This window comes from Citrobacter sp. Cb031 (assembly GCF_030336725.1).
Taxonomy (GTDB): Bacteria; Pseudomonadota; Gammaproteobacteria; order Enterobacterales; family Enterobacteriaceae; genus Citrobacter; species Citrobacter braakii.
The window spans coordinates 173,015-230,685 of record NZ_JAOWDA010000026.1 but is presented as its reverse complement, the minus strand read 5'-3'; the positions used below and the strand labels follow the sequence as shown (position 1 = coordinate 230,685).

The window sequence follows — 57,671 nt, the reverse complement described above, 5'->3', positions numbered from 1 at the left end:
GAGATTCAGTAACAGAAGCAATAATTGCATCTAACGCACGTCCAGCCGCAGCTTTAGAGATATCAGCCCCTGCAGCAATTTTGTCGATCAGTTGAGATTTATTCACTCTTCTCTTCCTCTTTATAATTTATATCGCACCTGAATCCTTCAAAGTGCGAACGCGCAGCAGTTATATCAGGCCTGCCATGCCCTTACAACACCCGTTAATGATGGCAAGCCCAATCCGTCATCTAAATTAGCTATACAAAAAAAGGCTGGCAAGTCCGAAATGGCCTGCCAGCCCTGTTTTTATTAGTGCTCTTTGCGCGAGGTCACTATTTTGCGGTCACAACCTGCATTCCGGAGGGCTCATTTTGCAACGCGAGCGTCAGAACCTCCTCAATGCGTTTCACCGGATGGATGTCCAGATCGGCAATTACGTTGTCCGGAATCTCTTCCAGGTCGCGTTTGTTTTCGTCTGGAATTAAGACTGTTTTAATACCACCACGGTGTGCTGCCAGCAGTTTTTCTTTCAAACCACCGATAGGCAGAACCTGGCCACGCAGGGTGATCTCGCCGGTCATCGCTACGTCGGCGCGAACCGGGTTACCGGTCAGACAAGAAACCAGCGCGGTACACATGGCAATACCCGCACTTGGACCGTCTTTCGGCGTCGCCCCTTCAGGTACGTGAACGTGGATGTCGCGTTTTTCGTAAAAGTCCGGATTAATGCCCAGTTTTTCCGCGCGCGCGCGCACCACGGTCAGCGCAGCCTGAATGGATTCCTGCATGACTTCACCCAGAGAACCGGTGTAGGTCAGCTTACCTTTACCCGGTACGCAAGCGGTTTCGATGGTCAGCAGATCGCCGCCCACTTCCGTCCATGCCAGACCGGTTACCTGACCTACGCGGTTTTCGTTGTCCGCGCGGCCATAGTCAAAGCGCTGTACGCCCAGGTAGTCGTGCAGGTTGTCGCCATTGATCTCAATATGTTTCAGCGACTTGTCGAGCAGCAGCTGTTTCACCGCTTTACGGCACAGTTTGGAAATTTCACGCTCCAGACTACGCACGCCAGCTTCACGGGTGTAATAACGAATAATGCCCACAATGGCGCTATCGTCGACCGTCAGCTCGCCTTTTTTCAGCGCGTTACGCTCAATCTGTTTCGGCAACAGATGACGTTTAGCAATGTTCAGCTTCTCGTCTTCGGTATACCCGGACAGACGGATCACTTCCATACGATCCAGCAACGGTGCGGGAATATTCATAGAGTTAGAGGTCGCAACGAACATCACGTCGCTGAGATCGTAGTCCACTTCCAGGTAATGATCGCTGAACGCCACGTTCTGCTCTGGATCCAGCACCTCAAGCAGTGCGGAAGCCGGATCGCCACGCATGTCGGAAGACATTTTGTCGATCTCATCAAGCAGGAACAGCGGGTTTTTAACGCCCACTTTAGCCATTTTCTGGATCAGTTTACCCGGCATCGAACCAATATAGGTCCGGCGGTGACCGCGAATTTCAGCTTCATCACGCACGCCGCCCAGCGCCATACGGATGTATTTACGTCCGGTTGCTTTAGCGATGGACTGTCCCAGAGAAGTTTTACCTACCCCCGGCGGCCCAACCAGACACAGGATCGGCCCCTTGATTTTATTCACACGGCTTTGAACCGCGAGATACTCAAGAATACGGTCTTTGACGCGTTCCAGACCGTAATGGTCAGTATCGAGGATTTCCTGAGCCTGACGCAGATCTTTTTTGACCTTGCTACGCGCATTCCACGGCACCTGAACCATCCAGTCGATGTAGCCACGGACTACGGTCGCTTCCGCTGACATCGGAGACATCATTTTCAGCTTCTGCAGTTCTGCTTCCGCTTTCTCTTTTGCCTCTTTCGGCATTTTCGCCGCGTCGATTTTACGCTTCAACGCTTCGTTTTCGTCCGGCGCATCGTCCATCTCGCCGAGCTCTTTCTGAATGGCTTTCATCTGCTCGTTCAGATAGTACTCACGCTGGGATTTTTCCATCTGCTTTTTCACGCGGTTGCGAATGCGTTTCTCAACCTGCAGCAGATCGATTTCAGATTCCATCATCGCCATCAGATATTCCAGACGTTCGTTAACGTCGGACATCTCCAGTACGGACTGCTTGTCAGCAAGCTTCAGCGGCATGTGCGCAGCGATGGTGTCCGCCAGACGTGCAGGATCGTCAATGCTGTTCAGCGACGTCAGCACTTCGGGCGGGATTTTCTTGTTCAGCTTGATATAGCCTTCGAACTGGCTGATAGCGGTACGCACCAGCACTTCCTGTTCGCGCTCATCAATAGCAGGCGAGTCGAGGTACTCCGCTTTCGCAGAGAAGTGCTCACCGTTGTCAGACAGCGCTGAAATACGCGCGCGCTGTAACCCCTCGACCAGCACTTTTACGGTGCCGTCAGGCAGTTTCAGCATCTGCAAAATAGAGGCCACGGTCCCGACGGTGAAAAGATCGTTTACACCCGGCTCATCCGTTGACGCTTCTTTCTGGGCAACCAGCATGATTTTTTTATCATGGTCCATAGCCGCTTCCAGACAACGGATAGATTTTTCCCGCCCTACAAATAAGGGTATGACCATGTGCGGATAAACCACCACATCGCGCAACGGCAATACGGGGATTTCAATGCGTTCAGAACGCTCAGGATTCATAGAGCTCTCTCTTAGTTTAGTTTCCGCCAGGTAATCAGGTGGTACGACTGTGCTCCACACCACCTTTAACATGTATGTCAGTATATGGGGATGTTTCCCACACATTCAACGCCATGTTTACGGAAAAATAAAAGGGGAGATAAAATCCCCCCTTATTAATTAAATGTCTGTATGAATTGATGAATTATTCGCCAGATGCCTGCTGCGCTTCCGGCTTACCGTAAATCAGCAATGGCTTGCTCTGGCCGCCAATCACCGACTCATCGATCACCACTTTTTCGACGTCTTCCATAGAAGGCAGATCGTACATGGTGTCAAGCAGCGCGGCTTCGACGATAGAACGCAGACCACGAGCACCGGTTTTACGTGCCATCGCTTTCTTGGCGATCGCATCCAGCGCTTCCTCACGGAATTCCAGATCGACACCTTCAAGATTGAACAGCGCCTGGTACTGCTTGGTCAGGGCGTTTTTCGGCTCTTTCAGGATCTGGATCAGCGCTTCTTCGCTCAGTTCGCTCAGCGTCGCTACAACCGGCAGACGCCCGATGAACTCAGGGATCAGACCAAATTTGATCAGATCTTCCGGCTCCACCTGCGACAGCAGTTCACCTTCGCTGGCTTTATCAGACTGCGCTTTTACCGTTGCGCCAAAACCAATGCCGGAGCCCGTTTCAACACGGTTAGCAATGACTTTATCCAGACCGGCAAAGGCACCGCCGCAGATAAACAGGATCTTGGAGGTATCAACCTGCAGGAATTCCTGCTGAGGATGTTTACGCCCCCCCTGCGGTGGAACGGCAGCAACCGTACCTTCGATCAGTTTCAACAGCGCCTGCTGTACGCCTTCGCCGGAAACGTCACGGGTAATGGACGGGTTGTCAGACTTACGAGAAATCTTGTCGATTTCATCGATATAGACGATCCCGCGCTGTGCTTTCTGCACGTCGTAATCGCACTTCTGCAGCAGTTTCTGAATAATATTTTCAACATCTTCACCCACATAACCGGCTTCGGTCAGCGTGGTGGCATCGGCCATAGTGAACGGAACGTCAAGCAGGCGTGCCAGCGTTTCAGCCAGCAGCGTTTTACCGGAACCCGTCGGGCCAATCAGCAGGATGTTACTTTTGCCCAACTCGACGCCATTGCTGGTGTCGCCGTTGCGCAGACGTTTGTAATGGTTGTATACCGCGACCGCCAGCACTTTCTTCGCCTGCTCCTGACCGATAACGTAATCGTCCAGGTGGTTGCGAATTTCATGCGGCGTCGGCAGCGCACTGCGTTCACGGTGCGGTGCTACTTCCTTAATCTCTTCGCGAATGATGTCGTTACATAAATCAACACATTCGTCGCAGATATACACGGATGGTCCGGCAATCAGCTTACGCACTTCATGCTGGCTTTTGCCGCAAAAAGAGCAGTACAACAATTTGCCCGAGCCATCTTTGCGTTTATCTGTCATGGGTCAAAACCTCTTCTTTGTTCTTTGTGCCGCACACGACGACGCAAATGCCATTCTCAGGCGCAAGACGCTAGTCAGCGTTGTGCCGCTCCAGGTAATTATAGCGGTACACCTGCGCGCTGGGCATTAATTACGATGGGTCAAAATCGAGTCGACCAGACCGTACTCTACCGCTTCAGAAGCGGAGAGGAAGCGATCGCGCTCGGTATCACGTTCAATCTGCTCAAGAGATTGACCCGTATGATGCGCCATAAGTTCGTTCATGCGCCCTTTTACCTTCAGGATTTCACGGGCATGAATTTCAATATCCGTTGCCTGGCCCTGGTAACCGCCCAGAGGCTGGTGGATCATGACGCGAGAGTTAGGCAGGCAAAAACGTTTACCTTTCGCCCCGGCAGTCAGCAGGAACGCGCCCATTGAGGCCGCCTGGCCCATACAAATGGTGCTGACGTCCGGCTTAATAAACTGCATGGTGTCATAGATAGACATCCCGGCAGTGATCACTCCACCAGGGGAGTTGATGTACAGGTAGATATCTTTTTCTGGGTTTTCTGCTTCCAGGAACAGCATCTGCGCCACGATCAGGTTAGCCATATGGTCTTCGACCTGGCCGGTCAGAAAAATGACGCGTTCCTTAAGTAGACGAGAATAGATATCAAAAGAGCGCTCACCACGTGAGGTCTGTTCAATGACCATCGGCACCAGCGCCATATGGGGTGCAAAGTTATCTCGTTCGCCGCTGTATGACATTTCCGTCTCCTGGATAAAATTTGAAAAAACCTGCTGTGCTGATTGTAACCTTATGGACGGATTATCAGCTAGTCCCTCAGTAATGGGTACGACATCGCCATAATTCAAGCATAACAATCTTTTGTTGTAACGCTAACACTGAAACGCTGTTTTCGCACTCTTCCCATGCAAAATCCGTGACAAAAAAAAACCCGCCACCAAAAGGTGACGGGCTTGCGTACGAAATTCGTGCTAAATAAGCGACGAATTACGCCTGCTGGTTCATCAGTTCGTTGAAGGAAGTGGCTTTTTCAGTCACTTTCGCTTTCGCCAGAACGGCTTCAACAGCCTGCTCTTCCAGAGCGACGTTACGCATGTTGTCCATCAGCTCTTTATTTTTGCTGTAGAACTCAACAACTTCTTTCGGATCTTCGTAAGCAGAAGCCATCTCTTCGATCAGGCCTTTAACGCGATCTTCGTCAGCTTTCAGCTCGTTGGTACGAATCACTTCGCCCAGCAGCAGACCTACAACTACGCGACGCTTAGCCTGTTCTTCGAACAGTTCACGCGGCAGTTCCAGAGCTTGTTTTTCGTTGCCGCCAAAACGCTGTGCAGCCTGACGACGCAGAACGTCGATTTCGCTGTCGATCAGAGCAGCCGGAACGTCGATGTCGTTAGCTTTTACCAGACCTTCGATCGCCTGAGACTTAACACGGTTACGCACAGCGCCTTTCAGCTCGCGTTCCATGTTTTTACGTACTTCAGCGCGCAAACCCGCTACGGAACCATCTTCAACGCCGAAACGTTTGATGAATTCTTCAGTCAGTTCCGGCAGTTCGCGCTCTTCAACTTTCTTCAGGTTGATAACGAACTTAGCGGCTTTACCTTTCAGGTTTTCAGCGTGGTACTCTTCCGGGAAGGTCACATCGATAGTGAACTCTTCGCCAGCTTTGTGGCCTTTAACGCCTTCTTCAAAGCCTGGGATCATACGACCCTGGCCCATCGCCAGTACGAAGTCAGACGCTTTGCCGCCTTCGAACTCTTCGCCGTCTACAGAGCCGGTGAAGTCGATGGTTACACGGTCTTCTGCATCAGCAGCGCCGTCTTTGTCTTTCCAGGTAGCCTGCTGCTTACGCAGGGTGTCCAGCATCACGTCAACGTCAGCGTCGGTGACTTCAACAACCGGTTTTTCAACTTCGATTGCTTCCAGGCCAGTCAGCTCAACTTCCGGGTAAACTTCGAACTCTACCGCGTAAGTAAAATCTTCACCCAGTTTGTATTCGCCCGGAACGTAGTTCGGTGCGCCAGCCGGATTGATTTTTTCTTTGATGATCGCGTCAACGAAGTTGCGGCTCATCAGGTCGCCCAGAACGTCCTGGCGAACAGACGCGCCATAACGCTGAGCAACAACATTCATCGGTACTTTTCCTTTGCGGAAACCGTCAATACGCACTTTCTTCGCTACGTTGACCAGCTCGCTTTTCACAGCGGTCTCGATGCTGTCAGCAGCGATAGTAATCGTTACACGGCGGCCAAGGCCTTGAGTGGTTTCAACTGAAACTTGCATCTTGTTACCTCAAAAAATCACAGTGCTCGGTCAACTCTTCTCCGCAAGCACAGGTTGTTGGCTTCGCGGAACTGGGATGTTCTCATAAGCAATCACATTCCCTGTCGTCAGAATCATCCCGAAGACATTCCGAAAAATAAGACGCGCATTATAGCGGCATCACTTTTATGAGTCGAGAACGGTTATCGCGCGTTGCTGCGGCTTTTTTCACAATTCCCGGCTAATTTTTGTCTGAATACTGTACGACTGCCCCAGAATTCAGACAAAACAAAACGGCCCGCAGGCCGTTTTCACATAATCTGTAGCAACATACTGGAAAAGCGTCGGTTGTTGCAAATCCGTTTTTACGCGATGCTTCCCGCCCCACGACACGGAGGCGATGCAAAAATCGTATCCTGCAACGCTTCCCACTCCTTAATGGTGTAGGTATGCAGGGCAAGTGCATGAACGGTTGTGGAAAGCTCCACCGTTAAGGTGCTGTAAATCATCCGATGACGATTCAGAAAACGCTCACCTGTAAAGCGATCGCTAACCAGCACAACCTTAAAGTGGCTTTCAGAACCTGCCGGGACATTGTGACGATAGCTTTCATCCACAACTTCGAGGAACACGGGTTGGAACGCTGCCCTTAATTTTTCTTCTATTTGCTCACGAATCATCATGAAGTTTTTCCTCCGACAACGCTGAGATGTCACCCATCCCTTTAAATACTAGCCGCTTTTACCGCTTTCATTACACCTTAGCAACAAAAAATTAGCGTTTGTCTGATTTTCTCAGCCAAATGGATGAAGTTCACTAAATCCTCACTTCGATTTATTGCAAAAAGTCCGTTTATGGTCTCCACAAAGACATAAAACTGACAACACAATGAATTTACATGCGTTACCCACTTCCCCTCATCGTTGGCGATGTTATGATGGCGGGAATTTTCTCCAACCATACAATTTAGATTCGCTGAGAGCCCTGGCATGTTTAAAAAAATCCTCGTCCCGTTTGTCGCGCTGTTTATGTTAGCTGGATGCGCAACGCCGCCGACCACTATTGAAGTTTCCCCGAAAATTACCCTGCCACAGCAGGACCCGAGCCTGATGGGTGTGACCGTTAGCATCAACGGTGCCGACCAGCGTCAGGATCAGGCGCTGGCAAAAGTTACCCGTGACAACCAGCTTGTTACCCTGACCGCGTCCCGCGATCTGCGCTTCCTGCTGCAAGAAGTACTGGAAAAACAGATGACCGCACGCGGTTATATGATTGGGCCAAACGGTGCTGTTAACCTGCAAATCATTGTTAGCCAGCTGTATGCAGACGTGTCCCAGGGTAGCGTGCGCTATAACATCGCCACCAAGGCAGACATCGCCATCATTGCGACTGCTGCTAACGGCAACAAGATGACCAAAAACTACCGCGCAAGCTATTCTGTTGAAGGCGCACTGCAGGCCTCTAACAAAAATATCGCTGACGCCGTTAACAGCGTGCTGACCGATACCATCGCTGATATGTCTCAGGACACCAGCGTTCACGATTTCATCAAGCAGAACGCTCGTTAATTTCTGCCCATATGGCCCGGCGTTCGTCGGGCCTATAGAAGCCCATGTCCAGTCATTACTTACGTATTTTTCAGCAACCACGTTCAGCTATCCTGCTCATACTGGGATTCGCCTCCGGTTTACCACTCGCACTGACCTCGGGTACGCTTCAGGCATGGATGACAGTCGAGAATATCGATCTTAAAACTATCGGTTTCTTTTCTCTGGTCGGCCAGGCCTACGTGTTTAAGTTCCTCTGGTCTCCGCTAATGGACCGCTACACGCCGCCGTTTTTAGGTCGACGCCGTGGCTGGCTGTTGGCAACTCAGGTGCTGTTACTGATTTCTATCGCCGCGATGGGCTTTCTGGAGCCTGGCACGCAGCTACGCTGGATGGCCGCGCTTGCGGTGGTGATCGCGTTTTGCTCGGCATCGCAGGATATCGTCTTTGACGCATGGAAAACCGACGTGCTACCCGCCGAAGAACGCGGCACTGGCGCGGCTATCAGCGTGCTGGGCTATCGTTTAGGGATGCTGGTTTCCGGTGGGCTGGCTCTGTGGATGGCCGACCGCTGGCTGGGCTGGCAAGGAATGTACTGGCTGATGGCGGCGCTGCTGATACCTTGCATCATCGCTACCCTGCTAGCGCCCGAACCGACTGATGCCATTCCGGTGCCCAAAACGCTGGAGCAAGCGGTTGTGGCCCCGCTGCGCGACTTCTTTGGTCGTAACAACGCCTGGCTAATTCTGCTGCTTATCGTTCTGTATAAGCTCGGGGATGCCTTTGCCATGAGCCTGACTACAACCTTTTTAATCCGCGGCGTCGGATTTGATGCGGGTGAAGTTGGCGTGGTGAATAAAACGCTCGGACTGCTGGCAACCATCGTTGGCGCGCTGTACGGCGGGATCCTGATGCAACGCCTTTCGCTGTTTCGCGCATTGCTGATTTTCGGCATCCTGCAGGGGGCGTCGAATGCGGGCTACTGGTTATTGTCCATCACTGACAAACACATGTTCAGTATGGCCGCCGCCGTCTTCTTTGAAAACCTGTGTGGTGGTATGGGTACGGCAGCGTTTGTCGCCTTATTAATGACGCTGTGCAATAAGTCCTTTTCAGCAACCCAGTTCGCTCTGCTCTCCGCGCTTTCCGCCGTTGGTCGCGTTTACGTTGGCCCGGTAGCAGGTTGGTTTGTTGAAGCGCACGGGTGGCCAACGTTTTATTTGTTCTCTGTGTTTGCCGCTATCCCCGGCCTCATACTGCTGCTGGTTTGTCGTCAGACTCTGGAACATAGCTGGCAAAATGAGAGCTTCATTCCGCGCACGGAATTTCGTAGCGCGTACAGCCTGGCATTAATGACGTTGGTTGCGGGCTGCTGTCTGCTGGTGGTTTGGCTGCTGCTATTAACCATGAACGCGCTGGATTACACCAACTTCTCCTTCCTGCCGGAACTGCTGGAAATCTCGGTAGTGGTCGCGGTCTGCGGGGTCGTTTTTGGTGGATTGCTGGATTATCTGGCACTGCGCAAAACCCGCCTGGCGTAAAAATCCACATTAATATCGCCGTTGTAATCACCCTGCGTAATTATAACGGCTAAATAAACAACAATTACTAAAAATATTATTTGTTATTTTGTGCGCCAAAGAATTTGGAAATTATTGACGCCTTTTATATATACTATTTCCCTTACTCGATTCAGCCACTACAGATTTATTTTTTGTTCTTCAATTGTCTTTTTATTGATAATCAATTGTTAAACAATTGTTTTATTTTCGTATTGGTTATACCAATTGCCCTCAGCACGTCTCCCGCTTGCCCGCTTTCGTTATAACGTGATGTTGCAACAGGTTCTTAAAGTCAAAACGACATATATTGCAACATATGTGACATGCCCGGCAGAACCCAGTAACACAGATCCAAGGATGTTTACAGTAATGTAACCTTCCCGTAAAATGCCCTCACACTTTAAACGCCACCCGGTCCCGTGGAATTGAGGTCGTTAAATGAGACTCAGGAAATACAATAAAAGTTTGGGATGGTTGTCATTAATTGCAGGCACTGCATTACTCAGTGGCTGTAATTCTGCGCTGCTTGACCCTAAAGGACAGATTGGACTGGAACAACGTTCTCTGATACTGACGGCATTTGGCCTGATGTTGATTGTCGTTATTCCTGCCATCTTGATGGCTGTTGGTTTCGCCTGGAAGTATCGTGCAAGCAATAAAGATGCGAAGTACAGCCCGAACTGGTCACACTCCAATAAAGTGGAAGCTGTGGTCTGGACGGTGCCGATCTTAATCATCATTTTCCTTGCCGTACTGACCTGGAAAACCACTCACGCTCTTGAGCCAAGCAAACCGCTGGCGCATGACGAGAAGCCCATTACCATTGAAGTGGTTTCCATGGACTGGAAATGGTTCTTCATCTATCCGGAACAAGGTATCGCTACCGTGAATGAAATCGCCTTCCCGGCGAATACTCCGGTTGAGTTCAAAGTGACGTCCAACTCCGTGATGAACTCCTTCTTTATCCCGCGTCTGGGTAGCCAGATTTATGCCATGGCCGGTATGCAGACTCGACTGCATCTGATCGCCAACGAAGTCGGTACTTATGATGGTATCTCCGCAAGCTATAGCGGACCAGGCTTCTCCGGTATGAAGTTCAAGGCTATCGCAACAAAGGACCGCGCCGAATTCGACCAATGGGTTGCTAAAGCTAAACAGTCCACGAACACCATGAGCGACATGGCTGCGTTCGAAAAAGTGGCTGTGCCAAGCGAATACAACCAGGTGGAATACTTCTCCAACGTGAAACCAGATTTGTTTAAAGACGTTATTAACAAATTTATGGCTCACGGTAAGAGCATGGACATGACCCAACCCGAAGGTGAGCACAGCGCACACGAAGGAATGGAAGGCATGGACATGAGCCACGCGGAATCCGCTCACTAAGGGGCCGAGGAAGAATACGATGTTCGGAAAATTGACGCTGGATGCAGTGCCGTTCCATGAACCAATTGTCATGGTTACGATCGCTGCCATTATCATCGGTGGTGCGGCCTTACTGGGCCTAATCACTTACTTCGGTAAGTGGACCTACCTGTGGAAAGAGTGGCTAACTTCGGTTGACCACAAACGCCTTGGCATCATGTATGTCATTGTCGCAATCGTCATGTTGATTCGTGGCTTTGCCGACGCCATCATGATGCGTAGTCAGCAAGCGCTGGCTTCTGCAGGTGAAGCGGGCTTCCTGCCACCTCACCACTACGACCAGATCTTCACGGCTCACGGCGTGATTATGATCTTCTTCGTGGCAATGCCATTTGTTATCGGTCTGATGAACCTGGTGGTTCCGCTGCAGATCGGCGCACGTGACGTTGCATTCCCGTTCCTGAACAACCTGAGCTTCTGGTTCACCGTTGTCGGCGTAATCCTGGTTAACCTGTCTCTGGGCGTGGGTGAATTCGCACAGACCGGTTGGCTGGCGTACCCGCCACTCTCGGGAATAGAGTACAGTCCAAGCGTCGGGGTCGATTATTGGATATGGGCAGTCCAGTTGTCCGGTATTGGTACAACCCTAACCGGGATCAACTTCTTTGTGACCATCATTAAGATGCGTGCGCCAGGAATGACCATGTTCAAGATGCCGGTATTTAGCTGGGCATCGCTGTGTGCGAACATCCTGATTATCGCGTCTTTCCCAATCCTGACGGTTACCGTCGCGTTGCTGACCCTGGATCGCTATCTGGGCACCCATTTCTTTACCAACGATATGGGCGGCAACATGATGATGTACATCAACCTGATTTGGGCCTGGGGCCATCCGGAAGTGTACATTCTGGTTCTGCCGGTCTTCGGTGTGTTCTCCGAAATCGCTGCAACCTTCTCACGTAAACGTCTGTTTGGTTACACCTCACTGGTGTGGGCAACCGTGTGTATCACCGTGCTGTCGTTCGTTGTTTGGCTGCACCACTTCTTCACCATGGGTGCAGGCGCTAACGTAAACGCCTTCTTCGGTATTACCACCATGATTATCGCCATCCCGACCGGGGTGAAGATCTTCAACTGGCTGTTCACCATGTACCAGGGTCGTATCGTATTCCACTCAGCGATGCTGTGGACGATTGGCTTTATCGTTACCTTCTCAGTCGGCGGCATGACCGGCGTACTGCTGGCGGTTCCGGGTGCGGACTTCGTGCTGCACAACAGTCTGTTCCTGATTGCGCACTTCCATAACGTTATCATCGGCGGCGTCGTATTTGGATGCTTCGCAGGTATGACCTACTGGTGGCCAAAAGCGTTTGGCTTCACGCTGAACGAAACCTGGGGTAAACGCGCATTCTGGTTCTGGATCATCGGCTTCTTCGTGGCGTTTATGCCGCTGTATGTGCTGGGCTTTATGGGGATGACCCGTCGCCTCAGCCAGCAGATTGACCCGCAGTTCCATCCGATGCTGGTCGTTGCCGCCTGCGGTGCCGCGCTGATTGCATTGGGTATCCTGTGCCAGCTGATTCAGATCTTCGTTTCTATTCGCGACCGCGAGCAGAACCGCGACCTGACCGGTGACCCATGGGGTGGTCGTACGCTGGAGTGGGCAACCTCTTCCCCGCCTCCGTTCTACAACTTTGCCGTTGTGCCGCACGTTCATGAGCGTGATGCCTTCTGGGAAATGAAAGAAAAAGGTGAAGCGTACAAGCAGCCTGCGCACTATGAAGAAATTCATATGCCGAAAAACAGCGGTGCCGGTATCGTCATTACCGCCTTCGCAACACTGTTTGGTTTCGCCATGATCTGGCATATCTGGTGGCTGGCGATTGCAAGCTTCGCAGGCATGATCATCAGCTGGATTGTGAAAAGCTTTGATGAAGACGTGGATTACTACGTGCCGGTCCCGGAAGTCGAAAAACTGGAAAACCAGCATTTCGATGAGATTACTAAGGCAGGGCTGAAAAATGGCAACTGATACTTTAACGCACGCGACTGCCCACGCGCACGAACACGGGCACCACGATGCAGGCCAGACCAAGATCTTCGGATTCTGGGTCTACCTGATGAGCGACTGCATTCTGTTCTCTATTCTGTTTGCAACCTATGCCGTTCTGGTGAACGGCACCGCTGGTGGCCCAACAGGTAAGGACATTTTTGAACTGCCGTTCGTTCTGGTTGAAACATTCCTGCTGTTATTCAGCTCTATTACTTACGGCATGGCGGCGATCGCCATGTACAAGAACAACAAGAGCCAGGTTATCTCCTGGCTGGCGTTGACCTTCTTGTTTGGTGCCGGATTCATCGGGATGGAACTCTATGAATTCCATCACCTGATTGTTAACGGTATGGGCCCGGATCGCAGCGGCTTCCTGTCTGCGTTCTTCGCGCTGGTCGGCACGCACGGTCTGCACGTCACCTCCGGTCTTATCTGGATGGCGGTGCTGATGGTGCAAGTTGCTCGTCGCGGCCTGACCAGTACTAACCGTACCCGCATCATGTGCCTGAGCCTGTTCTGGCACTTCCTGGATGTGGTGTGGATCTGTGTGTTCACTGTTGTTTATCTGATGGGGGCGATGTAATGAGTCATTCTAACGAGAGCGGCGGCGCATCCCATGGCAGCGTAAAAACCTACATGACAGGTTTTATCCTGTCGATAATCCTGACGGTTATTCCGTTCTGGATGGTCATGACAGGTTCTGCCTCTCCTGCCGTCATTCTGGGAACTATTCTGGCAATGGCAGTGGTACAGATTCTGGTGCACCTGGTGTGCTTCCTGCACATGAATAGCAAATCTGATGAAGGTTGGAACATGACAGCCTTTGTCTTTACTGTGCTAATCATCGCCATCCTGGTTGTGGGCTCCATCTGGATTATGTGGAACCTTAACTACAACATGATGATGCACTAAGAGCGGCGATTATGATGTTTAAGCAATACCTGCAAGTAACAAAACCAGGCATCATCTTTGGCAACCTGATCTCGGTGATTGGGGGATTCCTGCTGGCCTCGAAAGGCAGCATTGATTATCCCCTGTTTATCTACACGTTGGTTGGGGTGTCACTGGTTGTGGCGTCGGGTTGTGTATTTAACAACTACATCGACAGGGATATCGACAGGAAGATGGAGAGGACCAAAAACCGTGTGCTGGTTAAAGGTCTGATTTCCCCTGCGGTCTCGCTGGTATACGCCACCCTGCTGGGTATTGCTGGCTTTATGCTGCTGTGGTTTGGCGCGAACCCTCTGGCCTGCTGGCTGGGGGTAATGGGCTTCGTGGTCTATGTGGGCGTCTATAGCCTGTACATGAAGCGCCATTCCGTTTATGGCACGCTGATTGGCTCACTCTCCGGTGCTGCGCCGCCGGTGATTGGCTACTGCGCCGTAACCGGTGAGTTCGATAGCGGTGCGCTGATTCTGCTGGCTATTTTCAGTCTGTGGCAGATGCCGCACTCTTACGCGATTGCGATTTTCCGCTTTAAGGATTATCAGGCAGCCAACATCCCGGTACTGCCGGTGGTGAAAGGTATTTCGGTCGCGAAGAACCATATCACGCTGTACATCGTGGCGTTTGCTATCGCCACGCTGATGCTAACCCTGGGCGGCTATGCTGGTTATAAATACCTGATTGTTGCTGCGGCGGTGAGTGTCTGGTGGTTGGGCATGGCGCTGCGCGGTTATAAAGTGGAAGATGACAGGGTCTGGGCACGCAAGCTGTTCGGTTTCTCCATCATCGCCATTACCGCGCTTTCCGTGATGATGTCCGTTGACTTTATGGTGCCAAACTCGCAGAACCTGCTGACTTACGTCTGGTAACGATCTGCTGATACGAAAAGGGTGCCTCCGGCACCCTTTTTTATTGGCAGGGATGTTATTCAGTCATAAAGCCATTTCCCCGCTTCAGCCGACTCAGCAAACATCCTTACGGTTAGCGGTATGCGTGTTGCTTCCACTTCTTCCCGGTTAGCTTTGAACCATCTAGTGAATAGTGGCAGATTGTGCCATGGATAATAAGGTTTCCAGTTCACACATGATAAATCGACTTTGAACTCTTTCTCATATCGATCCAGAGCACTGTGAAGATCATCACCGGGGGCATCAAACAAATCTGAGTCGAGTTCTAAAGGAACCTCTTTCCAGTTTTCATCCAAATACCCAGGTATTTCTTCCCTGAAAAGCTTTAACACATCGTCTTGAATACTCATTAGAATGATGTCCACTGAATGCGATCTTTAGAGCGAGCAATTAAGTTGTATTTTATCTGAGTCTTTCTGGATACTTGCACAAGTGCATTTACAAGACCAATCCACCCAAGCCAGGGTACATAACGAGCAATCACAGCAGCGAGTTTGTTAGTGCTTTGTATCCTTAACCCCACCGGAGTGGGGACTTTAATACCAAATGGTACCCGCGCATCTTTCAGAAGCATTCTCCCGTATTTGGAAACAACACTTGTTCCTTCAATAGCCCCGGAAGGTTTTTGTCTCGTCTTCAACCAGGGTTGACCAGCCAGAATAGCGGCTCCCGATTCAATACCAATACCTAACTCATCACAAAACTGTTCCAGAAAGATGAGATCGAACAATTCGCCAGCGGACAGATTGCTGTGACCATGATACCAATAGGTTCCATTCGCCTCTTCAGTTGTGTCCATTCAATCCCCCATTATGCCGTCTGCCGGTCATTCCATGCGTCGGTATAGATAATGTTCCCGTCGCAATGCTTCCAGGTGATTTTTTCGTAGCGTAATTCTATGGTTTCAAGATGGTTATTATTCATGTCCTCTGGACCAGCCATCGAGGGAGAAACGGAGACAATCCGCACCCCTTCCAGAAACATATTGAAGTATTCAACTTCCTGACCGGCATCATTGATTTTGTACCAACGAATCTCTGCGGACTTAAGATTCTGACCAGAAGCGACAGCTTTGTATAAATACGGGCTAGAGTAGTCAAACTCTTTGACGATCATCATCGGTGAATGTTGGCGTGTGCCTGTTGGCTTGCCTGTACCGTTATCAGTGGGAATAGACAAATTGTGATGAAAGCCTTTAAATTCAATACTGTATTCTCTTCCCTCTACATCACACCCGCCCTTAATCAGCGCACCACCATCGTCATAAATCCACATATTGCCCGGAATCGCCATTTTCCTTTTCCCTCTTTCCATTAGAAATAACCACAAAAAGACTACACCTGTAATTATCGCAAGTAAATTAGTTGCAGTTGTAATTATTTCAATTTTCCCACTACACAATTCCACATATCGTAGAGGTTTACCGCACTCCTTCCCCGCTTTACACTAGGCGCGAAATTAATACAGAGGTGGGAATGAACGATTACAAAATGACGCCCGGTGAGTTGCGCGCCACCTGGGGTTTAGGGACCGTATTCTCGTTGCGCATGCTTGGCATGTTTATGGTTCTGCCGGTTCTGACCACGTACGGTATGGCGCTACAGGGTGCCAGTGAAGCGCTGATTGGCCTTGCCATTGGCATTTATGGTCTGGCGCAAGCCGTTTTCCAGATCCCCTTTGGTCTGCTTTCAGACCGCATCGGTCGTAAGCCGCTTATCGTCGGCGGGCTGGCGGTATTCGTTCTCGGCAGCGTGATTGCCGCCCTCTCCGATTCAATCTGGGGCATTATTCTCGGTCGCGCTTTGCAAGGCTCTGGCGCGATTGCCGCCGCCGTGATGGCGCTGCTTTCCGACTTAACCCGTGAGCAAAACCGTACTAAAGCGATGGCGTTTATCGGCGTCAGCTTTGGTATCACCTTCGCCATTGCGATGGTGCTAGGACCGATCATTACCCATGCGCTGGGGCTACACGCGCTGTTCTGGATGATTGCAGCTCTTGCAACCACCGGCATTGTGCTGACTATTTGGGTCGTTCCCAATAGCACCAGCCACGTGCTGAACCGCGAATCTGGCATGGTAAAAGGCAGCTTCAGCAAAGTGCTGGCTGAGCCCAAACTGCTCAAGCTCAACTTTGGCATCATGTGTCTGCACATTTTGTTGATGTCCACTTTCGTCGCCTTACCGGGCCAACTGGCGAAAGCCGGTTTCCCCGCCGCAGAGCACTGGAAAATTTATCTGGTGACGATGCTGCTGTCCTTTGTTTCCGTGGTGCCGTTCATCATTTACGCAGAAGTGAAGCGGCGGATGAAGCGCGTATTCCTCGCCTGCGTGTTACTGATCCTTATCGCAGAGATTGTATTGTGGAGCGCTAACGTGCGTTTTTGGGGGCTGATTGCGGGCGTTCAGATATTCTTCCTCGCCTTCAACCTGATGGAGGCCCTCCTCCCCTCGCTTATCAGCAAAGAGTCTCCGGCTGGCTATAAAGGCACGGCGATGGGCGTTTACTCCACCAGCCAGTTTCTTGGCGTGGCGATTGGCGGTTCGCTCGGCGGTTGGGTGGTCGAAATGTTTGATGGTCAGGCGGTATTCCTGGCCGGCGCGCTTCTGGCGGCAGTTTGGTTGTTGGTGGCAAGCACAATGAAAGAGCCGCCATATGTCAGTAGCCTGCGAGTGGAAATCCCACCTGAGATTGCCGCAGATGACACCCTTAAGCAGCGTCTGCTGGCTAAAGAAGGGATAAGCGAAGTGTTAATTGTAGCGAAAGAGCATTCGGCTTACGTGAAAATCGACAGCAAAGTGACGAATCGATTTGAGGTTGAACAGGCCATCAGCCAGGCGTGAAGAGTGCCAGATGGCGACTATCGTTTGACCCGGCCTACAAATAGCGTGTGAAACCTGTAGGCCGGATAAGCGTAGCGCCATCAGGCATTACGACTTAATCGCGGAAGTTCTTAAACTGGAACGGCTGGCCGAGATCGCCGCCGCGAACCAGCGCCATAACGGATTGCAGATCGTCACGCGCCTTGCCGGTCACGCGGATTTCTTCGCCCTGAATCTGCGCCTGCACCTTCAGTTTGCTGTCTTTGATCAGCTTAACGATTTTCTTTTGCACCGCGCTTTCAATGCCCTGTTTCAGCTTAGCTTCAACAAACCAGGTTTTACCGCTGTGCACGAAGGTTTCTGGTACGTCCAACGAAGTGCCTTCAATACCACGTTTCAGCAGCTTGGCACGTAAAATATCCAGCAACTGATTGACCTGGAAATCAGACTCGCTTAGCACCTTAATCGTCTTATTCGACTCGTTCAGCTCAAAAGTCGCTTCAACGCCACGAAAATCAAAGCGTGACTCCACTTCGCGGCTGGCGTTATCTACCGCGTTACGGGCTTCCTGAAGATCAACTTCAGAAACAATATCGAAAGATGGCATCTTTTCCTCTCCCTTCATTTTTGATGCGAAGCATAATACCTGCAAAGTTACACAACAGACAGCGCTATACTAGGCTGTATCCTTTAATTGTACGTGGTACTGATACCGGCGAACAATAATGGGGTACGGCCGATATGGATTAACACCTGGTGATGTTGCAGGTGAGGAGGAAGAATGAAAATTACCGTACTGGGATGTGGAGCGTTAGGACAGCTTTGGCTAACCACGCTGTGCAAACATGGACATGAGGTTCAGGGGTGGCTACGCGTACCGCAACCCTATTGCAGCGTTAACCTGATCGACACGGATGGGTCAGTATTCAATGAATCCCTGACGGCAAACGACCCCGATTTTTTGGCGAAAAGCGACCTGTTGCTTGTCACTCTGAAAGCCTGGCAGGTTTCTGATGCGGTCAAAGGCCTGGCCGCCATTCTGCCTGACACCACTCCCATTCTGCTGATTCACAACGGTATGGGGACGATTGAAGAGTTGCATAACATTAAGCAACCTCTATTGATGGGCACCACAACCCACGCGGCACGCCGTGACGGCAACGTCATCATTCATGTCGCTCAGGGAACAACAAGGATTGGTCCGGCGCGTGAACAAGACGGTGATTTCAGTTATCTGGCTGAAGTCCTGCAAGAGGTGCTGCCGGACGTCGCCTGGCACAACAATATTCGCGCTGAGTTGTGGCGCAAGCTGGCCGTCAACTGCGTCATTAACCCGCTGACCGCATTATGGGATTGCTCGAATGGAGAGTTACGCCATCATCCTGAAAAAATAGCACTCATCTGCGAGGAGGTGGCGGCGGTCATTGAACGCGAAGGCCACCACACATCAGCAGATGATTTACGCTATTATGTTGAGCAAGTGATTGACAGTACGGCGGAAAATATCTCATCAATGCTGCAAGACATACATGCCCTGCGCCATACTGAGATCGACTACATTACCGGTTATTTGCTAAAACGCGCCCGCGCGCACGGCATCGCCGTCCCGGAAAATGCCCGCCTGTTTGAAATGGTTAAGAGAAAGGAAAGTGAGTATGAGCGCTCAAGCACTGGTATGTCTCGCCCCTGGTAGTGAAGAGACCGAAGCGGTCACCACTATCGATCTGCTGGTTCGCGGCGGAATTAAGGTCACGACCGCCAGCGTCGCCAGCGATGGCGGCCTGACGATCGTGTGCTCACGCGGCGTAAAACTACTGGCGGATGCACCATTAGTGGAAGTTGCTGACGGGGATTTCGACATTATCGTGCTGCCCGGCGGTATTAAAGGCGCCGAGTGTTTTCGCGACAGCCCTCTGCTTGTCGAAACCGTGAAACAGTTTCATCGCTCCGGGCGCATTGTCGCGGCAATTTGCGCCGCTGCCGCCACAGTCCTCGTCCCACACGATATTTTCCCCATTGGTAACATGACCGGTTTTCCGGCGCTGAAAGACAATATTCCCACTGACCAGTGGCAGGATAAGCGCGTCGTATGGGATCCGCGCGTCAATCTGTTAACCAGCCAGGGACCGGGAACCTCAATCGATTTCGGTTTAAAAATCATTGATCTCCTGGTGAGTCGCGAAAAAGCTTACGAAGTGGCATCACAACTGGTTATGGCAGCGGGAATTTATAACTACTACGAGTAATATTCAGGCCACTCGCATTCAAGGAATTATGATGAAAGGATATCTGAGCGGAGTGGCTTTACTGCTCCTTTCCGGCTACGCCAGTGCGACTCAACTTGAAATTGAGAGCCTTGAGTATCGCTATCCCGCAAGCACTGAGATGCAATATCGCGTGCCGTGGTTTACCTCAACGGATAACCCACAGGTTGCAAAACGCATTAACGATTATATTTTCACAAGCTTTATCAATCAGCTACCGGGAAATAATCCACGAGCGACCGTGAATCAGTTTGCGAAATCAGAGATGAATCCCACCGCAAACCTTGACTACACGGTTGAGTATCGCGACGCCAAAGTGTTGACCCTCAACATGTTTGTCGAAGGCTGCGGGGCGTATTGCGAGTCGTACAATGTACCGATCAGCTTCGATTTAGCCAACGGCGCGACAATTACCCTTAACGACCTCTTTTCCCGCTCCACGATGACCGAATTAAACACCCGTATCAGAAAAGATATCCGCAGCCAAATTGATACCTTTGTTGCCGCACAGAAATCACAAAAGCCGGAGCAAATAAAAGAAGACGGTGGAGATTCTGGCTTTGCCGAATTCTACGCATCGTGTGCAACCTACACCGACGGTCTGTACTACATCGACAAATTCTCCCTGCAAAAAGACCATCTGGCTTTCCTGAACGGACGTTGTAGCAACCACGCCAATCGCGCGGGTGACGAACTGGGCGATTTCACCACGAAAATCCCGACCGTTGAACTGCATAATCAGCTCACGCCTTACGGCCAGTATCTGACTGCCGCAAAGAGATCTACACCGGTTTCGCCAGCGCCCGGCATTGACGGCAAGGTCATGTACGGCACGTTGGGAAAAAGCATGCGTATTGTGTTGAAGGTCGACTGCAAATACGGTGATTTTTTTGAAGGGGCTTACTTTTACCAGAAATTTGGCGCACCGATTGAATTAAACGGTAAATGCGACACAGCCGACAATCAACATTATGTACTGAAGACCTCTGCCGCTGAACAATCGGAAGAGAAGATAACGCTGGAGTTAAAAGACGGCGTCTATCAGGGTGTCTGGGTGTCGAACGGGAAAAAGCTCCCCATCCGTTTTGAATAATATTGTTATATTGCCGGATGGCAGCATAAACAATTTATCAGGCCTACAAAACATACCGCTTGCAGGCCTGATAAGCGCAGCACCCTCAGGCAAAAGTCACTACGGGCGATATACCTTCACGTTTTCAAAGCCCTGCTCGCGCAGATACAGCGCCTGCAGACGGCTCATCACCCCGCGTTCACACCACAGCAGCCAGGTTTTACTCTGGTCCAGATCGCCGAATTTGGTGCTCAGTTTGTAGAACGGCAGAGAAACGACGTCCACACCGTCAACCTTCAGCGGTTTGTCATCCTGTTCATCCACAGAGCGGATATCCAGAATCACATCGTTCGGGCCGAAGCCGCTCACGGTTTCCACTTCCACCACGGTCTGCTGCGTCTGCTGGGCGATATCACGAATATCGATATTGTTCGCTTCTTCAACCACTTTATCGAGGATAGAGAAATCGAAGTTTTCTTCTTCGGCCTCAATCTTCGCTTTAATCGCTTTCACCGTCGGGCTTTTTGAAATCACACCGCAGTATTCCGGCATGGTACGGGCAAAGTCCTCAGTACCAATTTCACGCGCCAGATTAATGATGTGCTCCTTATCATGGGAGATAAGCGGGCGCAGGATCAGGGTGTCAGAAACGTTATCGATCAGGCGCAGGTTGGTCAGCGTCTGGCTGGACACCTGGCCCAGCGCTTCACCGGTTACCAGCGCCTGTACGCCGTAGCGCTCAGCGACTTTCGACGCTGCACGAACCATCATACGTTTAAGGACCACGCCCATCTGACCGTCGTCGACTTTCTCCAGGATCTCGCCAACCACCGGCTCAAAGTTGATCGCGACAAAACGCACGCGATGCGAGCTACCAAAGCGGTTCCACAGATAATGCGCCACCTGACGAACGCCGATTTCATGCGCTGCGCCGCCGAGATTAAAGAAGCAGTAGTGCACGCGGCAGCCGCGACGCATCAGCATATAGCTGGACACGCCGGAGTCGAAACCACCGGAAATCAGCGACAGTACATCTTCCTGCGTCCCGATCGGGAAACCGCCAATACCTTCATAGCGGCCTTTAACCAGCAGCAGACGGTCGTTTTCGATTTCAAGATTAACCGTCACGTCCGGCTTCGTCAGCTTCACGCGCGCGGATTCAATATGCTGGTTCAGTCCACCGCCAACATAGCGTTCCACCTCAATAGAGCTAAACTCATGCTTACCGCGACGCTTAACGCGTACGCAGAAGGTTTTGCCTTCCAGTTGATCGCGATACTGCACCAGCGCTTTCTCGAAAATATCGTGCATATCGGTAAACGGCACGTCTTCAACTTCGAGAATATGGTGGATCCCCGGAATACGGGTCAGCGCGTCGCGAATATCCAGGCGCTGGCTTTCATCTTTAGCGCGAACCTCAACGTGATCCCAGTGGCGGACAACGGCAAGGTCTTCATCATAGTGCTTTAAAACGTTACGAATGTTCCCTGTCAGAATTTTTATAAAGCGCAAACGCACAGATTGGCTTTTGATGGTGATTTCTGGGAACAATTTAATGATAAACTTCATGGCGGCAATGGTTCTTTGGCAAGTCTGAATGACTTGTAATGGAAAAAAATACAGCAGCCCATACCCTGCGGCTGCATCCAGGCGCGCAAGTATACCACCATCATGGTCATCCTGTGCACATCGCCTTACCATTGTGCGTTATTTGCTTATCAGTGCGAGTCCGTTACCATAGCCTTGTGCTGCCAATACAGAGAGTCAGACATTCATTATGCCGAAGAAAAATGAAGCGCCAGCCAGTTTTGAAACAGCGCTGAGCGACCTGGAACAGATTGTTACCCGTCTGGAAAGCGGCGACCTGCCGCTGGAAGAAGCGCTGAACGAATTTGAACGTGGCGTACAGTTAGCACGTCAGGGACAGGTCAAGTTGCAACAGGCTGAACAGCGCGTACAAATCCTGCTGTCAGATACTGAAGACGCCGCCCTTACGCCTTTCACACCGGATAATGAGTAAATGGATTTTACGCAGCAGCTACAGGCTTGCGTTGAGCAGGCCAACCAGGCACTGAGCCGTTTTATCGCGCCATTGCCCTTTCAGAACACTCCCGTGGTCGAAACCATGCAATATGGCGCATTATTAGGCGGTAAACGTCTGCGCCCGTTTCTGGTGTATGCGACCGGTCAGATGTTTGGCGTCAGCCTGAGTACGCTTGATGCTCCCGCTGCCGCCGTCGAGTGTATCCATGCCTATTCGCTGATGCACGATGACTTACCCGCGATGGACGACGATGACCTGCGCCGCGGTCTGCCGACCTGCCACGTAAAATTTGGCGAGGCGAATGCGATCCTGGCCGGAGATGCGCTACAAACGCTGGCGTTCTCCATTATCAGCGACGCCCCGATGCCGGAAGTTTCTGACCGTGACCGCATCGCGATGATCTCTGAACTGGCCCAGGCCAGCGGTATCGCCGGTATGTGCGGCGGTCAGGCGTTGGATCTGGACGCTGAAGGCCATCAGGTAGAATTGGATGCGCTGGAGCGTATTCACCGCCATAAAACCGGGGCATTGATTCGCGCCGCCGTGCGTCTGGGTGCGTTAAGCGCAGGCGATAAAGGGCGAGAATGCCTGGCAATACTCGACAAGTACGCAGAAAGCATCGGTCTGGCCTTCCAGGTTCAGGATGACATCCTGGATGTGGTAGGCGATACTGCAACATTGGGTAAACGTCAGGGTGCTGACCAGCAGCTTGGCAAAAGTACCTATCCTGCACTTCTGGGTCTTGAGCAAGCCCAGAATAAAGCCCGGGATTTAATTGAGGATGCCCGCCAGTCGCTAAGTTTGCTGGCCGCACAGTCACTCGATACCTCGGCACTGGAAGCGCTAGCGGACTACATAATCCAGCGTGATAAATAAACCAACATATCCCATGAGCTTGCGATGAGTTTTGATATAGCCAAATACCCGACCCTGGCGCTGGTCGACTCCACTCAGGAGTTACGCCTGCTGCCAAAAGAGAGCCTGCCAAAGCTTTGCGACGAACTGCGCCGCTATTTGCTCGACAGCGTAAGCCGTTCCAGCGGGCACTTCGCCTCTGGTCTGGGCACGGTGGAACTCACCGTAGCGCTGCACTACGTCTACAACACCCCGTTTGACCAGTTAATCTGGGATGTGGGACATCAGGCTTACCCGCACAAAATTCTGACCGGCCGCCGCGATAAAATCGGCACCATTCGGCAGAAAGGCGGTTTGCATCCATTCCCATGGCGCGGTGAGAGCGAATATGACGTACTGAGCGTTGGGCACTCCTCAACCTCCATCAGCGCAGGTATCGGTATTGCGGTTGCCGCCGAGAAAGAAGGCAAGGAACGCCGTACCGTTTGTGTGATTGGGGACGGTGCAATCACCGCAGGCATGGCATTTGAAGCGATGAACCACGCGGGTGATATTAAGCCCGACATGCTGGTTATCCTCAACGACAACGAAATGTCGATTTCAGAGAACGTCGGCGCGCTGAACAATCACCTGGCGCAACTGCTCTCTGGCAAACTCTACTCCTCGCTGCGCGAAGGCGGGAAGAAAGTGTTCTCCGGTGTACCACCGATTAAAGAACTGCTCAAACGTACCGAAGAGCACATCAAAGGCATGGTTGTGCCGGGTACGCTGTTTGAAGAGCTGGGCTTTAACTATATTGGTCCGGTGGACGGTCACGACGTGCTGGGGCTTATCACCACGCTTAAGAACATGCGCGATCTCAAAGGTCCACAGTTCCTGCACATCATGACCAAAAAAGGTCGTGGCTACGAGCCTGCGGAAAAAGATCCGATTACGTTCCACGCGGTACCCAAATTCGATCCATCCAGCGGATGTCTGCCGAAAAGCAGCGGCGGCCTGCCGAGCTATTCAAAAATCTTCGGTGACTGGCTGTGTGAGACCGCGGCGAAAGACAATAAGCTGATGGCGATCACCCCGGCGATGCGCGAAGGCTCCGGTATGGTGGAGTTCTCACGTAAGTTCCCGGATCGCTACTTTGATGTGGCGATTGCCGAGCAGCACGCGGTGACGTTTGCAGCCGGTCTGGCGATTGGCGGTTATAAGCCGGTCGTGGCTATTTACTCCACCTTCCTGCAACGCGCTTACGATCAGGTACTGCATGATGTCGCCATCCAGAAACTGCCGGTCCTGTTCGCCGTCGACCGGGCAGGTATCGTTGGCGCAGATGGACAAACCCACCAAGGGGCGTTCGACCTCTCTTTCCTGCGCTGTATCCCGGAAATGGTCATTATGACCCCAAGCGATGAGAACGAATGTCGCCAGATGCTGTTCACCGGCTATCACTACAACGACGGTCCAACGGTCGTACGTTATCCGCGCGGTAACGCGGTGGGCGTTGAGCTGGCGCCGCTGGAACATCTGCCAATCGGCAAAGGCATCGTGAAGCGTCACGGTGAGAAAGTGGCGATCCTCAACTTCGGCACCCTAATGCCGGAAGCCGATCAGGTCGCAGAATCACTGAACGCCACGCTGGTTGATATGCGCTTTGTGAAACCGTTGGATGAAACGTTGATCCTCGAAATGGCAGCCCAACACGAGGTGCTGGTCACCCTCGAAGAGAATGCCATTATGGGCGGCGCTGGTAGCGGCGTAAACGAAGTGCTAATGGCCCATCGCAAGCCTGTTCCGGTGCTGAACATTGGCCTGCCTGACTTCTTCATCCCGCAGGGGACTCAGGACGAGGCTCGCGCCGAACTGGGACTTAATGCCGCCGGAATTGAGGCCAAAATCAAGGCCTGGCTGGCATAATCCCCTCCCCGCTCCTGCTATGCTTAACTCATCACGAGCATAGCAGGAGTGGATTAATGAAATACAACACCTTAGGAAAAACCGACCTACGGGTCTCCCGCCTTTGCCTGGGTTGCATGACGTTTGGCGAGCCCAATCGCGGCAATCACGCCTGGACGCTACCAGAAGAAAGCAGCCGCCCGATAATCAAACACGCTATTGAAGGCGGCATTAACTTTTTTGATACCGCCAACAGCTACTCCGCTGGCAGCAGCGAAGAGATTGTCGGCCGCGCGCTGCGTGATTTCGCCCGCCGCGAAGAGGTCGTGGTCGCCACCAAGGTTTTTCACCAGGTTGATGATTTAGCGGAAGGATTATCCCGCGCACAAATCTTGCGCTCAATCGACGATAGCCTCAGACGCCTGGGTATGGACTATGTGGACATCCTGCAAATTCACCGCTGGGATTACAATACGCCTATCGAAGAAACGCTGGAAGCCCTTAACGACGTAGTGAAAGCCGGTAAAGCTCGCTATATTGGCGCCTCATCCATGCACGCGTCTCAGTTTGCTCAGGCGCTGGCTTTACAGAAACAACACGGCTGGGCGCAGTTCGTTAGCATGCAGGATCACTACAACCTGATCTACCGTGAGGAAGAACGCGAAATGCTGCCGCTTTGCTATCAGGAAGGCGTCGCGGTGATCCCTTGGAGTCCGCTGGCGCGTGGTCGCCTGACGCGCCCCTGGGGAGAAACGACCGCACGTCTGGTTTCTGATGAAGTCGGTAAAAATTTATACAGTGACAGCGATGAAAACGACGCGCAAATTGCCGCGCGGCTGACCGGTGTCAGTGAGGAATTAGGCGTAACGCGTGCGCAGGTTGCGCTGGCCTGGCTGCTGAGCAAACCGGGGGTGGCAGCGCCGATTATCGGCACTTCACGCGAGGAACAGTTGGATGAGTTACTTAATGCGGTGGATTTGACGCTGAAGCCAGAGCAGATTGCCGAGCTGGAAACGCCGTACAAACAGCATCCGGTGGTCGGATTTAAATAATCTGGCATTGCCCGATGGCGCTGCGCTTATCGGGCCTACGAAACCGCCATCGTGTTTCCAGGCCGGATAAGGCGTTTACGCTGCCATCCGGCAAGCCCATTTAAATGATACCTACCGGCCAGTGATGGCCGATAAAATACAAAATTCCGGCGGAGAGTATTCCGGCCACAATATCATCAATCATGATCCCCGTACCGCCATGCACGTTGCGATCGAACCAACGGATCGGCCACGGCTTCCACATATCCAGAATACGGAAAATCACAAATCCGGCGGCGACCCACTGCCAGTCGTGGGTCGGCAGCGCCATCAGGGTTATCCACATCCCGACAAACTCGTCCCAGACAATGCTACCGTGATCGTGCACGCCCATATCTTTCGCCGTTTGATGGCACAGATAAACGCCGATACAGATAGACAACATGACCACCAGTGAATACAGCTGCCACGGCAGAAACGTCATTAAATACCAAAAAGGGATCGCCGCCAGCGATCCCATCGTGCCTGGAACAATTGGGCTCAGCCCGCTGCCAAAACCGGTGGCCAACAGGTGCCACGGATTGCGCATACTCAGGCGGCTTTTGGCGACATCTTTTTTAAGGCGCGGCAAAATGGTCATATCCTTTCCAGTCGAACGTGACGGGTTTTCCGTCGCGCGTAAAGTGAATGCCTTCCACGTCCGCGCTCATCTGCCCAATGCAGGTAAACGATGCGCCGAGATTCCCCAGCGCCACGTCCAGTGCGCCACAGTTAATTTCCGGTACGGTAAAGCATAACTCATAATCTTCACCCCCCGAAAGCGCCCAGCGCAGGGCTTGTTCCGGCTCAACGTGTTGGGCAAATGCCGTAGAGTATGGCAACGCATCGACGTTAACCCGCGCCCCACAGCCGCAGGCATTGACGATATGCCCCAGATCGGAAATCAGGCCGTCGGAAATATCGATAGCCGCACTGGCCAGATCGCGCAGGGCTTGTCCCTGCAAAATACGCGGTGTTGGACGCAGATGACGTTTAAGCAGATAATCTGCGTCTTTTGCATCTGCCACCTGCAAGCGATCCTGCAAAATCGCCAGCCCGGCCGCGCTGTCGCCCGGCGTACCGGTCACATAAATCCAGTCCCCCGGTTTCGCACCGGAGCGTTTTAAGGCCCGTCCAACAGGGACGTAGCCGTGGATACCCAGCGTCATCGACAGTGGCCCACGCGTGGTGTCACCACCTATCAGCTGCATATCATAGTAATTGAGGAGTTCAAACAGGCCATCACTGAAGGCTTCAAGCCAGGCTTCATCGACGTCAGGCAGCGTGAGCGCCAGCGTCAGCCACGCAGGATCGGCTCCCATCGCCGCCAGATCGCTCAAATTCACCGCCAGCGCTTTCCAGGCGAGATCGGTGGGATCAATGTCGGGGAGGAAGTGGTTGCCTGCCACCAGCGTATCGGTGCTGATCGCCAGCGTCTGTTTTTCAGGGATGTTCAGAAGTGCGCAATCGTCACCAATACCGGTTTCGACATCAAGACGAGACGTTCTTACGCGGTCAAAATAACGGGCAATCAGGGAAAATTCGCCGCATGCCATACGTTATGCCTCAGCAGAAAAAAAAGAAAAAGCCGGGGGCAGCGGAAACAAGTTCCACCATCCAGCCGGCCTCGGGATTACTTTTTGTTGGGGCGAATCACAGGTGCTGCTTTATCCAGTACGCCGTTCACGAATTTATGGCTGTCTTCAGCGCCGAAGGTTTTCGCCAGTTCAATCGCTTCGTTGATGGCCACTTTGTACGGCACATCACTACGTTTAGACAGTTCAAACAGCGCAATACGCAGCACGGCTTTTTCTACCTGACCCAGCTCTTCCAACAGACGAGACAGATAAGGCTTCATTAATCCATCCAGGTACGCGCTGTTAGTCGCCACCCCGGACAGCAGTTCACGGAAATACAGAACGTCGACATCTTTCACGTCCTGTTCCGCCAGGAACTGGTATTCAACATCAGCGATGTCGTTCTGGGACAACTGCCAGGAGTAGAGCGCCTGGACGGCACACTCACGGGCGCGGCGACGAGCAGCAGGTTTCACGGATTTCCCCTTACAAAAATCAGGCCTTGATGGCTTTCAATACATTAATCATTTCAAGTGCAGTCAGTGCAGCTTCTGCGCCTTTGTTGCCAGCTTTAGTGCCAGCACGTTCGATGGCTTGTTCAATACTTTCGGTGGTCAGAACACCGAAGGCTACCGGAATGCCACTGTCCTGAGCGACATGCGCCAGGCCATTACTTGCACCGCCAGCCACATATTCGAAGTGCGCGGTGCCACCACGAATCACCGTACCTAACGCAATCACCGCGTCGTATTTACCGGATTTTGCAAGTACCGAGGCTGCCAGCGGCAGCTCATACGCGCCCGGAACCCAAACGACGGTAATGTTTTCATCTTTAACCTGACCAATACGTTTCAGGGCGTCGATCGCACCTTCCAGCAGGCTGTCATTGATAAAGTTGTTGAAACGCGCAATGGTGATGGCGACGCGAGCGTCCGGGGTAGCAACGTTAGCTTCAATAATGTTCATATTCTTCCTTCGGATTCACTGGACCCCGCAGGGGGGCGGATTTTATCATAATAATCTGTGCGCTGCTTCCCTTTCGAACCGGGAGATCATGCGCCCACTAAATGCAGGCAAAGGTCCGGACCTACATGGCGTATTTCGTTGAATTTGAAATGGGGGGCGTCAGCCAGTTTCTCAAGGCCTGGAAGCACACATAATCCTCGTGCATCGCTGCCTAACAGTTTAGGCGCAACATACACGATTAGCTCATCGACCAGTCCGGCCTGTAATAACGCGCCCGCAAGCGTTGGACCTGCTTCAACCCAAATGCTGTTAATTTGCTGCTTGCCCAGTTGCATCATCAGCACCACCAGATCCAGATGCCCGTTATGTTCCGGCACCTTCAGGCTGCGCACCGTCTCCGGCCAACTACGAGGATCATCTTTTGTCCGGGCAATCCAGGTTTCTCCAGGCTGTTGCACAATACGGTGTTCCGGCGTGACCTGATTCTGGCTATCAACAACAATGCGGATAGGCTGGCGCATATTTTCCTGCGGGTAACTCGCCTGGGTTGACTCCCCAAGTTCCGACCAACGCACGGTAAGCTGAGGGTCGTCAGCCAACACCGTAGCGCTGCTGGTTAAGATGGCATGGCTTTGCGCCCGTAATCGTTGCACATCGCGACGCGCCTGCGGCGAGGTTATCCACTGGCTTTCACCACTGGCCATCGCCGTACGCCCATCAAGCGACGCACCAAGTTTAAGCTGCACGTAGGGGAATCCCGTACGCATACGCTTGAGAAAGCCTTTATTAAGCTGCTCAACCTCGCTCATCATCAGCCCGTGACTGACGTCAATGCCCGCCTGCTGCAAACGGTAGAGACCACGACCTGCTACCTGCGGATTGGGATCCTGCATCGCTGCAACCACACGTGACACGCCTGCGGCAATCAGCGCATCGCAGCACGGGGGTGTACGACCATGATGGCTGCAGGGTTCAAGCGTTACATAGGCAGTCGCCCCTTGCGCTTTTTCTCCAGCCATGCGCAGAGCGTGGACTTCGGCATGCGGTTCGCCCGCGCGGTGATGATACCCTTCACCGACGATCTCCCCATCTTTGACAATCACGCAGCCCACGTTGGGATTGGGGTGAGTGGTAAAACGTCCGCGCGCAGCAAGCTTCAGCGCGCGCGCCATGTACAATTCATCCTGCATGGCTTAGTCCTGTAGGCGAGCAATCTCTTCGCCAAATTCTTTGATATCTTCGAAACTCCGGTAAACCGAGGCAAAGCGGATGTAGGCGACTTTATCGAGTTTTTTCAACTGCTCCATCACCAGGTTGCCGATCATCTTGCTCGGCACCTCACGCTCGCCAGTCGCACGCAGTTGTGATTTGATATGGTTCAACGCCATTTCGACGTCATCTGAGCTGACCGGACGTTTCTCAAGCGCTCTGAGCATGCCGCTGCGCAGCTTATCTTCATTAAAGGGTTCACGCACATCGTTGCTTTTCACAACGCGTGGCATGACAAGTTCAGCCACTTCAAAAGTGGTGAAACGTTCGTTACAGACCAGACACTGCCGACGGCGGCGTACTGAGGAGCCCTCGCCTACAAGACGAGAGTCAATTACCTTAGTGTCTACGGCGAAACAGAATGGGCAATGCATACGGCGTCCTGTCCTCAGTGGTTAACAGAAATCTATTTTACCCTGAACTGGCGTGACAACAAAGGCGCAGCGCTTTTGAGACAAAGGATCGATGCCTTCGTGCTCGGTGCGCACTACCATTATGCTATCGCGACAATGAAGGAAGTAATCACAATGACAAGACGTTACCTAAGAATTCTCCTGGTGGGAAGTCTCTTTAGTCTTAGCGCATGCGCACAGCAAAGCGAAGTACGCCAGATGCATCAAAGTGTTAGCACGTTGAATAAAGAGATGACACAGCTAAATCAGGAAACGGTAAAAATTACACAACAAAATATGTTGAATGCCAAATCAACCAGCGGAGCCTATCTGCTGCCGGGTTCCAATACACCAGCCCGACTGGACAGCCAGATTGGCATGTTACGGATGTCACTTGTCAATATTGCGCCGAACGCCGACGGCACGCGGCTCACATTACGTATTCAGGGTGAATCTACTACGCCTTTACCCGCCTTTAGCGCCACCGTCGAGTATGGACAAATTCAGGGCACCACGGATAACTATCAGGAAGCGAACGTTCAGAACCAGTTGGTAACGGCCCCGGCAAGTATCCTTGCTCCCAGCGACGTAGACATTCCGCTGCAGATAAATGGCCTCTCTCCGGACCAGTTAGGATTTGTTCGTATCCACGACATCCAGCCTGTTAATCAATAAACTTTTTTGCGGGACGTTTTGTGCGTTCCGCAACATCACTCCGGCCCGTTTTGTTACTCACCTGACATAACCGATATTTCTGGTAAAACTTGGCAACATTCATGGGAGCCAGTACAATTCGCCGCCTAAAGTAAGCAAACGTGAACGCAATCGATTACGTAAATGATAGAACTGTGAAACAACACATATTTTTGTGAACAATGATTTTTATAATAGGCTCCGAAGAAACACGAAATATTTAGAAACGCAATTTGCGCCTTTTTCACTCCCGAAAGGGATTTCAAACAGTGGCATACATATGAAAAAAACATTACTTGCAGCCGGTGCAGTGCTGGCGCTCTCCTCGTCTTTTACTGCCAACGCTGCAGAAAATGACAAACCGCAATATCTGTCCGACTGGTGGCACCAGAGCGTCAACGTAGTGGGAAGCTACCACACCCGTTTCTCCCCGAAACTGAACAACGACGTTTATCTGGAATACGAAGCGTTTGCCAAAAAAGACTGGTTTGACTTCTATGGCTACATCGATATTCCGAAAACCTTCGACTGGGGTAACGGCAACGATAAAGGCATCTGGTCTGACGGTTCCCCGCTGTTTATGGAAATCGAACCGCGTTTCTCCATCGATAAACTGACCGGTGCTGACCTGAGCTTTGGTCCGTTCAAAGAGTGGTATTTCGCCAACAACTACATCTACGATATGGGTGATAACAAAGCCAGCCGCCAGAGCACCTGGTATATGGGTCTGGGTACCGATATCGATACCGGTCTGCCGATGGGTCTGTCCCTGAACGTGTATGCTAAATACCAGTGGCAGAACTATGGCGCATCCAACGAAAACGAGTGGGATGGCTACCGTTTCAAAGTGAAATACTTTGTGCCGATCACCCAGGTTTGGGGCGGCCAACTGACCTACATCGGCTTCACCAACTTCGACTGGGGCTCCGATTTGGGTGATGATCCGAACCGCACCAGCAACTCTATCGCTTCCAGCCACGTCCTGGCGCTGAACTACGATCACTGGCACTACTCCGTAGTAGCGCGTTACTTCCATAACGGCGGCCAGTGGAAAGGTGGAGATACTCTGAACTGGGGCGAAGGCGACTTCAGCGCGAAATCTACCGGTTGGGGTGGTTACCTGGTCGTAGGTTACAACTTCTAATCCTGCCAATTTATCGCAGACAAGCCAGCTTAACCGCTGGCTTTTTTATAGCTGGTCTTCACAGCGTACTTTACGTAAAAAATCACTTAGCGAGCGATCTGCAGATTCACGAAAATGCCTGTCGAGCGGCGTGATCTTCAGACAACGATCAACGCGAAAGCAGCGATAATCGTTACGTTTCTCGCACCAGGCAACCAGCAACCAGTGCTCACCCCAGAAAAATAACCCCAGCGGCTGAACGTCGCGCCAAGAGAGATTCCCGGACTCGTCGCGATAATGCAGCGCCAACACATGCTGCGCCGAAACCGCGCGATGTAAGAGATCAAAAGCACTGCGTGAATGCGGCTGATTGCCAAAATCTGGCGCGAAAACCCGCGTTTGCTCGGCTCTGCGCCGACACTCTGGCGGCAATATCGCCAGCACTTTTTCCTGCGCGGATTCCAGCGCCTGTGAGAGTGAATCCCCGCCCCATGTTTTCAGCAACCGAATCGCTACCATTAACGCTTCTGATTCGCGATGCGTTAACATCAACGGCGGCAGATCAAACCCCGCCATTAAGCGGTATCCACTGCCCACTTCACCTTCAATGGGCACGCCGGATAAAGAGAGATCGCGGATATCGCGATAAATCGTCCGTTCAGAAACCTCAAGACGTTCTGCCAGCAGCGCCGCCGTTGTCACTCGCCTGCCACGCAGGATTTGTACAATCTGAAACAAGCGGTCGGCGCGTCTGGTCATTTTAATCCTCAGTCCTGAAAATATTACGCGGGTTGATGTAAACCAACGCGATTGCCTTCGCTGTCAGTAAACAGCGCAATAGTGCCAATATCCTGCCCCAGTTCGAGCGGACCAAACACGCACTGGCCGCCAGCGGTGGCGACGCGTTTAAGCGTTGCAGCCAAATCGTCCGTATGCAGATAAATAATAGCGCCCTGCGCTGAAGGCGTAATACCGTCAAATTTAGCCAGCGCCCCGCCGGGAGCGGGATCCTGATGTGGAAATACGGCCAGCTCCGCGCTGTCCATATTCTCACGACGCAAAGAAACCTGCATCACTGGCTCATAAAAAGCAATGGCGCGCTCCATTTGTGCCACGGGGATTTCAAACCAGCTAATTACGTTATTCATACTTCCTCCTGCCTGTGTGGGTAATCTCAGAAGGACTATAAGACAGGGCTACTGACAGCATACTGTCAGTAGTATGGCGACCGGAAAAGATAATGGACTGCTAGCAAATCGCAGGCAAAAAAAATCCCGACCTTGCGATCGGGATTCCAGTATCTTCACTCTTAATAGTTTAAGGCAGAATTGACGGTTGATCCGCCCCTTCTTTCTCAACCTTCTGCTGCAGCATGTGCTCACGCTTCATACCCAGCTTCAGCGCCAGCGCCGATGCTACGTAGATAGAAGATGCAGTACCGATGGAAACACCGATCAGCATCGTCAGCGAGAAGCCTTCCAGTACCGGACCACCGAACAGGAACAGCATCAGAATAACCATCAACGTCGTACCGGACGTAATCAACGTACGGTGCAGCGTCTGAGTCAATGACACGTTAAAGATTTCGTAAGGCGTACCGCGACGAATTTTGCGGAAGTTTTCACGAATACGGTCAGATACGACGATACTGTCGTTCAGCGAGTAACCGATTACCGACATCAACGATGCGACGATAGTCAGATCAATCTCGATATGGAACAACGACAGGATCCCAAGTGTGATAATCACGTCGTGCGCCAGAGCGATAACTACCCCTGCCGCCAGTCGCCACTCAAAGCGGAAACCGACGTACACCAGGATGGATATTAACGCCGCCATCAGCGCCATTGCACCGGTTTGCGCCAGGTCTGCACCCACGCTCGGACCCACGAATTCAATTCGTTTCACCGCGGCGTTTTGGTTGGTGGATTCGTTAATCACACTCAACACTTTGCTGCCCAGTACCTGACCGCCGTCTGCGCCTTCAGTTGGCGGCATACGCACCATAATGTCGTGGCTGCTGCCGAAGTTCTGCAGAAGCGGATCAACAAAGCCCGCTTTCTCCAGCGCATCGCGCATCACGTCCATATCGGCCGGTTTTTCCAGCGTGATTTCAATTACCGTACCACCGGTGAAATCGAGACCCCAGTTAAACCCGCGTACGCCCATCACCACGATGGCCGCAATCAGCAGGAAACCTGAAATGCCGAAAGCCCAGTAGTCCCAGCGCATAAAGTCCCAGACTTTACGGCCGTGGTTCAATTGTTCAACAGTATATTCCTGTGCCACTTCGCACTCCTCAGATTGACAGCTTTTTGACGCGCTTGCCGCCATACAACAGGTTTACGATGGCACGTGTACCGACAATCGCGGTAAACATCGACGTCGCCACACCAATACCGGTAGTAATCGCGAACCCTTTAATTGCCCCGGTGCCAACTGCGTACAGGATAATGACCTTAATCAGCGTCGTAATGTTCGCATCAAAGATGGAGCTAAATGCACCCGCATAACCTTCATTGATGGCCTGCTGCACCGAACGCCCGTTACTCAACTCTTCTTTGATACGTTCGTTAATCAGTACGTTCGCATCGACCGCGACGGCAAGGGTTAAGACGATCCCCGCAATCCCCGGCATACTCAGCGTAGCGCCCGGCAGCAGCGACATAATACCGACAATCAGTACCAGGTTAGCAATCAGCGCACTGGTCGCGATCAGACCGAACTTCTTATAGAAGAAGATCATGAACAGAATAGACACCACCAGACCGGCCAGACACGCTTCCAGACCCTGTTTAATGTTCTGCATACCCAGGGTAGGACCGATGGTACGTTCTTCAACAATCTGAATCGGCGCAATCAACGCACCGGCACGTAACAGCAGAGAAAGCTGACGCGCTTCGTTCGGGTTGTTAATACCGGTGATACGGAAGCTGTTGCCCAGGCGAGACTGGATGTTAGCGATGTTAATCACCTCTTCCTGTTTCACCAGCACTGCGCGACCGTTGGCATCTTTTTTACCGCTGTCTTTGTACTCCACGAACAGGGTCGCCATCGGCTTACCGATGTTGTCCTTGGTGAAGTTGGACATGATGTTACCACCCGCGCTATCCAGCGAGATGTTAACCTGCGGCTGATTGTATTCGTCCTGGCTGGAAGTGGAGTCGGTGATATGATCACCGGTCAGGATCACGCGTTTGTACAGCACAACCGGCTGACCTTCACGAGACTGTTTCACTTCCGAATCACCCGGTACACGCCCGGATGCCGCAGCAGACTGGTCAACGTTGGTGTTCACCAGACGGAATTCCAGCGTCGCGGTAGCGCCCAGAATTTCTTTCGCACGCGCGGTATCCTGAATGCCTGGCAGTTCGACCACAATGCGGTCAGCACCCTGACGTTGGACCACCGGCTCAGCAACACCCAGTTGGTTAACACGATTACGCAGAATGTTGATGTTCTGCTGTACCGCGTACTCACGGGCTTCGCTCAGGCGCGCATCGGTCATCACCGCACGCAGAGCATTGCTGCCCTGGCTGGAAATAACCAGATCCTGGTGACGCTTGCTCAGGTAAGAGATAGCTTCATCACGAGCGCTGCTATCACGGAAGGTGATGCTCAGACCATAGTTATCTTCTTTGCGAACGGTAGTATAAGGAATGCCTTTTTCACGCAGATCGCTGCGCAGGCTATCGATATTTTGTTCCTGCAACTTACTCAGCGCGGTGTCCATATCCACTTCCATCAGGAAGTGAACGCCGCCACGCAGGTCAAGACCGAGTTTCATCGGTTCTGCGTGAATGGCTGCCAGCCAGCGTGGAGTTGCCGGTGCAAGGTTAAGCGCCACGACGTATTGATCGCCCAATACGCCCATTAACACTTCACGAGCGCGCAGTTGGGTATCAGTGGAGTCGAAGCGCGCAAGAATAGCACCCTCTTCCAGAGCCACAGACTTAGGTGTGATTTTATCTTCTTGTAACGTTTTCTGGACCTGGATCAGCGTTTGCTCACTGGCGGCGGCACCGCGCACGCCAGTGATTTGAACAGCCGGATCCTCACCATACAGGTTGGGAAGCGCATAGAGCAGACCGACGACAATAACGACGATCAGCATGACATACTTCCACAAAGGATAACGGTTTAACACGGCAGTTCCCTTTGGGAAAACAATAAATTACAGCGCCTTCATGGTGCCTTTCGGCAGAACGGCAGCTACGAAATCACGTTTAATAACCACTTCAGTGGTGTCGTTCAGCGCGATAGCGATGTAGCCAGATTCTGCTACTTTGGTCACGCGACCCACCAGACCACCGTTAGTCAGCACTTCATCGCCTTTCGCAATGGAGTTCATCAGATTTTTGTGTTCTTTGGTGCGCTTTTGCTGCGGGCGCAGGATCATGAAGTAGAAAATCAGACCAAACACCACCAGCATCAGAATCAGAGACATCGGGCTGCCCTGCGCCGGAGCACCTGTTGCCGCTACCGCATCAGAAATAAAAAAGCTCATTCAAATTCCCTCATTATTAAAATTAATCAACGTTCACAGGTGGAACTGGTCTACCCTGACGTTGGTAAAAATCGGTCACGAAGCTCTCTAATTTACCCTCTTCAATAGCCTTGCGTAAACCCGCCATCAAACGCTGGTAGTAGCGAAGGTTATGAATCGTGTTGAGTCGCGCGCCCAATATTTCGTTGCAACGGTCGAGATGATGCAAGTAAGCGCGCGAATAATTGCGACAGGTGTAGCAATCACACTCAGCATCGAGCGGACTGGTGTCGCTTTTATGTTTCGCGTTACGAATTTTTACCACGCCGTCAGTCACAAACAAATGACCATTACGGGCATTTCGCGTTGGCATCACGCAGTCAAACATATCGATACCGCGACGTACGCCTTCAACCAGATCTTCTGGTTTGCCGACGCCCATCAGGTAACGAGGTTTATCTGCCGGAATCTGTGGGCATACATGCTCCAGGATGCGGTGCATATCTTCCTTCGGCTCACCGACAGCCAAACCGCCGACAGCGTAGCCATCAAAACCGATGTCTACCAGACCTTTAACGGAGATATCACGTAAATCTTCGTAAACACTGCCCTGAATGATGCCAAAAAGCGCATTTTTGTTGCCGAGGCTATCAAAACGATCCCGACTGCGCTTCGCCCAACGCAGAGACATCTCCATCGAGCGTTTAGCATAGTCCCAGTCGGCCGGATACGGTGTACATTCGTCGAAGATCATGACGATATCGGAACCGAGATCGTATTGAATCTCCATTGATTTCTCGGGATCGAGGAAAATCGGATCGCCGTTGATCGGGTTACGGAAATGCACGCCCTGCTCGGTAATCTTACGGATATCACCCAGGCTGAAAACCTGGAAGCCGCCGGAATCGGTGAGGATTGGCCCTTTCCACTGCATAAAATCGTGCAGATCGCCATGCAGTTTCATGATTTCCTGTCCCGGGCGCAGCCACAGGTGGAAGGTGTTACCGAGGATAATCTGCGCGCCAGTTGCTTCAACTTCTTCCGGCGTCATGCCTTTCACGGTGCCGTAAGTACCGACCGGCATAAAAGCAGGTGTTTCTACTACGCCACGATCAAAAACCAGGCGGCCGCGGCGAGCGCGACCGTCTGTGGTATCCAGTTCAAATTTCATCTTAACTCCTGCGTCAGAAAAACAGTCCGACGTTTTAAATACTCATATCGCGGATTTATTCCCCGACACGCTCAGAAATAGCCTGCGGATTGTACGTGATAAACATCGCATCACCGTAACTAAAAAAGCGATATTCCGCTTTTACAGCTTCATGATAGGCGTGCATGGTGTTTTTATAACCAGCAAACGCGGAAACCAGCATGATCAGCGTTGATTCCGGCAGGTGGAAGTTGGTTACCAGGGCATCAATCACCTGATATTTATAGCCAGGATAAATGAATATTTGCGTATCGCCGAAAAACGGCTCGATAAGGTCGTTTTTGGCCGCCTGCGCCGCGCTTTCCAGTGAACGTACGGAGGTGGTGCCCACCGCAATCACGCGGTTGCCGCGCGCTTTCGCCGCCAGCACAGCATCAACGACATCCTGCGGCACTTCCGCATATTCGGAGTGCATGATGTGATCTTCGATGGTGTCTACGCGCACCGGCTGGAAAGTCCCCGCGCCCACGTGCAGCGTGACGAACGCCATTTCAATGCCTTTATCGCGCAGCTTAGCCAGCAGCGGATCGTCAAAGTGCAGACCCGCAGTCGGCGCGGCGACCGCACCCGGTTTTTCGCTATACACGGTCTGATACAGCTCGCGATCGGCATCTTCATCCGGACGGTCAATATACGGTGGCAGCGGCATATGGCCGATGGCGTTAAGGATATCCAGCACGCTGCGCTCGTCGTTAAACTCGACTTCAAACAGCGCGTCATGGCGTGCCACCATCGTTGCTTTAATACTTTCGTCGTCGCCCAGCAGCAGCTCGGCCCCCGGCTTTGGCGCTTTCGAGGCGCGAATATGCGCCAGAATACGTTTGTCATCCAACATACGCTCGACCAGCACTTCGATCTTGCCGCCGCTGGCTTTACGGCCAAACAGACGCGCCGGAATAACGCGGGTGTTGTTAAAGACCAGCAAATCGCCAGGGTTGAGCTTATCGAGCAAATCGGTGAAAGTACCGTGCGTCAGCGCGCCCGTCGGCCCGTCCAAAGACAGCAAGCGGCAACTACTGCGCTCAGCTTGCGGATAGTGGGCAATCAGGGATTCGGGTAGTTCAAAGGTGAAATCGGTAACGCGCATGACACTGACTCAGACTAAAATAAGAGGCGGGTAGTCTAGTGCCGGGGCGTCCTCCCTGCAACCTTTACCCCTCAAGTTAAAAGACATAATCTATACACAAAATCATTCAAGATGCATCGAGGCGGCAACTGAATGAGTCCCCGGGAGCTTACTCAAGTAAGTGACAGGGGTGAGAGAAGGCAGCCAACAAAGAGGCAGTTTGAAGGATGAAGTGGATATGAATTTTCTTGCACATTTGCATCTGGCTCACCTTGCCGACAGCTCGCTTTCCGGCAATTTGTTGGCCGACTTTGTCCGGGGCAATCCGGAAACGCACTTTTCGCCTGACGTGGTAGAAGGCATCTTCATGCACCGTCGTATCGACGTGATGACCGATAACCTGCCGCAGGTGCGTGAAGCCAAAGAGTGGTTTCGCAGCGAAACGCGCCGTGTCGCGCCGATTACGCTGGACGTAATGTGGGATCATTTTCTGTCGCGCCACTGGTCGGAAATATCCCCCGACTTCCCGCTGGCGGACTTTGTGCGCTATGCTCGCACCCAGGTGACCACTATTTTGCCTGAATCGCCACCGCGCTTTATCAATTTAAACAACTATATATGGTCAGAGAAATGGCTTGAGCGCTATCGGGACATGGATTTTATCCAGAACGTCCTGAATGGCATGGCCAGCCGCCGCCCACGACTCGATGCCCTGCGTGACTCATGGTATGACCTGGATACGCATTACGATGCGTTAGAGGAACGATTCTGGCAGTTTTATCCGCAAATGATGGAACAGGCGCAGCGTAAAACCCTTTGACTACAGCCCGTATTAGCCGCCGGATAAGCAGTAGCCGCCATCCGGCAAAAGATTGATAGACAAAACCTGTCTCATTGATTGCCAGCGCCTCTTTGTCTTATTCCCGAACACTCTCTATACTGGCCCGCGTTGCGTTCCAAAAACCCCTTAACATTGCAGGAGAATTATATGGTACTGGTAACTCGTCAGGCTCCGGATTTCACAGCAGCTGCGGTACTGGGTAGCGGTGAGATCGTTGAAAACTTCAACTTCAAACAGCATACCAACGGTAAAACTACCGTTCTGTTCTTCTGGCCGATGGACTTCACCTTCGTTTGCCCGTCTGAACTGATCGCTTTCGACAAACGTTACGAAGAATTCCAGAAGCGCAGCGTGGAAGTTGTTGGCGTTTCCTTCGACTCTGAATTTGTCCACAACGCATGGCGTAACACCCCTGTCGACAAAGGCGGCATCGGTGCAGTGAAATACGCAATGGTTGCTGACATCAAACGCGAAATCCAGAAAGCCTACGGCATCGAGCACCCGGAAGCGGGCGTTGCTCTGCGCGGTTCTTTCCTGATCGACGCTAACGGCGTTGTTCGCCACCAGGTGGTTAACGATCTGCCGCTGGGTCGTAACATCGACGAAATGCTGCGCATGGTTGACGCGCTGCAGTTCCACGAAGAGCACGGCGACGTTTGCCCGGCACAGTGGGAAAAAGGTAAAGAAGGTATGAACGCGTCTCCGGACGGCGTGGCAAAATACCTGACCGAGAACGTTTCCAGCCTGTAATTGGCATGAATCGTAAGAGGCCCGCAAATGCGGGCCTTTTTTATTGGTCTATGTCGGATTATCCTTTTTCACTTCACGCCAGATTCGCCACGCCATAAGCGCCAGTACGGCGACCCCAAGAATTAACGCCCCCCACACCAACAGCGTTTTCCACTGGCTTTGTTGCTCAGCTACTGACGTTGCCGTCAATCGCGCTTCACCACCAAGCGCCACGCTCTCCTGAAGAGTCGCCCACGGTAGATAATCTATCTCCTGCGATTTACGCAGCGACGCCGGGATCAGCATATCGAGACCAACATCAGCCTTTTTCGCCGCCCGGTTTCCCCACGCCAGCATATAAGGCCCTTTGCCCTGCGTATTAAACACCAGTTGATAACTGTCGCGCATGCCGCTCAACTCAGGCAGCCTCTCTGGCAACCGGGCGTTAATGGTCGTCATCCGGACGGCCTCAACCAACTGACCGGAAAGATGAATATCTTCCGCACTCCTCCAGTCCAGATTGTAAAGCATGGTTTTTGTCAGCGGCTGCCAGGGCTCTTTTTCAGCGCTGCGCCAGGCCAGTTCCACCGGTAAAACACCTTCACTTTCCAGATCGATGCGAAGCGAGGTCAGCGGCTGGGGCTGCGCCCATCGCCAGACGGCTTCGTCATCCGAAACCTTATTCCCCTGGGCTTCAATCACGATACGCTCGGATTCCGGCTCGCTGCTGGCCGCTATCGCGCTCACGCTGTTTAACGTCAGCGCCGGACTTTGCGAGTCGAGGATCACCAGCAGGTAGCGAGTCGCCTCCACAGAGAGCGTGAGGCTGGCGCTGATGGTGTCCATTTTCAGGCGATCGTTATCACGCGTCAGATCCATTAACGGCGCATCTTCCTGCACGGGTCGCCAGTAGCGCAAATCACTGCTTGCATAAACCGAGGCTTTCCCCTGCCAGTTGCCCGCCTGCGAGTCCCAGTTCAGGCGTAACTGCGCCAGTGAAAAGGCATCTTTCGTCTCTTCCGGGAGCGTCAGTAAATAGCTCTGGCCGAGCGCTTTGACATCATCACTTTGCAAATGAATTTCAATGCCGCTCTTCGAACGTAAAACAATAGCGTCTCCGCCTCGTTGCCCCTCCTCACGCGGCGCAACCGGTGACATATCAAGCGGGAAAAAACGCAGCGCCACTGCCTCTGGCGTAACGGGCTGGGTTTTCTGCGCCACCAGAGTAAACGGCACCGTCTCCCCCAGATGGTTAAAGACCCGGACATCGCGCAAATCCGCCCAGGCGGTACCCGGATACACCGCCGGAGGTAGCGAAACGCGATACCACGGCGATGTGCCCGTAGTTTCCAGCGTCACCCCCGTTACGTAGTCCGCCGGAGACTCTTTCACTTCATCGCTGCTTACCGCCGCGCCTGTCGCGCCCAGCAGTACGCTGCATAACACCGCTTTCATCCATTTCATTTTTCTTCTCCAGCTTTGGGCGGTAATGGTGAAAAATACCCGATAATCAACACCAGAATGGCCACGCCGATAAACGCAACCGCGCGCGCCAGGCCGCCGCCTCCTGCGCTGTCCACCAGCATCAGTTTCACAATGACTATCCCCAACAATACCGCGCCACACAGCCATTCCCGACGCGAGCGGCGCCGGGTCGCCCGCAGCATCACCACCAATGCCGCCAGCATCCAGAACAGAGCAAAACAGGTTTGAATCAGCCGTGAATCCCATAGTGCGTCTACACGCCACGCAACCTCGCCATACCAGGACAATGCGCGCAGCAGCACACCATTGAGCCACCAAAAGCTGAGCGCCATCAGCGCCACAACCGGCCATGGGCGACATACCGAAAGCTGCGCCGGGAAATAGCGTTCAGACGCGCGATAAAACACCACCAGGCCCAGCAGGGCAAAAGCTGCGCCCTCTTCCAGCGGGTTGAGCAACGGCAGATAAGTCTGACGATAAACCACGCCATCTTGTAAATTCGTCAGCACGAGCAGACCTACCAGCACCAGCACAACGGGAACCATCGCCTGAACAGAATAGAGGGCCGGCCAGATGCGAAACGGCCAGATTTGTCGATGAACAGACTGATAAATCAGGAAAATTAGCAGCCCGCCAGCCGCCATCATCAGGCCGCTACCCCACGCAGCCCTTCCCCACGGCAGCCCCTGCGCGAACCAGAACAGCTCAACCGCGAGCGCCAGTAAAATCATCCAGAAGAACGATAAATGCGCCAGTCTGGAAAGCATTGGCGGTAATATTGGTGCGTCACGCCAGAGCAGCGCTACCGCAACAATTAGCGCCGCGCACCAGGCCAGATTCGGCCAGCCCGCCGCAAAAATCTGCTGTACAGCGATCTGATACATCAGCATCACCAGCATCATCGGCCACAGCAGCCATTTACTGGCATCCAGCTCCCGCCACGCCAGGCGACCCGCGATACTTCGCCAGCCCCAGCTCGATACCGCCATTAATGCCAGCACGCCAGACAGTACCCACCGATCCTGTTTCAGAACGAGTTGCGATGCCGCAACGAGCGCAACAATCCAGAAAACCAAACCACCAGCGAGTAGCGCCCAACTGCCCGGCATCCAAATATTGCGCCATAGCCATGCAGCAACCAGCCAACTGAGGCTGAGCACGGCAAAAATCAGCATGACTGAGAGCGCGGTTGTTCCGTTCGCCAGCGCCCATAGCGCGCTGCCCACGGCCAGCACGAGCAGCGCCGAACCGCTATAACTCATGCGTCGTTGCTGTTGTTGCACGCCCAGCCAGAGGATCCCAAGCCCCTCCAGCGACCAGGCCATCGCCGTCCAACGGGCTGAAAGCGCCAACGGGATAGCAAGCGTGGTAAACGCACCACCGAGCGCCAGGGCGGACAATACCAGAGGTCTCCCCAGAGAAGAGGAACGGCGCAACGCAAACTTTGCTAACACCAGATAGAAACCACCGTAGCCCAGCGCACTAAGCGCCGGACCATAAGCCATATGCCGGGTAATGGCATACTGCATTCCAAAACCGATCAGCGGTGGGGCAAACAGCAGTACGCCGTCAATAATCTGTTTGCCTTTTTCCTGCGCCCGGAGCGACAACGCCACGCTCAGCACGCCAAAAATAATCGTGTTGGCGATCAGGAACAGTTGGCAACTCAGGTAATACTCTGGTCGATAGCCCTCCAGGCCCCAAATCCCGCCAACGCCGAAGGTGAACAACAGGCCGAGCAGATTAAGCTCCCGCCAGTGCTGCCAGATGCTGATGGCGAGAATGCCGACCGAGAGCAGAAGATAGAAAGAGAAGAGCGCGACATGACTGCCGCCGCCGGTGGAAAGCAACAGCGGCGCGAGATAACCGCCAAGACTTGCCAGCATCGCCAGGCTGAGCGCCTTTTGCAGAATAGCCAGCCCCACACTCGCCGCACAAATCACCACCAGCAGCGCAAATGCCAGTGTCATTGGCAGCATTTGCCACAGCCGGAACGCGCCAAAGACGGTGAGATAGAGTGCTCCGGTAGCTCCCCCCTGTAATATCAGCGCATAGATCGGTTGCTTATGCCGCAGCCGCCAGCCCAACGCCAACAGCACAATAGCGAACAGCGCGGCCGCCACCAGACGCAGCTCCAGCGGAAACAGAGAATGTTCGACCGTATAACGCAGCAGGAAAGAAAGCCCCAAAAACAGGAGCAAAATACCGAGCTTTGCCAACGGGTTACCCTGCATAAACCAGCGCACCAGCGATGACATTACCCCGCCAAAAGCAGAAGGCCGCTCGACGTCGGGCGTAGATACCGCCGCATTATCCGGCTTCGGCTGTGAAGCCCACGGGTTAACGGGCTCAGGCGGCGGCTCAGTTACAGGCTCCGGCGATACGCTGCTCATCGCAGCCGTTGGCGCATCGGCAGGAACAATATCTTTTGCTGCCGTTGGCTCAACGGCGCTGGTCTGCGCCACACCGCGCAGCTCCAGCTCCTCTACCCGACGGCGCAAGACCATCAGCTCAGAACGTACAGCCGCACTGCGTCTGAATGCCACGATCGCGAGGCCAGGAACCACTACCAGCGCGAAGAATAATACAATGCAGCCAAGGGTTAGCAGCTCATCCATGTTTCCACCTTCACTGTATAAAGACAGACCAGAATGACACAAATTGTTGCAGTTGCGCCATATCGGTTAACACGATGAACCGCTTTTCAGAAAAGACAATCAGCCCCTGCGTTTGGCCAGGGGCTGTGATCAGGGATTAAAACGCGAAGCAGGAGCAGCCAAGCGCGCCCCAGAAAGCCCGGTCATCTGACACCGGAATTGCCGATTTACGCGCTATATCATGCTGATGACCGTGTACGCCGCAGCTGCCGCAGCACTGGTGCATCTGCACCATTGCGCCAATTTTCGCCGCAGCAGGCGGCGCTGAGCGATAGTGCCCCGGCACTTTTACCACCGGCGACCAGTCAGGTACAACCGGGATGGCCGGCGGCGCCAGCGGAGTGAAATGCCCGGCCGCATACACCACTTTGCCATCGACAATGGTCATTACCGACTCTATGCCTTTGATCTCCTCTTCCGGCACACTGAAGTAATCTTTAGACAGCACCACCAGGTCGGCCAGTTGGTCTTTCTCGATGCGCCCTTTCTTACCCTGTTCGCTGGAGAACCAGGCGCTACCGGCCGTCCACAATTCCAGCGCCACATCGCGCGGCAGGCGATTGTTATCATCGTACATCGCCATCCCTCCCACAGTACGGCCCGAAACCAGCCAGTAGAGCGCTGTCCACGGGTTGTAGCTGGCCACGCGGGTGGCATCAGTCCCCAGCCCTACCGGAACGTCAGCCGCCAGCATTTTCGCCACCGGCGGGGTATGTTTGACCGCATCTTTGCCGTAGCGATCGACAAAATATTCGCCCTGAAACGCCATACGGTGCTGAACAGCGATCCCGCCCCCCAGCGCTTTTACGCGCTCGATATTCCGTTCGGTAATCGTTTCAGCGTGATCGAAGAACCAGTGCAGGCCATTGAACGGGATATCGCGATTCACCTTCTCGAATACGTCGAGCATTCGGCTGATGGATTCATCGTAGGTGGCGTGCAGGCGGAACGGCCAGCGGTGCTCCACGAGGTGACGCACCACGCGCTCCAGCTCATCTTCCATACCTTCCGGCAGATCCGGGCGTGGCTGGAGGAAGTCTTCAAAATCCGCGGCCGAGAAGACCAGCATTTCCCCAGCCCCATTGGCACGGTAGAAGTCGGTCCCCTGCCCTGGTTTGAGCATATCGGTCCAGCGTTCAAAGTCTTCCAGTTCCTGCTGCGGACGCTGGGTAAACAAGTTGTAGGCGATGCGCACCGTCATCTGTTTGTTGGCGTGTAACTGCTCAATTATCTCGTAATCTTCCGGGTAGTTCTGAAAACCACCGCCTGCATCGATGGCGCTGGTCAGCCCGAGACGGTTCAGCTCGCGCATAAACTGCCGGGTCGAGTTGACCTGCATTTCCAGCGGCAGTTTTGGTCCTTTTGCCAGCGTCGAATAAAGGATCATGGCGTTGGGTTTGGCGATCAGCATCCCGGTTGGGTTACCGTTGCTATCACGCACAATCTCACCGCCCGCCGGGTCCGGCGTCGCCTTGGTGTAGCCGACTGCTTTCAGTGCGGCACGGTTCAGCAAAGCTCTGTCGTAGAGGTGCAGAACAAAAACTGGGGTATCCGGGGCCGCTTCATTGAGTTCTTCGAGGGTTGGCATGCGACGTTCGGCAAACTGGAATTCGCTCCAGCCACCCACCACGCGCACCCATTGCGGCGATGGCGTTCTGTCAGCCTGCTCTTTGAGCATGCGTAGCGCGTCCGCCAGCGACGGAACGCCTTCCCAACGCAATTCCAGGTTGTAATTCAGACCGCCGCGAATGAGGTGCAGGTGCGAATCGTTCAGGCCCGGGATCACCGTATGTCCCTGCAGATCGACAACCTGCGTCCCGTCGGTGGCAAAACTCATGATGCGATCGTGGCTACCGGTCGCCAGGATCTTACCATTGGCGATCGCCACCGCCTCGACCTGCGGGTTTTGTCTTTCGAGAGTATGAATTTTTCCGTGAGTCAGAATCAGTGTGGCAGTTTGAGACATAACAATCTCCTGAGAAACCGGTCAGGCTTTTTTCAGCCATCCGGCAAACAGACGGGTTACGATGGGCATCCAGAACCAGACCACCAGCGCAACCACACAGGCATCATTGATCAGATGCAGGAGTAACGAGCCCTTCATGGCAGGCAGCACAATGCCGGTCAACCACGGCACCAGATTGGTGCTGGGAAAAATCACCAGCAGGGTTATCAGAAACTGTTTCCAGCGCCTGGGCTGACGTACATGGGGCGCGGGCGGCGTAAACCAGAACGCCGCTTCGGTGCGGATTTCGGTTTTATCCCCCTCCGCCAGCAGCGGGGCAATCTCTTCGACCAGCACGCGGCGCGTATCGGACTGGGTCCAGTTATACAGATGCTCCAGCGTGTCGAAGCGGATAATGATGTTCCACAAATTGTTGCCATCTGCAGGACGAATCACATTCGCCCCCAGATGACCGGGAAACTCGGCCGCCACCGGCATGATTTTCCCCAGCCACTGCTCATACCGCTGCGCTTGTTCAGGCAGCAGGGTGTGGGAAATCACCAACGTCACATGTTTGTTCTGCGCCATAAAAGGTTCCTTGTGGAGAGGAAACAGGCCCGCTTAGGCCACGTAAGCAATACACAAAATCATTCATGGCGCATCGAAGCGGCAAGATTGTGTATCCCCGGAAGCTGACAAAGTGAGTGACCGGGGTACGCAAACGAAGCCCACAAAGAGGCAACATGAAGGATGAGGTGTATTTAGGCTTTACGTTCCGGCGCGCCATGCACCATGGTGTAGGCGTAATCCACGCCCATACCGTAGGCGCCGCTGTGCTCACGTACCAGATCCATGACGGCGTCGTAGGTTTCTTTGCGGGACCAGTCGCGCTGGTACTCTAGAAGAACCTGTTGCCAGGTCACAGGTACGGCACCCGCCTGTACCATGCGGTCGATAGAACGCTCATGGGCATCCACGGATGTGCCGCCGGAAGTGTCAGTTACCACATAAACTTCGTAACCCGCTTCCAGCGCCATCAGCGCCGGGAAAGTCAGGCATACTTCGGTCCACAGCGCGGAGATAATCAATTTTTTACGCCCGGTCGCTTCCACGGCTTTCACAAACGCCGCATCTTCCCAGGAGTTCATCGAGGTGCGTTCAATTGGTTTCACATCAGGATGAACCGCTAACAATTCCGGCCAGATATAGCCGCTAAAACTTTTCGTTTCCACAGAAGTATAAATCACCGGAACATTAAATATTTTCCCGGCTTTCGCTAATGCCACGGTATTATTTTTCAAAGTCTGGCGGTCAATATTCGCCACACCAAATGACATTTGCGGCTGATGATCAATAAAAATAAGCGTTGAGTTTTGAGGGTCAATCAGTTCCCGAATAGACATAGCACACCTTCTTAATCAATAAGTTAAAAGGCAACGGTCTGTATCTGCCGTCAGCAGCAGGATCCTGAATCAGAAAGCTTGTTGAGTATAGCGGGAAATTTCTAACGAGTTATTAAAGAAAACTTACCATCCAGTGAAACTATTAATTTTGTGTTGCGATATATCCTAAACAACATCAAAAAAATGCGCATGACTCATCTAATTTATTCACTGGCATTGTTTTTCTCCATTCGGTACAACAGAGGGGTTTAATTTTCAGGATATTTTCTGCTTATGCGCATCAATCTGGATGTTTTGCTAATTCTCGACGCACTCGATAAACAGGGTTCATTTGCCGCGGCGGCCGAATCGTTGTTTAAAACCCCTGCAGCACTCAGCTATATGATTCAAAAGCTGGAAAGTGATTTGAATATCGAGTTGCTTGACCGTTCCGGTCACCGGGCAAAATTTACCGACACCGGTCAGATGATGCTGGAAAAGGGACGTTTGCTGCTGAGTGCGGCAAAAGATCTCGAAAAGCAGGCGGTGCAGTTGAGTTCAGGCTGGGAAAAAGAGCTGGCGATTGCGCTGGACGACTCCTTCCCTTTCGCCTCGCTGTTGCCCATTATCGATGAATTTCACGCGCTGAATAAGCAAACCCGCCTTAACTTCACCCACCATACGCTGGCGGGCTCCTGGGAGGAGCTGACGCATAATGGAGCAGATATTATTTTGGGGGCGATTAATGAACCGCCTACGTCAGCGGCCTGGTCCTACAAAATGCTCGGCACGCTGGACAATGTGTTTGTCGTTGCGCCTGAGCATCCGCTGGCCGCAGCACCGGATGGCCTGACTAACGAACAGCTGTGCCTGCACCGGGCGATTGTCATTAGCGACAGCGCCCGCTTTTGTCATCCGTTACAAACCAATCTGATGGAGGAGCAGGCGCAGATTCGCGTTGATGATTTCCACAGTAAGGTGATGCTACTGCGGGCCGGCTTGGGCTGCGGATTTCTCCCCCGCCATATTGCTAACCCGTGGCTTGCCACGGGCGAGCTGGTGGAAAAAACGGTCATCTCATTTCGCCAAAAAGACGTGGCCTATATGGCCTGGCGCAATAACCGCGATGGACTGGCGCAGCGCTGGTGGCGGGAAACGCTGCTGGCAAGCCCGGATGTTACGCGCTTATATCAATGACCCATCCACACCGAGGCGGAAATCGCCGGCAGCGTCAGGATATCCTCGGCAAGCACGCCTTTGCCCTCCTGGTGCTGCCATTGACTGACGCTCAGTAATGGCGAGGCTGGCAGGACCACTTCACAGGCGTGGCCACGGTTAATCGCCACCAATACACGCTGGCGGTTTAGCACGCGTACAAACACCACCACGTTATCCTCGGCGTAAATCACCTGACAACCACCATGGCGCAGCGCCTGGCTCTGGTGGCGTAATGTTGCCAGCCGCTGATACAACGCCAGCAGGTTAGCGTCCTGTTTTTCAGGCTGCCACGGGAATGGTTTGCGACAAAACGGATCGTTGTTCCCATCCAGTCCCACTTCGTCACCGTAGTAAATACAGGGCACGCCAGGCCAGGTAAACAGCCACACCACCGCCAACGGTAAACGTGCGACGTCTTTACCGAGCAGAGATTTAAAACGGGCGGTATCGTGGCTGTCGAGCTGGTTGAACATCCGCAACTGCTGCTGATGTGACAAACCCGCGCGATAGTTATCCATCCACGCCATACAGGTCTGGGCGTCAATGAATTGCGGATCGTATGAGATATCGGTATTGGCGAGAAATCCCCATATCGGGAAGGTAAAACCGCGATAGTTCATGGCGGCATCTTCCGCGTCGGCCTGCAACCATTGACGCGCGTCGCCAAAATGCTCGCCCACCACATACGCCTCTGACTGGGTCTCTTTCGCCGCCTGCGTAATTCCGGCCACGTGCTGCAGGTTGTTGTGCGCACCACCGGCCTCTCCCAGCATATGCACCACGTCAAGACGCCAGCCATCCATACTCCACGGCGCTTTCAGCCAGTGGCGAACGATGCTGTCTTCGCCGCGATAAATTTCATTCACCAGGCTTTCAGAGGAAAAGTCCAGCTTGGGCAGGCTGGAATACCCCAGCCAGTCGAGCGCGACGCCGTCGGCTGAGAAATGATACCAGTCGCGCCAGGGGGATTGCGGATTATGGCACGCGCCATCCGTTCCCCGATTATGTCGGTCAAACCAGGCGTGTGAATCGCCGCTATGGTTAAAAACACCGTCGAGAATCAGGCGCATCCCCTGCTGTTGGGTGGTGTGACGCAGGCGCAGCAGCGCCCTGTCGCCGCCAAACTGCGGATCAACATGACGGTAATCTTCGGTATCGTATTTATGCACGCTCGGCGCGGTAAATACCGGATTCAGGTACAGCGCCGTGACGCCTAACGTTTTCAGATACGGCAGCTTTTCGCTGATGCCGTCCAAATCGCCGCCATAAAACGTGGAGCCACCGGCCTGGGCCGTAAGCGGTTCATCCCACTCGCGCCGCACAATATCGTGTCCGGCAGCGTGGTGGTAATAGACGTTATCCTGAGTCGCTTCACGCGACTGGCTGCGGGCAAAACGGTCCGGGAAAATTTGGTAAAAAATCTGATCGGCGACCCACTGCGGGCCGTTATCCGGCACATCAACAGCAAACTGCTCCAGACGCGCAGGCGGAAAACGGCTGAATCCCTGCGGGGTAAACCACAGCTGACGATCGAGCCAAAGTAATTTAAAGCTATAGCGTCGACGAGGCTGTCCGCTGGAGAGATCGATCACCGCTCTCCACGCGGTCACGCCCGGTTGCGGCTGGCTGCGTTGCTTGTGCATACCCAGCGAAATCTCTTCGTTATCGTTTTCTGCGCGTAGCGTCACCCGCTGGGGTGGATTTTCCCCCGCCAGCCATAATGTAATCGTCAGTTGATCTTTGTTTTGCTTAACAAATGGGGCAACCGGAAGGTGCCAGGCGTTCAACATCACGTATCCCCTTTGATGATAATGACGTCACCTTGCCATAGCGAAGTGCAGGATCACTCATCATCTTAACGTTTATTGGGGGAGGAGTGTGGGGGAGGAGAAAATTGCCGGGTAACATTAAGCTACCCGGCAAAAATATTACTGCGCTTCAGCCAGTTGGCGCTCGCGACGGCGCTTGAAAACCCAGCCGGCAAGCAGCAGGATAATCCACGCAAAGCCGACGTATAGCGAAATGCGGGTATCCGGATGATAGCCGATAAGCGCGATGATAAAGACCAGGAAAATCAGGCCAATAACGGTCGTCACAACCCCACCCGGCACTTTAAATTTCAGCGCCCTAACCTCTTCCGGCGGCAGACGACGACGGAAGGCAATTTGTGACAGCAGGATCATAATCCACACCCATACCGTTGCGAAGGTCGCCAGAGAGGCGATCACCAGGAAGACGTTTTCCGGCATGATGTAGTTAAGATACACCGCAAACAGCAGCGCGATGGTCATCACCATCACCGTCACCCATGGCACGCCACGACGCGACGTCTTGGCGAACATTTTCGGCGCGCTGCCCTGCTCCGCCATACCGTGCAGCATACGCCCCACGCCAAAGACGTCAGAGTTGATGGCCGACAGCGACGCGGTCAGGACTACGAAGTTGAGGATCCCGGCGGCAAAGGTAATCCCCATATGCTGGAACGTCAGAACGAACGGGCTACCGTCAGTGCCGACCTGGTTCCACGGGTAAATAGACATGATGACGAACAGCGTCCCCACGTAAAACACGAGGATACGCATCGGTACGGAATTGATGGCGCGCGGAATAGATTTTTCCGGGTCTTTGGCTTCGCCAGCGGTAATCCCGATAATCTCAATCCCGCCGTAGGCGAACATCACCATTTGTAGCGACATCACCATGCCGAGCCAGCCGTTGCTGAAGAAACCGCCGTTGCTCCACAGATTATGGATACCGGTAGGCTGTCCGCCGTTACCAATCCCCCAAATGATGATGCCAAAACCGGCGACAATCATGATGATAATGGTGGCGACTTTAAAGAACGAGAACCAAAATTCCAGCTCGCCAAACACCTTCACGCTCATCAGATTGATGGCGCAGATAATCAATACCACGCTGAGTACCCAAATCCAGTGCGGTACGGCCGGGAACCAGACGCCCATGTAAATACCAAAGGCAGTCACATCGGCAATAGCCACAATCAGGATTTCAAAACAGTAGGTCCAGCCGGTTATGTAGCCTGCCAGCGGTCCGAGGTTTTCCTGCGCATAGCGCGAGAAGGAGCTGGCTGCAGGGTTATGAACGGACATTTCGCCCAGCGCGCGCATAATGATATACGCCGCTACGCCGCCGATAATATAGGCCAGCAACACGCTTGGCCCCGCCATTTTGATGGCATCGGCCGAGCCGTAGAACAGCCCGGTACCAATTGCTGAACCTAATGCCATAAAGCGAATGTGCCGGGTGCTCAGCCCACGCTTTAGCTTGTTATTACTTTCCATCGATTCCTAACCTGTTAACACAATAAAAAACCACGGGGCCATGTTAATAGCCCCGTGGTTAAAACTTATTGTCAGTGATATTAGTGTGCGCTGGAGGTCACTTGTCGACCCGCTGCACGATCCCAGATAACTGCCAGGACCACCATCACGACTGTTGGCATCAACCACGCCAGCCCCTGCTCCGCCAGCGGTAAACGCTGGGTCCAGGCCGGTAACACGTCGCCAATTGCAGAAGCTTTAATGCCATCAAGGATACCAAAAATCAGGCTGATAAACATCGCAGGTGCAATGACGCGGGAAGAATTATGCCACCATGAGCGGGTAAAACTTAATACAACCAGTGCGATACATGGCGGATAGATAGCCGTCAGCACCGGAATAGAGATCTGAATCAGATGGCTCAGCCCCAGGTTAGAGACCACCATCGAGAAGCCGCCGAGGATAAATACCAGCGTACGATAAGACAGTGGAACGTACTGGGCAAAGAACTCTGCGCACGCGCAGGTCAGGCCAACAGCGGTGACCAGACAGGCGATGAAAATCAACGCCGCCAGCAGGAAGCTCCCTGCGCCACCAAAGGTGTGCTGAACATACGCATGCAGAATTGCCGCGCCGTTAGCAGATTGATCGACCAGAATTGCGCTATCTGAACCCAGACGGAACAACGCGAGATACAGCAACGTTAAGCCCACACCCGCCATCAAACCTGCCCAAACGGTATAACGGGTCAGCAGACGCGCTTCAGTAACGCCACGCGAGCGAGCGGCGTTGACGATAACAATACCAAATACCATCGCGCCCAGCGTATCCATGGTCAGATACCCGTTCACGAAGCCATTAGAAAACGCCGCAGTTTGATAGGCTTCCATCGCATTGCTGATCGGGCCTGCTGGCCAGACGATTGCGGCGACAGACAGGACCACCAGCGCCAGGATTTTCAGCGGAGCCAGGAAATTACCAACCGTATCCAGCAGTTTGCCCGGATACAGCGAAACCAGAATCACAATCGCGAAATAGACCACGCTGTAGATAAGCAGTGGCAGAGCGGAGTCACCGGTCAGCGGTGCAATCCCGACTTCGAAAGAGACCGTTGCGGTACGCGGCGTAGCAAATAACGGTCCAACAGCCAGATAGCACACGGTCGCCAGCAGCAAACCAGCGACTTTACCGATAGGCGTGCTCAGTCGGTCCACACCACCACCGACTTTCGCCAGCGCGACAACGGTAAGTACCGGCAGGCCAACGGCGGTAATCAAAAAGCCAAAAGCCGCAGTCCAGACGTGTTCACCTGCCTGCAAACCAACCATTGGGGGGAAGATGATGTTACCTGCACCAACGAACAGTGCAAATGTCATAAATCCCAAAGCGATAATATCGCGCGATTTTAACTGATGGGTCATAAAGTCTTACTGCCTGTGGATGTGGTGTTGAAAATAATAAATTTTTGCCTTTCCCTGGGGGACAATACAGCGGCATTTTTGCTCAATTCCAGCGGGAAACACTCCCAGACTGGCGCGGCGAAGAATAGTTTTTCGATTTACCGCGTAAATGCAGTCGGTATGACAGCACCTGGAGCGCAATTTAAACGCTTATAACGTTTTAAAGCAAGGTGGGATCCCAAAACCAGAACAATATAGCGATATGAAAAATGGGGTTAGCACAAAACACCATTTCATGGAAAAAGGTATGGGTAATAGTTCGAACAAAAAACAACCAAACGTCGTAAAATTCAGGATGCTTATATTGACCGCATAGAAAAAGCCAGCTTGCGCTGGCTTTTGGAAAGATTATCTTACGAATGCGCCTTAACCGTTAATTTTGGCAATTAAACGTTCCGGGATCACGAAACTAAATCGCGTCCCAACGCCTGGTTCGCTTTCGATATTCAAGCGACTGTCGTGATGATGCAGCGCATGCTTAACGATGGCCAGACCAAGTCCGCTGCCGCCCGTTTGCCGCGATCGCGCCTTATCCACACGATAAAAACGTTCGGTTAAGCGTGGAAGATGCTCGGCGGCAATGCCTGGACCGTTGTCTTCCACGCAAAACTCCGCCCCCGACGCCACATGCTGCCAGCGTACGGTAATGTGCGTTCCCGCTGGCGTATGGTTCACCGCGTTGTAGACGAGATTCGAGATAGCGCTACGCAACTGCTCCTCGTTACCCCGCACATTCAGGCTGTTATCAACATCAAAGGTAAACGTATGTTTTTGCTGGCTCAGCGTTTGCGCTTCGTGTTCGAGCACGCGCAGCATCATGGGCACATCGACCTTCTCATTCAGCAGTAGCGTCGGCGCAGCCTCAATTTTTGACAGCGTCAGCAGCTGTTTCACCAGCCCTTCCATGCGATACGTTTGTTCACGCATGGTATGCAGCGCTTTTTCACGCGTCGTCCCTTCCAGCGGATGCTCCTGCATCATTTCCAGGTACCCTTGTAACACCGTCAGAGGCGTACGCAGTTCATGGCTGGCGTTGGCGAAAAAGTTACGTCGTGAACCTTCCAGTTGATGCATCTGGGTAACGTCGCGCGCCACCATCAGCAGTTGCTTATCGGTATAGGGCATCACGCGAATTTCCAGATGCCGTCCGGTATTGAGTACCAGATTGATCGGTCGGCTAAAATCGCGCGTTTTCAGATATTGTGTAAATTCCGGGTAGCGCAACAGGTTAAGAATATTTTGCCCGCTATCGTCCGGCCAGCGCAGTCCCAGAACCTGCTGGGCCAGTCCGTTACACCAGAAGATACCGCCTTCTTCAGTGGTCAGCACCACCGCGTCGGGTAGCGATTCCGCCCCGCTGCGAAAACGTTTAATCAGATTACCCAGTTCACGACGGCGCTTTTTGTTGCGCAGTTGCATTTGATGCAGCCCGTACAACAACGGCTCCCAACTGCCTCGCCCCGGCGGCGGCGTCATGCTTCTGTCGACCCATAGCCACCAGGACAAACGTAATAAATTCCAGAAATGCCAGATAAGCAGGCCCGTTACCGACGCCAGTAAAAACCAGGGCAGGTAACCGAAAAAAGCGCTAAGGATAAATGCCGGTATGCAGCACAGGATCAGCTCCAGTACCAACCTTTTCCATGACAATCGTTCTAGCAAACGTCTTACTCCCTATACGGCCTATTCCTTCAGGCCTTGATTCTTGTCAGTCAGAAGCGGGTTGAAAAACGATATCCCGTCCCGCGAACCGTCTGCACCATACGATCGTGTCCGCTGTGCTCCAGCGCCTTACGTAAGCGGCGGATGTGCACATCCACTGTCCGGTCTTCCACGTACACATTGGTTCCCCAGACATGATTAAGGAGTTGCTCGCGACTGTAGACACGCTCGGGATGAGTCATAAAGAAGTGCAACAGTTTGAATTCGGTCGGCCCCATATCCAGCGGATCCTCGCCGGTCATCACGCGATGCGAGGTGGGATCAAGGCTTAGCCCCTGCATTTCTATAACCTCTTCCACCGCCATCGGTGAAATACGACGCAGAACTGCTTTAATACGCGCCACCAGCTCCTTGGGAGAAAAAGGCTTGGTAATATAGTCATCCGCGCCGGTTTCCAGCCCCCGGACGCGATCTTCCTCTTCCCCCCTCGCCGTCAGCATCATCACCGGGATATCCCGCGTCATCGCTTCGCGCTTGAGATGTTTAATAAACTGTAGACCCGAGCCGCCTGGAAGCATCCAGTCAAGCAGGACGAGATCCGGCCAGGGTTCATTGAGTTGGTTCACAGCACTGTCATAGTCTTCGGCTTCAACGGGTTGAAATCCGTTTTGCTCGAGCACGAAGCAGACCATTTCACGAATTGGAGCTTCATCTTCTACGACCAGAATACGTCTCGCCATGATTTGCCCTGTTTGTAATTAAATCGTTTGCCATCAATACAGTGCCATTATGCGTCAGTTTTATGACAGATTTATGAAAAGATAGTCCAGGTTTAACGCAGCCCGGCGAATTATGACAGCCCGGAGACAAGATATTCCCACTCGTGAAGGGTTATAATCCCCGCCATTGTTTTACCGTCATGGAACTCTTATGCGCATCCTTCACACGTCTGACTGGCATCTGGGCCAAAATTTCTACAGCAAGAGCCGCGCCGCTGAGCATCAGGCCTTTCTCGACTGGCTGCTGGAAACGGCACAATCCCAGCAGGTGGATGCCATTATTGTGGCAGGCGATATTTTCGATACCGGCTCACCACCTAGCTATGCCCGTGAGCTGTATAACCGTTTTGTCGTCAATCTGCAGCAAACCGGCTGTCATCTGGTGGTGCTGGCAGGCAACCACGACTCCGTCGCCACGCTCAATGAATCCCGCGATATTCTGGCGTTTCTCAACACCACGGTGGTTGCCAGCGCTGGTCATGCGCCGCAGATACTGCCGCTACGCGACGGTACACCGGGGGCGATCCTGTGTCCGGTGCCTTTTTTACGTCCGCGCGACATCATCACCAGCCAGGCCGGGCTGACAGGACAAGAAAAACAGCAGCATTTACTGGGCGCAATCACCGACTATTATCAGCAGCAGTATCAGGATGCCT

The 57,671-nt window shown here is 52.9% G+C and carries 55 protein-coding genes (2 of these 55 running past the window's edge); 21 read left to right on the top strand and 34 right to left on the bottom strand.

Annotated elements, in window-relative coordinates; translation table 11 throughout:
- The 6 genes from hupB to bolA all read right to left on the bottom strand — a co-directional run.
- On the bottom strand, positions 1 to 124 hold the start of the coding sequence (gene hupB, locus OGV93_RS12380; RefSeq protein WP_219352570.1) for a nucleoid-associated protein HU-beta. Its footprint begins 167 nt before the window's first position; 124 of the gene's 291 nt are visible here — the first part of the coding sequence; its start codon is at positions 122 to 124; the stop codon falls past the left edge of the window.
- A gap of 190 nt (positions 125 to 314) precedes the next feature.
- Positions 315 to 2,669, bottom strand: a complete 2,355-nt coding sequence (gene lon, locus OGV93_RS12375; RefSeq protein WP_016152052.1) for an endopeptidase La — start codon at positions 2,667 to 2,669, stop codon at positions 315 to 317.
- Between the two features lie 184 nt (positions 2,670 to 2,853).
- Positions 2,854 to 4,128 carry an ATP-dependent protease ATP-binding subunit ClpX gene (gene clpX / locus OGV93_RS12370; protein WP_003831013.1) on the bottom strand — a complete coding sequence of 425 codons (1,275 nt, stop codon included), beginning with the start codon at positions 4,126 to 4,128 and terminating at the stop codon, positions 2,854 to 2,856.
- A 126-nt stretch (positions 4,129 to 4,254) separates the two neighbouring features.
- Entirely contained in the window at positions 4,255 to 4,878 is a 624-nt protein-coding gene (clpP, locus tag OGV93_RS12365; protein ID WP_003021624.1) for an ATP-dependent Clp endopeptidase proteolytic subunit ClpP, read from the bottom strand.
- 247 nt (positions 4,879 to 5,125) lie between these two features.
- Positions 5,126 to 6,424, bottom strand: a complete 1,299-nt coding sequence (gene tig / locus OGV93_RS12360; protein ID WP_003021622.1) for a trigger factor — start codon at positions 6,422 to 6,424, stop codon at positions 5,126 to 5,128.
- Positions 6,425 to 6,768: 344 nt separating this feature from the next.
- Positions 6,769 to 7,086, bottom strand: coding sequence for a transcriptional regulator BolA (gene bolA / locus OGV93_RS12355; protein WP_016152051.1), 318 nt, complete (start codon positions 7,084 to 7,086; stop codon positions 6,769 to 6,771).
- A gap of 306 nt (positions 7,087 to 7,392) precedes the next feature.
- On the opposite strand from bolA, the gene OGV93_RS12350 reads away from it, so the two are divergent.
- The 7 genes from OGV93_RS12350 (at position 7,393) to cyoE (ending at position 14,744) form a co-directional block, all read left to right on the top strand.
- A complete protein-coding gene (locus OGV93_RS12350; protein WP_016152050.1) occupies positions 7,393 to 7,971 on the top strand; it encodes a lipoprotein in 579 nt (192 codons plus the stop codon).
- A gap of 44 nt (positions 7,972 to 8,015) precedes the next feature.
- Positions 8,016 to 9,491, top strand: coding sequence for a muropeptide MFS transporter AmpG (gene ampG / locus OGV93_RS12345; protein WP_047416883.1), 1,476 nt, complete (start codon positions 8,016 to 8,018; stop codon positions 9,489 to 9,491).
- A gap of 459 nt (positions 9,492 to 9,950) precedes the next feature.
- The gene (cyoA, locus tag OGV93_RS12340; protein ID WP_003847580.1) at positions 9,951 to 10,898 is read left to right on the top strand and encodes a cytochrome o ubiquinol oxidase subunit II; all 948 of its coding nucleotides are present in this window, start codon (positions 9,951 to 9,953) and stop codon (positions 10,896 to 10,898) included.
- Positions 10,899 to 10,917: 19 nt separating this feature from the next.
- Positions 10,918 to 12,909 carry a cytochrome o ubiquinol oxidase subunit I gene (gene cyoB / locus OGV93_RS12335; protein ID WP_003831008.1) on the top strand — a complete coding sequence of 664 codons (1,992 nt, stop codon included), beginning with the start codon at positions 10,918 to 10,920 and terminating at the stop codon, positions 12,907 to 12,909.
- Positions 12,899 to 13,513 (top strand): cytochrome o ubiquinol oxidase subunit III, encoded by a 615-nt coding sequence (locus OGV93_RS12330; protein ID WP_003831007.1) that lies wholly within the window; start codon positions 12,899 to 12,901, stop codon positions 13,511 to 13,513. Before cyoB ends, OGV93_RS12330 begins: the two co-directional genes overlap by 11 nt.
- On the top strand, positions 13,513 to 13,842 hold the full coding sequence (locus OGV93_RS12325) for a cytochrome o ubiquinol oxidase subunit IV (RefSeq protein ID WP_003831006.1): 330 nt from the start codon (positions 13,513 to 13,515) through the stop codon (positions 13,840 to 13,842). The genes OGV93_RS12330 and OGV93_RS12325 overlap by 1 nt, the downstream gene beginning before the upstream one ends.
- An 11-nt stretch (positions 13,843 to 13,853) precedes the next feature.
- Positions 13,854 to 14,744: a heme o synthase gene (gene cyoE, locus OGV93_RS12320; RefSeq protein ID WP_003831005.1), complete on the top strand. Its 891-nt coding sequence runs from the start codon at positions 13,854 to 13,856 to the stop codon at positions 14,742 to 14,744.
- A gap of 59 nt (positions 14,745 to 14,803) precedes the next feature.
- Here cyoE and OGV93_RS12315 read toward each other — a convergent pair whose 3' ends face one another.
- Genes OGV93_RS12315 through OGV93_RS12305 form a run of 3 tightly spaced genes read right to left on the bottom strand, consistent with a single transcriptional unit; the run spans position 14,804 to position 16,076 of the window.
- Positions 14,804 to 15,133, bottom strand: coding sequence for a DUF1493 family protein (locus tag OGV93_RS12315; protein WP_047357697.1), 330 nt, complete (start codon positions 15,131 to 15,133; stop codon positions 14,804 to 14,806).
- Positions 15,133 to 15,582 (bottom strand): STM2901 family protein, encoded by a 450-nt coding sequence (locus tag OGV93_RS12310; protein ID WP_047357696.1) that lies wholly within the window; start codon positions 15,580 to 15,582, stop codon positions 15,133 to 15,135. The genes OGV93_RS12315 and OGV93_RS12310 overlap by 1 nt, the downstream gene beginning before the upstream one ends.
- 11 nt (positions 15,583 to 15,593) lie before the next feature.
- A complete protein-coding gene (locus OGV93_RS12305; protein ID WP_047416886.1) occupies positions 15,594 to 16,076 on the bottom strand; it encodes an Hcp family type VI secretion system effector in 483 nt (160 codons plus the stop codon).
- A gap of 182 nt (positions 16,077 to 16,258) precedes the next feature.
- Between OGV93_RS12305 and OGV93_RS12300 the strand changes: the two genes are divergently transcribed.
- Positions 16,259 to 17,623, top strand: coding sequence for an MFS transporter (locus OGV93_RS12300; RefSeq protein ID WP_131380809.1), 1,365 nt, complete (start codon positions 16,259 to 16,261; stop codon positions 17,621 to 17,623).
- Positions 17,624 to 17,717: 94 nt separating this feature from the next.
- Here the strand turns inward: OGV93_RS12300 and OGV93_RS12295 are convergent, their stop codons facing one another.
- Positions 17,718 to 18,209: a YajQ family cyclic di-GMP-binding protein gene (locus OGV93_RS12295; RefSeq protein ID WP_003831002.1), complete on the bottom strand. Its 492-nt coding sequence runs from the start codon at positions 18,207 to 18,209 to the stop codon at positions 17,718 to 17,720.
- 174 nt (positions 18,210 to 18,383) lie between these two features.
- Here OGV93_RS12295 and panE point away from each other — a divergent pair, with 174 nt between their 5' ends.
- Genes panE through OGV93_RS12280 form a run of 3 tightly spaced genes read left to right on the top strand, consistent with a single transcriptional unit; the run spans position 18,384 to position 20,959 of the window.
- A complete protein-coding gene (gene panE, locus OGV93_RS12290) occupies positions 18,384 to 19,295 on the top strand; it encodes a 2-dehydropantoate 2-reductase (protein WP_016155860.1) in 912 nt (303 codons plus the stop codon).
- Positions 19,258 to 19,848, top strand: a complete 591-nt coding sequence (gene yajL, locus OGV93_RS12285) for a protein deglycase YajL (RefSeq protein ID WP_016152043.1) — start codon at positions 19,258 to 19,260, stop codon at positions 19,846 to 19,848. Before panE ends, yajL begins: the two co-directional genes overlap by 38 nt.
- A gap of 31 nt (positions 19,849 to 19,879) precedes the next feature.
- The gene (locus OGV93_RS12280) at positions 19,880 to 20,959 is read left to right on the top strand and encodes a hypothetical protein (RefSeq protein ID WP_137367315.1); all 1,080 of its coding nucleotides are present in this window, start codon (positions 19,880 to 19,882) and stop codon (positions 20,957 to 20,959) included.
- A gap of 99 nt (positions 20,960 to 21,058) precedes the next feature.
- On the opposite strand, the gene thiI is transcribed toward OGV93_RS12280, so the two are convergent.
- A complete protein-coding gene (gene thiI, locus OGV93_RS12275; protein ID WP_005125147.1) occupies positions 21,059 to 22,507 on the bottom strand; it encodes a tRNA uracil 4-sulfurtransferase ThiI in 1,449 nt (482 codons plus the stop codon).
- A gap of 208 nt (positions 22,508 to 22,715) precedes the next feature.
- Here thiI and xseB point away from each other — a divergent pair, with 208 nt between their 5' ends.
- The 4 genes from xseB to yajO are packed head-to-tail and all read left to right on the top strand — an operon-like array spanning position 22,716 to position 26,776.
- Positions 22,716 to 22,958 carry an exodeoxyribonuclease VII small subunit gene (xseB, locus tag OGV93_RS12270; RefSeq protein WP_016152040.1) on the top strand — a complete coding sequence of 81 codons (243 nt, stop codon included), beginning with the start codon at positions 22,716 to 22,718 and terminating at the stop codon, positions 22,956 to 22,958.
- Positions 22,959 to 23,858 (top strand): (2E,6E)-farnesyl diphosphate synthase, encoded by a 900-nt coding sequence (ispA, locus tag OGV93_RS12265; RefSeq protein WP_016152039.1) that lies wholly within the window; start codon positions 22,959 to 22,961, stop codon positions 23,856 to 23,858.
- Positions 23,859 to 23,882: 24 nt separating this feature from the next.
- A complete protein-coding gene (gene dxs / locus OGV93_RS12260; RefSeq protein ID WP_047357694.1) occupies positions 23,883 to 25,745 on the top strand; it encodes a 1-deoxy-D-xylulose-5-phosphate synthase in 1,863 nt (620 codons plus the stop codon).
- A gap of 56 nt (positions 25,746 to 25,801) precedes the next feature.
- Entirely contained in the window at positions 25,802 to 26,776 is a 975-nt protein-coding gene (gene yajO, locus OGV93_RS12255) for a 1-deoxyxylulose-5-phosphate synthase YajO (protein WP_016155855.1), read from the top strand.
- Positions 26,777 to 26,876: 100 nt separating this feature from the next.
- Here the strand turns inward: yajO and pgpA are convergent, their stop codons facing one another.
- The 6 genes from pgpA to nrdR form a co-directional block, all read right to left on the bottom strand.
- Positions 26,877 to 27,395 carry a phosphatidylglycerophosphatase A gene (gene pgpA / locus OGV93_RS12250; protein ID WP_016152036.1) on the bottom strand — a complete coding sequence of 173 codons (519 nt, stop codon included), beginning with the start codon at positions 27,393 to 27,395 and terminating at the stop codon, positions 26,877 to 26,879.
- A complete protein-coding gene (gene thiL, locus OGV93_RS12245; RefSeq protein ID WP_287109604.1) occupies positions 27,373 to 28,350 on the bottom strand; it encodes a thiamine-phosphate kinase in 978 nt (325 codons plus the stop codon). The genes pgpA and thiL overlap by 23 nt, the downstream gene beginning before the upstream one ends.
- A gap of 77 nt (positions 28,351 to 28,427) precedes the next feature.
- On the bottom strand, positions 28,428 to 28,847 hold the full coding sequence (gene nusB / locus OGV93_RS12240; RefSeq protein ID WP_000801129.1) for a transcription antitermination factor NusB: 420 nt from the start codon (positions 28,845 to 28,847) through the stop codon (positions 28,428 to 28,430).
- Between the two features lie 19 nt (positions 28,848 to 28,866).
- Positions 28,867 to 29,337: a 6,7-dimethyl-8-ribityllumazine synthase gene (gene ribH, locus OGV93_RS12235; RefSeq protein WP_016152034.1), complete on the bottom strand. Its 471-nt coding sequence runs from the start codon at positions 29,335 to 29,337 to the stop codon at positions 28,867 to 28,869.
- A gap of 86 nt (positions 29,338 to 29,423) precedes the next feature.
- A complete protein-coding gene (gene ribD / locus OGV93_RS12230; RefSeq protein WP_287095545.1) occupies positions 29,424 to 30,527 on the bottom strand; it encodes a bifunctional diaminohydroxyphosphoribosylaminopyrimidine deaminase/5-amino-6-(5-phosphoribosylamino)uracil reductase RibD in 1,104 nt (367 codons plus the stop codon).
- 3 nt (positions 30,528 to 30,530) lie between these two features.
- The gene (gene nrdR / locus OGV93_RS12225) at positions 30,531 to 30,980 is read right to left on the bottom strand and encodes a transcriptional regulator NrdR (protein WP_016152032.1); all 450 of its coding nucleotides are present in this window, start codon (positions 30,978 to 30,980) and stop codon (positions 30,531 to 30,533) included.
- Between the two features lie 153 nt (positions 30,981 to 31,133).
- Here nrdR and OGV93_RS12220 point away from each other — a divergent pair, with 153 nt between their 5' ends.
- Complete coding sequence (locus OGV93_RS12220; protein ID WP_029139433.1) at positions 31,134 to 31,673, top strand: SadB/YajI family lipoprotein; 540 nt, start codon at positions 31,134 to 31,136, stop codon at positions 31,671 to 31,673.
- Between the two features lie 298 nt (positions 31,674 to 31,971).
- Positions 31,972 to 32,835 carry a nucleoside-specific channel-forming protein Tsx gene (locus tag OGV93_RS12215; RefSeq protein WP_003021561.1) on the top strand — a complete coding sequence of 288 codons (864 nt, stop codon included), beginning with the start codon at positions 31,972 to 31,974 and terminating at the stop codon, positions 32,833 to 32,835.
- A 45-nt stretch (positions 32,836 to 32,880) separates the two neighbouring features.
- Here the strand turns inward: OGV93_RS12215 and OGV93_RS12210 are convergent, their stop codons facing one another.
- From OGV93_RS12210 to queA, 7 genes are all read right to left on the bottom strand, one after another.
- Complete coding sequence (locus OGV93_RS12210) at positions 32,881 to 33,573, bottom strand: helix-turn-helix transcriptional regulator (protein ID WP_287109603.1); 693 nt, start codon at positions 33,571 to 33,573, stop codon at positions 32,881 to 32,883.
- A gap of 23 nt (positions 33,574 to 33,596) precedes the next feature.
- Positions 33,597 to 33,962: a VOC family protein gene (locus tag OGV93_RS12205; protein WP_016152028.1), complete on the bottom strand. Its 366-nt coding sequence runs from the start codon at positions 33,960 to 33,962 to the stop codon at positions 33,597 to 33,599.
- A 169-nt stretch (positions 33,963 to 34,131) separates the two neighbouring features.
- Positions 34,132 to 35,103: a protein translocase subunit SecF gene (gene secF, locus OGV93_RS12200; protein WP_003021550.1), complete on the bottom strand. Its 972-nt coding sequence runs from the start codon at positions 35,101 to 35,103 to the stop codon at positions 34,132 to 34,134.
- Between the two features lie 10 nt (positions 35,104 to 35,113).
- A complete protein-coding gene (gene secD / locus OGV93_RS12195) occupies positions 35,114 to 36,961 on the bottom strand; it encodes a protein translocase subunit SecD (protein WP_003021547.1) in 1,848 nt (615 codons plus the stop codon).
- A gap of 27 nt (positions 36,962 to 36,988) precedes the next feature.
- The gene (yajC, locus tag OGV93_RS12190; RefSeq protein ID WP_003021544.1) at positions 36,989 to 37,321 is read right to left on the bottom strand and encodes a preprotein translocase subunit YajC; all 333 of its coding nucleotides are present in this window, start codon (positions 37,319 to 37,321) and stop codon (positions 36,989 to 36,991) included.
- A gap of 22 nt (positions 37,322 to 37,343) precedes the next feature.
- Positions 37,344 to 38,471, bottom strand: coding sequence for a tRNA guanosine(34) transglycosylase Tgt (gene tgt / locus OGV93_RS12185; protein WP_003021535.1), 1,128 nt, complete (start codon positions 38,469 to 38,471; stop codon positions 37,344 to 37,346).
- 55 nt (positions 38,472 to 38,526) lie between these two features.
- Complete coding sequence (queA, locus tag OGV93_RS12180) at positions 38,527 to 39,597, bottom strand: tRNA preQ1(34) S-adenosylmethionine ribosyltransferase-isomerase QueA (RefSeq protein WP_003021529.1); 1,071 nt, start codon at positions 39,595 to 39,597, stop codon at positions 38,527 to 38,529.
- A 217-nt stretch (positions 39,598 to 39,814) separates the two neighbouring features.
- On the opposite strand from queA, the gene acpH reads away from it, so the two are divergent.
- On the top strand, positions 39,815 to 40,396 hold the full coding sequence (gene acpH, locus OGV93_RS12175; protein WP_016155851.1) for an ACP phosphodiesterase: 582 nt from the start codon (positions 39,815 to 39,817) through the stop codon (positions 40,394 to 40,396).
- 168 nt (positions 40,397 to 40,564) lie between these two features.
- Entirely contained in the window at positions 40,565 to 41,167 is a 603-nt protein-coding gene (locus tag OGV93_RS12170; RefSeq protein WP_287109602.1) for a peroxiredoxin, read from the top strand.
- 48 nt (positions 41,168 to 41,215) lie between these two features.
- On the opposite strand, the gene OGV93_RS12165 is transcribed toward OGV93_RS12170, so the two are convergent.
- The 5 genes from OGV93_RS12165 to OGV93_RS12145 all read right to left on the bottom strand — a co-directional run bounded on the left by OGV93_RS12165 (position 41,216) and on the right by OGV93_RS12145 (position 48,636).
- Complete coding sequence (locus tag OGV93_RS12165) at positions 41,216 to 42,610, bottom strand: DUF3999 domain-containing protein (protein WP_016155850.1); 1,395 nt, start codon at positions 42,608 to 42,610, stop codon at positions 41,216 to 41,218.
- A complete protein-coding gene (locus OGV93_RS12160) occupies positions 42,607 to 45,249 on the bottom strand; it encodes a DUF2339 domain-containing protein (RefSeq protein ID WP_287109601.1) in 2,643 nt (880 codons plus the stop codon). The genes OGV93_RS12165 and OGV93_RS12160 overlap by 4 nt, the downstream gene beginning before the upstream one ends.
- Before the next feature lie 136 nt (positions 45,250 to 45,385).
- Positions 45,386 to 47,254: an amidohydrolase gene (locus tag OGV93_RS12155; RefSeq protein WP_016155848.1), complete on the bottom strand. Its 1,869-nt coding sequence runs from the start codon at positions 47,252 to 47,254 to the stop codon at positions 45,386 to 45,388.
- A 21-nt stretch (positions 47,255 to 47,275) separates the two neighbouring features.
- Entirely contained in the window at positions 47,276 to 47,821 is a 546-nt protein-coding gene (locus tag OGV93_RS12150) for an antibiotic biosynthesis monooxygenase (protein ID WP_016152022.1), read from the bottom strand.
- A 173-nt stretch (positions 47,822 to 47,994) separates the two neighbouring features.
- Complete coding sequence (locus OGV93_RS12145) at positions 47,995 to 48,636, bottom strand: hydrolase (protein ID WP_003021513.1); 642 nt, start codon at positions 48,634 to 48,636, stop codon at positions 47,995 to 47,997.
- Positions 48,637 to 48,909: 273 nt separating this feature from the next.
- On the opposite strand from OGV93_RS12145, the gene OGV93_RS12140 reads away from it, so the two are divergent.
- The gene (locus OGV93_RS12140; RefSeq protein ID WP_016152020.1) at positions 48,910 to 49,812 is read left to right on the top strand and encodes a LysR family transcriptional regulator; all 903 of its coding nucleotides are present in this window, start codon (positions 48,910 to 48,912) and stop codon (positions 49,810 to 49,812) included.
- Here the strand turns inward: OGV93_RS12140 and malZ are convergent.
- From malZ to phoB, 5 genes are all read right to left on the bottom strand, one after another.
- A complete protein-coding gene (gene malZ / locus OGV93_RS12135; RefSeq protein ID WP_287109600.1) occupies positions 49,806 to 51,623 on the bottom strand; it encodes a maltodextrin glucosidase in 1,818 nt (605 codons plus the stop codon). The two genes, OGV93_RS12140 and malZ, sit on opposite strands and share 7 nt — an antisense overlap.
- Positions 51,624 to 51,761: 138 nt before the next feature.
- A complete protein-coding gene (proY, locus tag OGV93_RS12130) occupies positions 51,762 to 53,135 on the bottom strand; it encodes a proline-specific permease ProY (RefSeq protein WP_103765943.1) in 1,374 nt (457 codons plus the stop codon).
- An 80-nt stretch (positions 53,136 to 53,215) separates the two neighbouring features.
- On the bottom strand, positions 53,216 to 54,535 hold the full coding sequence (gene brnQ / locus OGV93_RS12125; protein ID WP_016152017.1) for a branched-chain amino acid transporter carrier protein BrnQ: 1,320 nt from the start codon (positions 54,533 to 54,535) through the stop codon (positions 53,216 to 53,218).
- Positions 54,536 to 54,940: 405 nt separating this feature from the next.
- On the bottom strand, positions 54,941 to 56,236 hold the full coding sequence (gene phoR / locus OGV93_RS12120) for a phosphate regulon sensor histidine kinase PhoR (RefSeq protein ID WP_016155846.1): 1,296 nt from the start codon (positions 56,234 to 56,236) through the stop codon (positions 54,941 to 54,943).
- Positions 56,237 to 56,286: 50 nt separating this feature from the next.
- Positions 56,287 to 56,976, bottom strand: a complete 690-nt coding sequence (phoB, locus tag OGV93_RS12115; protein WP_003021496.1) for a phosphate response regulator transcription factor PhoB — start codon at positions 56,974 to 56,976, stop codon at positions 56,287 to 56,289.
- 190 nt (positions 56,977 to 57,166) lie between these two features.
- Between phoB and sbcD the strand changes: the two genes are divergently transcribed.
- Positions 57,167 to 57,671 carry the beginning of an exonuclease subunit SbcD gene (gene sbcD, locus OGV93_RS12110; protein WP_075846795.1) on the top strand. The gene runs 698 nt beyond the window's last position, so the window shows 505 of its 1,203 coding nt (coding positions 1-505); its start codon is at positions 57,167 to 57,169; its stop codon lies beyond the right edge, outside the window.

Excerpts from the sequence above, each read along its gene's own strand:
- lon (WP_016152052.1), bottom strand. The coding sequence starts at position 2,669 with ATGAATCCTGAGCGTTCTGAACGCATTGAAATCCCCGTATTGCCGTTG.
- clpX (WP_003831013.1), bottom strand. The coding sequence starts at position 4,128 with ATGACAGATAAACGCAAAGATGGCTCGGGCAAATTGTTGTACTGCTCT.
- clpP (WP_003021624.1), bottom strand. The coding sequence starts at position 4,878 with ATGTCATACAGCGGCGAACGAGATAACTTTGCACCCCATATGGCGCTG.
- tig (WP_003021622.1), bottom strand. The coding sequence starts at position 6,424 with ATGCAAGTTTCAGTTGAAACCACTCAAGGCCTTGGCCGCCGTGTAACG.
- bolA (WP_016152051.1), bottom strand. The coding sequence starts at position 7,086 with ATGATGATTCGTGAGCAAATAGAAGAAAAATTAAGGGCAGCGTTCCAA.
- OGV93_RS12350 (WP_016152050.1), top strand. The coding sequence starts at position 7,393 with ATGTTTAAAAAAATCCTCGTCCCGTTTGTCGCGCTGTTTATGTTAGCT.
- ampG (WP_047416883.1), top strand. The coding sequence starts at position 8,016 with ATGTCCAGTCATTACTTACGTATTTTTCAGCAACCACGTTCAGCTATC.
- cyoA (WP_003847580.1), top strand. The coding sequence starts at position 9,951 with ATGAGACTCAGGAAATACAATAAAAGTTTGGGATGGTTGTCATTAATT.
- cyoB (WP_003831008.1), top strand. The coding sequence starts at position 10,918 with ATGTTCGGAAAATTGACGCTGGATGCAGTGCCGTTCCATGAACCAATT.
- OGV93_RS12330 (WP_003831007.1), top strand. The coding sequence starts at position 12,899 with ATGGCAACTGATACTTTAACGCACGCGACTGCCCACGCGCACGAACAC.
- OGV93_RS12325 (WP_003831006.1), top strand. The coding sequence starts at position 13,513 with ATGAGTCATTCTAACGAGAGCGGCGGCGCATCCCATGGCAGCGTAAAA.
- cyoE (WP_003831005.1), top strand. The coding sequence starts at position 13,854 with ATGATGTTTAAGCAATACCTGCAAGTAACAAAACCAGGCATCATCTTT.
- OGV93_RS12315 (WP_047357697.1), bottom strand. The coding sequence starts at position 15,133 with ATGAGTATTCAAGACGATGTGTTAAAGCTTTTCAGGGAAGAAATACCT.
- OGV93_RS12310 (WP_047357696.1), bottom strand. The coding sequence starts at position 15,582 with ATGGACACAACTGAAGAGGCGAATGGAACCTATTGGTATCATGGTCAC.
- OGV93_RS12305 (WP_047416886.1), bottom strand. The coding sequence starts at position 16,076 with ATGGCGATTCCGGGCAATATGTGGATTTATGACGATGGTGGTGCGCTG.
- OGV93_RS12300 (WP_131380809.1), top strand. The coding sequence starts at position 16,259 with ATGAACGATTACAAAATGACGCCCGGTGAGTTGCGCGCCACCTGGGGT.
- OGV93_RS12295 (WP_003831002.1), bottom strand. The coding sequence starts at position 18,209 with ATGCCATCTTTCGATATTGTTTCTGAAGTTGATCTTCAGGAAGCCCGT.
- panE (WP_016155860.1), top strand. The coding sequence starts at position 18,384 with ATGAAAATTACCGTACTGGGATGTGGAGCGTTAGGACAGCTTTGGCTA.
- yajL (WP_016152043.1), top strand. The coding sequence starts at position 19,258 with ATGAGCGCTCAAGCACTGGTATGTCTCGCCCCTGGTAGTGAAGAGACC.
- OGV93_RS12280 (WP_137367315.1), top strand. The coding sequence starts at position 19,880 with ATGAAAGGATATCTGAGCGGAGTGGCTTTACTGCTCCTTTCCGGCTAC.
- thiI (WP_005125147.1), bottom strand. The coding sequence starts at position 22,507 with ATGAAGTTTATCATTAAATTGTTCCCAGAAATCACCATCAAAAGCCAA.
- xseB (WP_016152040.1), top strand. The coding sequence starts at position 22,716 with ATGCCGAAGAAAAATGAAGCGCCAGCCAGTTTTGAAACAGCGCTGAGC.
- ispA (WP_016152039.1), top strand. The coding sequence starts at position 22,959 with ATGGATTTTACGCAGCAGCTACAGGCTTGCGTTGAGCAGGCCAACCAG.
- dxs (WP_047357694.1), top strand. The coding sequence starts at position 23,883 with ATGAGTTTTGATATAGCCAAATACCCGACCCTGGCGCTGGTCGACTCC.
- yajO (WP_016155855.1), top strand. The coding sequence starts at position 25,802 with ATGAAATACAACACCTTAGGAAAAACCGACCTACGGGTCTCCCGCCTT.
- pgpA (WP_016152036.1), bottom strand. The coding sequence starts at position 27,395 with ATGACCATTTTGCCGCGCCTTAAAAAAGATGTCGCCAAAAGCCGCCTG.
- thiL (WP_287109604.1), bottom strand. The coding sequence starts at position 28,350 with ATGGCATGCGGCGAATTTTCCCTGATTGCCCGTTATTTTGACCGCGTA.
- ribH (WP_016152034.1), bottom strand. The coding sequence starts at position 29,337 with ATGAACATTATTGAAGCTAACGTTGCTACCCCGGACGCTCGCGTCGCC.
- ribD (WP_287095545.1), bottom strand. The coding sequence starts at position 30,527 with ATGCAGGATGAATTGTACATGGCGCGCGCGCTGAAGCTTGCTGCGCGC.
- nrdR (WP_016152032.1), bottom strand. The coding sequence starts at position 30,980 with ATGCATTGCCCATTCTGTTTCGCCGTAGACACTAAGGTAATTGACTCT.
- OGV93_RS12220 (WP_029139433.1), top strand. The coding sequence starts at position 31,134 with ATGACAAGACGTTACCTAAGAATTCTCCTGGTGGGAAGTCTCTTTAGT.
- OGV93_RS12215 (WP_003021561.1), top strand. The coding sequence starts at position 31,972 with ATGAAAAAAACATTACTTGCAGCCGGTGCAGTGCTGGCGCTCTCCTCG.
- OGV93_RS12210 (WP_287109603.1), bottom strand. The coding sequence starts at position 33,573 with ATGACCAGACGCGCCGACCGCTTGTTTCAGATTGTACAAATCCTGCGT.
- OGV93_RS12205 (WP_016152028.1), bottom strand. The coding sequence starts at position 33,962 with ATGAATAACGTAATTAGCTGGTTTGAAATCCCCGTGGCACAAATGGAG.
- yajC (WP_003021544.1), bottom strand. The coding sequence starts at position 37,321 with ATGAGCTTTTTTATTTCTGATGCGGTAGCGGCAACAGGTGCTCCGGCG.
- tgt (WP_003021535.1), bottom strand. The coding sequence starts at position 38,471 with ATGAAATTTGAACTGGATACCACAGACGGTCGCGCTCGCCGCGGCCGC.
- queA (WP_003021529.1), bottom strand. The coding sequence starts at position 39,597 with ATGCGCGTTACCGATTTCACCTTTGAACTACCCGAATCCCTGATTGCC.
- acpH (WP_016155851.1), top strand. The coding sequence starts at position 39,815 with ATGAATTTTCTTGCACATTTGCATCTGGCTCACCTTGCCGACAGCTCG.
- OGV93_RS12170 (WP_287109602.1), top strand. The coding sequence starts at position 40,565 with ATGGTACTGGTAACTCGTCAGGCTCCGGATTTCACAGCAGCTGCGGTA.
- OGV93_RS12165 (WP_016155850.1), bottom strand. The coding sequence starts at position 42,610 with ATGAAATGGATGAAAGCGGTGTTATGCAGCGTACTGCTGGGCGCGACA.
- OGV93_RS12160 (WP_287109601.1), bottom strand. The coding sequence starts at position 45,249 with ATGGATGAGCTGCTAACCCTTGGCTGCATTGTATTATTCTTCGCGCTG.
- OGV93_RS12155 (WP_016155848.1), bottom strand. The coding sequence starts at position 47,254 with ATGTCTCAAACTGCCACACTGATTCTGACTCACGGAAAAATTCATACT.
- OGV93_RS12150 (WP_016152022.1), bottom strand. The coding sequence starts at position 47,821 with ATGGCGCAGAACAAACATGTGACGTTGGTGATTTCCCACACCCTGCTG.
- OGV93_RS12145 (WP_003021513.1), bottom strand. The coding sequence starts at position 48,636 with ATGTCTATTCGGGAACTGATTGACCCTCAAAACTCAACGCTTATTTTT.
- OGV93_RS12140 (WP_016152020.1), top strand. The coding sequence starts at position 48,910 with ATGCGCATCAATCTGGATGTTTTGCTAATTCTCGACGCACTCGATAAA.
- malZ (WP_287109600.1), bottom strand. The coding sequence starts at position 51,623 with ATGTTGAACGCCTGGCACCTTCCGGTTGCCCCATTTGTTAAGCAAAAC.
- proY (WP_103765943.1), bottom strand. The coding sequence starts at position 53,135 with ATGGAAAGTAATAACAAGCTAAAGCGTGGGCTGAGCACCCGGCACATT.
- brnQ (WP_016152017.1), bottom strand. The coding sequence starts at position 54,535 with ATGACCCATCAGTTAAAATCGCGCGATATTATCGCTTTGGGATTTATG.
- phoB (WP_003021496.1), bottom strand. The coding sequence starts at position 56,976 with ATGGCGAGACGTATTCTGGTCGTAGAAGATGAAGCTCCAATTCGTGAA.